General features: G+C 65.2%; 57 protein-coding genes and 1 tRNA gene (2 of these 58 only partly in view). 30 read left to right on the top strand and 28 right to left on the bottom strand.

Features of this window, described 5'->3' with window-relative positions; all coding sequences use genetic code 11:
* Positions 1–410: the 5' portion of an alpha/beta hydrolase gene (locus ACQUQO_RS02270; RefSeq protein WP_435076317.1), read on the bottom strand. 178 nt of this gene lie to the left of the window's left edge; only the first 410 of its 588 coding nucleotides appear in the window; it begins with the start codon at positions 408–410; the stop codon falls past the left edge of the window.
* Between the two features lie 54 nt (positions 411–464).
* Here ACQUQO_RS02270 and ACQUQO_RS02275 point away from each other — a divergent pair, with 54 nt between their 5' ends.
* Positions 465–1,313 carry a PspA/IM30 family protein gene (locus tag ACQUQO_RS02275; protein ID WP_435076318.1) on the top strand — a complete coding sequence of 283 codons (849 nt, stop codon included), beginning with the start codon at positions 465–467 and terminating at the stop codon, positions 1,311–1,313.
* A 1-nt stretch (position 1,314) separates the two neighbouring features.
* Here the strand turns inward: ACQUQO_RS02275 and ACQUQO_RS02280 are convergent, their stop codons facing one another.
* Positions 1,315–1,797: a deoxyuridine 5'-triphosphate nucleotidohydrolase gene (locus ACQUQO_RS02280; RefSeq protein ID WP_435076452.1), complete on the bottom strand. Its 483-nt coding sequence runs from the start codon at positions 1,795–1,797 to the stop codon at positions 1,315–1,317.
* Between the two features lie 387 nt (positions 1,798–2,184).
* On the opposite strand from ACQUQO_RS02280, the gene ACQUQO_RS02285 reads away from it, so the two are divergent.
* Both ACQUQO_RS02285 and ACQUQO_RS02290 read left to right on the top strand, forming a co-directional pair.
* The gene (locus ACQUQO_RS02285) at positions 2,185–4,158 is read left to right on the top strand and encodes an aconitate hydratase (protein WP_435076319.1); all 1,974 of its coding nucleotides are present in this window, start codon (positions 2,185–2,187) and stop codon (positions 4,156–4,158) included.
* 319 nt (positions 4,159–4,477) lie between these two features.
* The gene (locus tag ACQUQO_RS02290; protein ID WP_435076320.1) at positions 4,478–4,861 is read left to right on the top strand and encodes a DUF6276 family protein; all 384 of its coding nucleotides are present in this window, start codon (positions 4,478–4,480) and stop codon (positions 4,859–4,861) included.
* Here the strand turns inward: ACQUQO_RS02290 and ACQUQO_RS02295 are convergent.
* Both ACQUQO_RS02295 and prf1 read right to left on the bottom strand, forming a co-directional pair.
* Complete coding sequence (locus ACQUQO_RS02295) at positions 4,858–5,838, bottom strand: hypothetical protein (protein ID WP_435076321.1); 981 nt, start codon at positions 5,836–5,838, stop codon at positions 4,858–4,860. The two genes, ACQUQO_RS02290 and ACQUQO_RS02295, sit on opposite strands and share 4 nt — an antisense overlap.
* 66 nt (positions 5,839–5,904) lie before the next feature.
* Positions 5,905–7,149 (bottom strand): peptide chain release factor aRF-1, encoded by a 1,245-nt coding sequence (prf1, locus tag ACQUQO_RS02300; RefSeq protein ID WP_435076322.1) that lies wholly within the window; start codon positions 7,147–7,149, stop codon positions 5,905–5,907.
* A gap of 90 nt (positions 7,150–7,239) precedes the next feature.
* On the opposite strand from prf1, the gene ACQUQO_RS02305 reads away from it, so the two are divergent.
* Positions 7,240–8,082 (top strand): MinD/ParA family ATP-binding protein, encoded by an 843-nt coding sequence (locus tag ACQUQO_RS02305; RefSeq protein ID WP_435076324.1) that lies wholly within the window; start codon positions 7,240–7,242, stop codon positions 8,080–8,082.
* Here ACQUQO_RS02305 and argS read toward each other — a convergent pair whose 3' ends face one another.
* Complete coding sequence (argS, locus tag ACQUQO_RS02310) at positions 8,083–9,870, bottom strand: arginine--tRNA ligase (protein ID WP_435076325.1); 1,788 nt, start codon at positions 9,868–9,870, stop codon at positions 8,083–8,085.
* A 188-nt stretch (positions 9,871–10,058) separates the two neighbouring features.
* Between argS and ACQUQO_RS02315 the strand changes: the two genes are divergently transcribed.
* Both ACQUQO_RS02315 and ribB read left to right on the top strand, forming a co-directional pair.
* Complete coding sequence (locus tag ACQUQO_RS02315; protein ID WP_435076326.1) at positions 10,059–10,763, top strand: DUF120 domain-containing protein; 705 nt, start codon at positions 10,059–10,061, stop codon at positions 10,761–10,763.
* Positions 10,760–11,443 (top strand): 3,4-dihydroxy-2-butanone-4-phosphate synthase, encoded by a 684-nt coding sequence (gene ribB / locus ACQUQO_RS02320; protein ID WP_435076327.1) that lies wholly within the window; start codon positions 10,760–10,762, stop codon positions 11,441–11,443. Before ACQUQO_RS02315 ends, ribB begins: the two co-directional genes overlap by 4 nt.
* Here the strand turns inward: ribB and ACQUQO_RS02325 are convergent.
* On the bottom strand, positions 11,440–12,876 hold the full coding sequence (locus tag ACQUQO_RS02325; protein WP_435076328.1) for a Na+/H+ antiporter NhaC family protein: 1,437 nt from the start codon (positions 12,874–12,876) through the stop codon (positions 11,440–11,442). The genes ribB and ACQUQO_RS02325 overlap by 4 nt on opposite strands.
* Positions 12,877–13,008: 132 nt before the next feature.
* On the opposite strand from ACQUQO_RS02325, the gene ACQUQO_RS02330 reads away from it, so the two are divergent.
* Entirely contained in the window at positions 13,009–13,941 is a 933-nt protein-coding gene (locus ACQUQO_RS02330) for a branched-chain amino acid transaminase (protein WP_435076329.1), read from the top strand.
* Between the two features lie 370 nt (positions 13,942–14,311).
* On the opposite strand, the gene ACQUQO_RS02335 is transcribed toward ACQUQO_RS02330, so the two are convergent.
* From ACQUQO_RS02335 to ACQUQO_RS02345, 3 genes are read right to left on the bottom strand one after another with little or no spacing between them, the layout of a single operon-like run.
* On the bottom strand, positions 14,312–16,189 hold the full coding sequence (locus ACQUQO_RS02335) for a molybdopterin biosynthesis protein (RefSeq protein ID WP_435076330.1): 1,878 nt from the start codon (positions 16,187–16,189) through the stop codon (positions 14,312–14,314).
* Positions 16,186–17,385 (bottom strand): molybdopterin molybdotransferase MoeA, encoded by a 1,200-nt coding sequence (locus ACQUQO_RS02340; protein WP_435076331.1) that lies wholly within the window; start codon positions 17,383–17,385, stop codon positions 16,186–16,188. Before ACQUQO_RS02340 ends, ACQUQO_RS02335 begins: the two co-directional genes overlap by 4 nt.
* Positions 17,386–17,424: 39 nt before the next feature.
* Positions 17,425–17,748 carry a hypothetical protein gene (locus tag ACQUQO_RS02345; RefSeq protein ID WP_435076332.1) on the bottom strand — a complete coding sequence of 108 codons (324 nt, stop codon included), beginning with the start codon at positions 17,746–17,748 and terminating at the stop codon, positions 17,425–17,427.
* Between the two features lie 156 nt (positions 17,749–17,904).
* Here ACQUQO_RS02345 and ACQUQO_RS02350 point away from each other — a divergent pair, with 156 nt between their 5' ends.
* Positions 17,905–18,288, top strand: a complete 384-nt coding sequence (locus ACQUQO_RS02350) for an Hsp20/alpha crystallin family protein (RefSeq protein ID WP_435076333.1) — start codon at positions 17,905–17,907, stop codon at positions 18,286–18,288.
* Between the two features lie 10 nt (positions 18,289–18,298).
* Entirely contained in the window at positions 18,299–20,062 is a 1,764-nt protein-coding gene (locus tag ACQUQO_RS02355; RefSeq protein ID WP_435076334.1) for an ABC1 kinase family protein, read from the top strand.
* A gap of 4 nt (positions 20,063–20,066) precedes the next feature.
* On the opposite strand, the gene ACQUQO_RS02360 is transcribed toward ACQUQO_RS02355, so the two are convergent.
* Positions 20,067–20,139 (bottom strand) — tRNA-Gly (locus ACQUQO_RS02360).
* Between the two features lie 387 nt (positions 20,140–20,526).
* Here ACQUQO_RS02360 and ACQUQO_RS02365 point away from each other — a divergent pair.
* On the top strand, positions 20,527–21,684 hold the full coding sequence (locus ACQUQO_RS02365; RefSeq protein WP_435076335.1) for an AI-2E family transporter: 1,158 nt from the start codon (positions 20,527–20,529) through the stop codon (positions 21,682–21,684).
* A gap of 89 nt (positions 21,685–21,773) precedes the next feature.
* Positions 21,774–22,133 (top strand): DUF7344 domain-containing protein, encoded by a 360-nt coding sequence (locus ACQUQO_RS02370; protein WP_435076336.1) that lies wholly within the window; start codon positions 21,774–21,776, stop codon positions 22,131–22,133.
* Here the strand turns inward: ACQUQO_RS02370 and ACQUQO_RS02375 are convergent, their stop codons facing one another.
* Positions 22,134–23,033, bottom strand: coding sequence for an acyltransferase (locus ACQUQO_RS02375; RefSeq protein WP_435076337.1), 900 nt, complete (start codon positions 23,031–23,033; stop codon positions 22,134–22,136).
* 122 nt (positions 23,034–23,155) lie between these two features.
* On the opposite strand from ACQUQO_RS02375, the gene ACQUQO_RS02380 reads away from it, so the two are divergent.
* Positions 23,156–23,821 (top strand): CRISPR-associated protein Cas4, encoded by a 666-nt coding sequence (locus ACQUQO_RS02380; RefSeq protein ID WP_435076338.1) that lies wholly within the window; start codon positions 23,156–23,158, stop codon positions 23,819–23,821.
* Here the strand turns inward: ACQUQO_RS02380 and ACQUQO_RS02385 are convergent.
* Genes ACQUQO_RS02385 through ACQUQO_RS02395 form a run of 3 tightly spaced genes read right to left on the bottom strand, consistent with a single transcriptional unit; the run spans position 23,818 to position 25,180 of the window.
* Positions 23,818–24,393 carry an L-threonylcarbamoyladenylate synthase gene (locus tag ACQUQO_RS02385; protein WP_435076340.1) on the bottom strand — a complete coding sequence of 192 codons (576 nt, stop codon included), beginning with the start codon at positions 24,391–24,393 and terminating at the stop codon, positions 23,818–23,820. The two genes, ACQUQO_RS02380 and ACQUQO_RS02385, sit on opposite strands and share 4 nt — an antisense overlap.
* A complete protein-coding gene (locus ACQUQO_RS02390) occupies positions 24,390–24,896 on the bottom strand; it encodes a redoxin domain-containing protein (RefSeq protein WP_435076341.1) in 507 nt (168 codons plus the stop codon). The genes ACQUQO_RS02385 and ACQUQO_RS02390 overlap by 4 nt, the downstream gene beginning before the upstream one ends.
* A complete protein-coding gene (locus tag ACQUQO_RS02395) occupies positions 24,896–25,180 on the bottom strand; it encodes a glutathione S-transferase N-terminal domain-containing protein (RefSeq protein ID WP_435076342.1) in 285 nt (94 codons plus the stop codon). Before ACQUQO_RS02395 ends, ACQUQO_RS02390 begins: the two co-directional genes overlap by 1 nt.
* Before the next feature lie 95 nt (positions 25,181–25,275).
* Between ACQUQO_RS02395 and ACQUQO_RS02400 the strand changes: the two genes are divergently transcribed.
* The gene (locus ACQUQO_RS02400; RefSeq protein ID WP_435076343.1) at positions 25,276–26,655 is read left to right on the top strand and encodes a hemolysin family protein; all 1,380 of its coding nucleotides are present in this window, start codon (positions 25,276–25,278) and stop codon (positions 26,653–26,655) included.
* Here ACQUQO_RS02400 and ACQUQO_RS02405 read toward each other — a convergent pair.
* Positions 26,642–27,328 carry a DUF5828 family protein gene (locus tag ACQUQO_RS02405; protein ID WP_435076344.1) on the bottom strand — a complete coding sequence of 229 codons (687 nt, stop codon included), beginning with the start codon at positions 27,326–27,328 and terminating at the stop codon, positions 26,642–26,644. The genes ACQUQO_RS02400 and ACQUQO_RS02405 overlap by 14 nt on opposite strands.
* A gap of 7 nt (positions 27,329–27,335) precedes the next feature.
* A complete protein-coding gene (locus ACQUQO_RS02410) occupies positions 27,336–27,563 on the bottom strand; it encodes a hypothetical protein (protein WP_435076345.1) in 228 nt (75 codons plus the stop codon).
* A gap of 85 nt (positions 27,564–27,648) precedes the next feature.
* Here ACQUQO_RS02410 and ACQUQO_RS02415 point away from each other — a divergent pair, with 85 nt between their 5' ends.
* Entirely contained in the window at positions 27,649–28,020 is a 372-nt protein-coding gene (locus ACQUQO_RS02415) for a cupin domain-containing protein (RefSeq protein WP_435076346.1), read from the top strand.
* The gene (locus tag ACQUQO_RS02420; RefSeq protein WP_435076347.1) at positions 28,017–28,607 is read left to right on the top strand and encodes a hypothetical protein; all 591 of its coding nucleotides are present in this window, start codon (positions 28,017–28,019) and stop codon (positions 28,605–28,607) included. Before ACQUQO_RS02415 ends, ACQUQO_RS02420 begins: the two co-directional genes overlap by 4 nt.
* A 10-nt stretch (positions 28,608–28,617) precedes the next feature.
* Here the strand turns inward: ACQUQO_RS02420 and ACQUQO_RS02425 are convergent, their stop codons facing one another.
* The 6 genes from ACQUQO_RS02425 to ACQUQO_RS02450 all read right to left on the bottom strand — a co-directional run bounded on the left by ACQUQO_RS02425 (position 28,618) and on the right by ACQUQO_RS02450 (position 34,497).
* Positions 28,618–29,013 (bottom strand): sterol desaturase, encoded by a 396-nt coding sequence (locus ACQUQO_RS02425; RefSeq protein WP_435076348.1) that lies wholly within the window; start codon positions 29,011–29,013, stop codon positions 28,618–28,620.
* Positions 29,014–29,051: 38 nt separating this feature from the next.
* Complete coding sequence (locus tag ACQUQO_RS02430) at positions 29,052–29,999, bottom strand: prepilin peptidase (RefSeq protein WP_435076349.1); 948 nt, start codon at positions 29,997–29,999, stop codon at positions 29,052–29,054.
* Positions 30,000–30,051: 52 nt separating this feature from the next.
* Positions 30,052–31,500, bottom strand: a complete 1,449-nt coding sequence (locus tag ACQUQO_RS02435) for a heme-binding protein (protein ID WP_435076350.1) — start codon at positions 31,498–31,500, stop codon at positions 30,052–30,054.
* Positions 31,501–31,869: 369 nt separating this feature from the next.
* Positions 31,870–33,057, bottom strand: a complete 1,188-nt coding sequence (locus ACQUQO_RS02440; RefSeq protein ID WP_435076351.1) for a cation:proton antiporter — start codon at positions 33,055–33,057, stop codon at positions 31,870–31,872.
* A gap of 71 nt (positions 33,058–33,128) precedes the next feature.
* Positions 33,129–33,569: a cupredoxin domain-containing protein gene (locus tag ACQUQO_RS02445; protein WP_435076352.1), complete on the bottom strand. Its 441-nt coding sequence runs from the start codon at positions 33,567–33,569 to the stop codon at positions 33,129–33,131.
* 106 nt (positions 33,570–33,675) lie between these two features.
* Positions 33,676–34,497: a formate/nitrite transporter family protein gene (locus ACQUQO_RS02450; RefSeq protein WP_435076353.1), complete on the bottom strand. Its 822-nt coding sequence runs from the start codon at positions 34,495–34,497 to the stop codon at positions 33,676–33,678.
* Between the two features lie 131 nt (positions 34,498–34,628).
* On the opposite strand from ACQUQO_RS02450, the gene ACQUQO_RS02455 reads away from it, so the two are divergent.
* The 8 genes from ACQUQO_RS02455 (at position 34,629) to ACQUQO_RS02490 (ending at position 41,913) form a co-directional block, all read left to right on the top strand.
* Entirely contained in the window at positions 34,629–35,075 is a 447-nt protein-coding gene (locus tag ACQUQO_RS02455; RefSeq protein WP_435076354.1) for a hypothetical protein, read from the top strand.
* Between the two features lie 83 nt (positions 35,076–35,158).
* Complete coding sequence (locus ACQUQO_RS02460) at positions 35,159–35,692, top strand: HPP family protein (RefSeq protein ID WP_435076355.1); 534 nt, start codon at positions 35,159–35,161, stop codon at positions 35,690–35,692.
* 233 nt (positions 35,693–35,925) lie between these two features.
* Positions 35,926–36,321: a hypothetical protein gene (locus ACQUQO_RS02465; protein ID WP_435076356.1), complete on the top strand. Its 396-nt coding sequence runs from the start codon at positions 35,926–35,928 to the stop codon at positions 36,319–36,321.
* Between the two features lie 51 nt (positions 36,322–36,372).
* Positions 36,373–37,485, top strand: coding sequence for a hypothetical protein (locus ACQUQO_RS02470; RefSeq protein WP_435076357.1), 1,113 nt, complete (start codon positions 36,373–36,375; stop codon positions 37,483–37,485).
* A gap of 77 nt (positions 37,486–37,562) precedes the next feature.
* Positions 37,563–38,858: a TIGR00341 family protein gene (locus ACQUQO_RS02475; protein ID WP_435076358.1), complete on the top strand. Its 1,296-nt coding sequence runs from the start codon at positions 37,563–37,565 to the stop codon at positions 38,856–38,858.
* 68 nt (positions 38,859–38,926) lie between these two features.
* Positions 38,927–40,861, top strand: coding sequence for a chloride channel protein (locus tag ACQUQO_RS02480; protein ID WP_435076359.1), 1,935 nt, complete (start codon positions 38,927–38,929; stop codon positions 40,859–40,861).
* 48 nt (positions 40,862–40,909) lie between these two features.
* A complete protein-coding gene (locus tag ACQUQO_RS02485; RefSeq protein WP_435076360.1) occupies positions 40,910–41,362 on the top strand; it encodes a universal stress protein in 453 nt (150 codons plus the stop codon).
* 38 nt (positions 41,363–41,400) lie between these two features.
* Entirely contained in the window at positions 41,401–41,913 is a 513-nt protein-coding gene (locus tag ACQUQO_RS02490; RefSeq protein WP_435076361.1) for an HPP family protein, read from the top strand.
* A 24-nt stretch (positions 41,914–41,937) separates the two neighbouring features.
* Here ACQUQO_RS02490 and ACQUQO_RS02495 read toward each other — a convergent pair whose 3' ends face one another.
* The gene (locus ACQUQO_RS02495) at positions 41,938–42,372 is read right to left on the bottom strand and encodes a universal stress protein (protein ID WP_435076362.1); all 435 of its coding nucleotides are present in this window, start codon (positions 42,370–42,372) and stop codon (positions 41,938–41,940) included.
* Between the two features lie 46 nt (positions 42,373–42,418).
* Positions 42,419–44,185, bottom strand: a complete 1,767-nt coding sequence (locus ACQUQO_RS02500; RefSeq protein WP_435076363.1) for a site-2 protease family protein — start codon at positions 44,183–44,185, stop codon at positions 42,419–42,421.
* A gap of 105 nt (positions 44,186–44,290) precedes the next feature.
* Here ACQUQO_RS02500 and ACQUQO_RS02505 point away from each other — a divergent pair, with 105 nt between their 5' ends.
* Positions 44,291–44,539, top strand: a complete 249-nt coding sequence (locus ACQUQO_RS02505) for an antitoxin VapB family protein (RefSeq protein WP_435076364.1) — start codon at positions 44,291–44,293, stop codon at positions 44,537–44,539.
* Entirely contained in the window at positions 44,536–44,928 is a 393-nt protein-coding gene (locus ACQUQO_RS02510; RefSeq protein ID WP_435076365.1) for a PIN domain-containing protein, read from the top strand. The genes ACQUQO_RS02505 and ACQUQO_RS02510 overlap by 4 nt, the downstream gene beginning before the upstream one ends.
* Positions 44,929–45,010: 82 nt before the next feature.
* Here ACQUQO_RS02510 and lysS read toward each other — a convergent pair whose 3' ends face one another.
* Entirely contained in the window at positions 45,011–46,681 is a 1,671-nt protein-coding gene (lysS, locus tag ACQUQO_RS02515) for a lysine--tRNA ligase (RefSeq protein ID WP_435076366.1), read from the bottom strand.
* Positions 46,674–47,390: a UMP kinase gene (gene pyrH, locus ACQUQO_RS02520; protein WP_435076367.1), complete on the bottom strand. Its 717-nt coding sequence runs from the start codon at positions 47,388–47,390 to the stop codon at positions 46,674–46,676. The genes lysS and pyrH overlap by 8 nt, the downstream gene beginning before the upstream one ends.
* A gap of 81 nt (positions 47,391–47,471) precedes the next feature.
* On the opposite strand from pyrH, the gene ACQUQO_RS02525 reads away from it, so the two are divergent.
* The 3 genes from ACQUQO_RS02525 (at position 47,472) to ACQUQO_RS02535 (ending at position 50,112) form a co-directional block, all read left to right on the top strand.
* Positions 47,472–48,293, top strand: a complete 822-nt coding sequence (locus ACQUQO_RS02525) for a molybdopterin synthase (protein WP_435076368.1) — start codon at positions 47,472–47,474, stop codon at positions 48,291–48,293.
* A 257-nt stretch (positions 48,294–48,550) separates the two neighbouring features.
* Positions 48,551–48,796: a DUF7123 family protein gene (locus ACQUQO_RS02530; RefSeq protein ID WP_435076369.1), complete on the top strand. Its 246-nt coding sequence runs from the start codon at positions 48,551–48,553 to the stop codon at positions 48,794–48,796.
* Positions 48,797–48,966: 170 nt separating this feature from the next.
* Positions 48,967–50,112 carry a site-2 protease family protein gene (locus ACQUQO_RS02535; RefSeq protein WP_435076370.1) on the top strand — a complete coding sequence of 382 codons (1,146 nt, stop codon included), beginning with the start codon at positions 48,967–48,969 and terminating at the stop codon, positions 50,110–50,112.
* 6 nt (positions 50,113–50,118) lie between these two features.
* Here ACQUQO_RS02535 and ACQUQO_RS02540 read toward each other — a convergent pair whose 3' ends face one another.
* Positions 50,119–50,982 carry an ATP-grasp domain-containing protein gene (locus ACQUQO_RS02540; protein ID WP_435076371.1) on the bottom strand — a complete coding sequence of 288 codons (864 nt, stop codon included), beginning with the start codon at positions 50,980–50,982 and terminating at the stop codon, positions 50,119–50,121.
* Between the two features lie 39 nt (positions 50,983–51,021).
* Positions 51,022–51,552 carry a 50S ribosomal protein L16 gene (locus ACQUQO_RS02545; protein WP_435076372.1) on the bottom strand — a complete coding sequence of 177 codons (531 nt, stop codon included), beginning with the start codon at positions 51,550–51,552 and terminating at the stop codon, positions 51,022–51,024.
* Between the two features lie 102 nt (positions 51,553–51,654).
* Here ACQUQO_RS02545 and ACQUQO_RS02550 point away from each other — a divergent pair, with 102 nt between their 5' ends.
* Positions 51,655–52,662, top strand: a complete 1,008-nt coding sequence (locus tag ACQUQO_RS02550) for a glutathione S-transferase family protein (RefSeq protein WP_435076373.1) — start codon at positions 51,655–51,657, stop codon at positions 52,660–52,662.
* An 80-nt stretch (positions 52,663–52,742) separates the two neighbouring features.
* Positions 52,743–54,231: the 5' portion of a sodium:solute symporter family protein gene (locus ACQUQO_RS02555; protein WP_435076374.1), read on the top strand. It continues 17 nt past the right edge of the window; only the first 1,489 of its 1,506 coding nucleotides appear in the window; its start codon is at positions 52,743–52,745; its stop codon lies beyond the right edge, outside the window.

The following is a 54,231-nucleotide window of genomic DNA, read 5'->3' on the forward strand; positions in this document are numbered from 1 at the left end:
TCGATGCCGTCGAGTGCGGCCACCGCGTCAGCCCCCTCCCGGCCGCTGTCGGGCGCGAGCGCACACACCGCCCACAGTCCCTCGATTTCGGGAGCGGCACACAGCGCCATCGTCGCGCCGAAACTAAATCCAAAGAGTCCCACCCGCTCGTAGCGCTCGCGCGCCCACTGGATGGCATTTTTCACGTCTTCCTGTTCGCCACGGCCCTCGTCCCACTCGCCATAGTCGAAGCGCAGACAGGCGATGCCGTGGTCGCGGAGTTCCTTGCTCACGGCCGTGAGCCGCTGGTCGGCGCGCGTGCCGCCCTGCTGGGGATGGGGCGGACACGCGACGACGGCTTCGGTCGTGTCGCCGTTCGGTTCGTCGAGCGTGCCGCGCGCGTCCCGGCCGCCGGGCAGTACGACGTCCATTGCCCGCTGTTGGCGTGGAAGGTGTTTTAAGATGGCGGACCGCTAGTGGCCGACATGGGAATCCTCTCGCGCGCGTCGTACGTCATCCGGTCACGGCTGAACGCCGTGTTGAACAGTGCCGAGGACCCCGGCGAGCAGCTCGATTACTCCTACGAGCAGTTGCGCGACCAGTTGCAGGACGTGAAGGGCGGCATCGCCGACCTCACCACCCAGAAGAAGCGCCTCGAAATCCAGAAGCGCCGGCTCGAAGAGAACGTCGAGAAACACAACGAGCAGGCCCGCGAGGCGGTGCGGCAGGATAGGGAAGATTTGGCGCGGCAGGCCTTGGAGAAGAAAAAGCAGAAGATGACTCAAATCGAGGACCTGGAGGGCCAGATATCCGACCTCCAGAACACCCAGGACAACCTCGTCGAGAAGAAGAACACCCTGCAGGGGCGCATCGAGGAGTTCCGCACCCAGAAGGAGACGATGAAGGCGCGCTACGAGGCCGCCGAGGCGAGCACCAGAGTCTCGGAGGCGATGACCGGTGCCGGCGACGAGATGGAGGACGTGAGCCGGTCAATCGAGCGCGCCAACGAGCGCACCGAGGACATGGAGGCCCGAGCGGAGGCGATGGACGAACTCGAAGAGTCGGGCGCGTTCGAGGACGCCCTCTCGGATAAGGACAGCATCGACCGCGAACTCGAATCGCTGAGCACCGACAGCGAGGTCGATGCCGAACTCGAAACCCTGCAAGCCGAGATGGGCGAGGGAACCACTGAAGAGTCAGCGGACGAATCGACCGACGAGAGCACCGAGACCGAGACGAGCGCCGCCGACGGCGGGGCCGATTCCCGTGTCGAGGAGACCGACGCCGACGTCGAGGCCGAACTCGAAGAGCTACAGAGCGACACCGACAACTAAGCTACTCGATGTTCTCGCCCTGATAGCTTCCGGCGTAGGTTCTCCCATGCTCGGCGTCGGCGAGCACGAACTGCGCGATTCGCGCCCCGTGTTCGAGTTCGATGTCGTGGTGGACCTCCAGGAGACCCTCGCCGCGGCCCTCGTAGCCCGCATCCCAGACGGCCGTATGGAGCATACACGAGTTGCGCATGAGCGACGAGCGTGGGTAGATGAACCCCACGTGGTCGTCGGGGATGCTGATCGTCTCGCCATAACGGGCGATATAGCCGCCCGGCGCGAGTGCATAGCTCCCTGACTCGTCCGTATCGAGTTCCCGGCGCTCGCCGACTGTCTTGCCATCGGCACCGATGCGACCGGTCTCTCGCTGCTCGAAGACGGCATCGAGGGTGAGGTCGACGCCATTGGGCTGGATCTGCTCGTCCGCCACGGGCGTGAGCTGTGCGGCGACGAACGAACCGCTCTCGTACATACCTCTGCTTTCCAGCCGCGAGTAAATGCGTATCGAAGCGGCTGTATCGTCTGTTGAACCGTTCGAGTCGGTTCGATACGATTCAACCGCAGCAGCCGATTCCACCGCTGCGCATCCTGACTCAAACAGAACCGCGACACCCACATACCTCGCCAGCCGATTCCGTCGCTCGCTTCACTCGCTCGCTCATCCACCGTCAGAACTGCGTTCTGACGAGCCTGCACTCACGTCGTTCGTGCAGACCTCGCGCGTTCTCCGGCCTGCGGCCGGATTCATCGTGCGCCACCGCCCAATAATAACCGGACTCTCGTCCGCCCGAAATGGCAACATTTGCGCTGTGTGACGGTCTTTCGTGCGAAACGCGGGGGATTTATACCGATGGGTGGCCGAGTGTTCGGTGCTATGGGAAACACGCTGACCGAGAAAATCCTCGATGACCACCTCGTCGAGGGGGAACTCGAAACCGGCGAGGAGATCGGCATCGACATCGACCAAGTGCTCACACAGGACACGACGGGCACGCTGGTCTGGCTCCAGTTCGAGGCGCTGGGGATGGACGAGGTCCAGACCGAGCTCGCCGCCCAGTACTGTGACCACCAGACTTACCAATTCGATTTCAAGAACTCCGACGACCACCGTTTTCTCAGGAGCGCGGCCGGCACCTTCGGCGCACACTTCTCGCGCCCCGGCAACGGAATCTGTCATCAGGTCCACAAAGAACGGTTCGCCGCGCCCGGCAAGACGATGCTCGGCAGCGACTCGCATACTCCGACGCCTGGCGGGATGGGCGAACTCGCCATCGGCTCCGGTGGGCTCGATGTTGCGGTGGCGATGGGCGGCGGTCCCTACTACATCGAGATGCCCGAGGTCGTCAACGTCCATCTGGAGGGCGAACTCCCCGAATGGGCGACCGCGAAGGACGTCATCCTCCACCTGCTCGGCGAACTCTCCGTGAAGGGTGGCGTCGGCAAGGTGCTCGAATACACCGGTCCGGGCGTCGAGAACCTCTCGGTGCCCGAGCGGACGACCATCACGAACATGGGCACCGAGTTGGGGGCGACGACCTCCATCTTCCCGACCGACGACCGCACCCAGGAGTTCCTCGACCGCCTCGGCCGCGGCGACGAACACGTCGAGATCGGCCCGGACGACGATGCGGAGTACGACGACCAAATCGAGGTCGACCTGAGCGAGATCGAACCGCTCATCGCTACGCCGTCGATGCCCGACAACGTCGTCCCCGTGGGCGAGGTCGCCGGCGAGGACGTCGATCAGGTCATCATCGGCTCGTGTACCAACGGAGCCTACGAGGACATTCTTCCTGGGGCGAAGATGCTCGAAGGCCGCGAAGTGAACAAGACGACCGAGATGATCGTCGCGCCCGGCTCGAAACAGGCCTCCGAACTGCTCGCCCGGGAGGGCTGGAGTGCCGAGATGATGGCCGCCGGCGTCAACTTCTCCGAGGCCACCTGTGGTGCCTGCATCGGCATCGGCCACGTGCCCGCCTCCGACTCGGTGAGCCTCAGAACGTTCAACCGCAACTTCGAGGGTCGCTCGGGCATCGAGGACGACTCGGTCTATCTCTGCTCGCCCGAGGTCGCCACGGCCTCGGCCATCGCGGGCGAAATCGTCGACCCGCGGGACCTCGCCGACGAACTCGGCGACCTGGAGGACCCCGGCTTCGAGATGGCCGACCAGTATGATGGCTCGACGGCCGACCTCATCGCGCCCGACGAGTCCGTCGACGACGGTCTCGTGAAAGGGCCGAACATCGGCGACGTCCCCCTCAAAGACCCGCTCGACGCTCACTTGGAGGGCTCAGCGCTGCTCACAATGGGCGACAACATCACGACCGACCACATCATCCCCGCGACCCAGGACATCCTGATGTACCGGTCGAACATCCCGAAACTCTCGGAGTTCACCCTTTCGAGAGTCGACGAGGAGTTCGCCCAGCGCGCGCTCGATAGTGATGGGGGCTTCCTCGTCGCCGGCGAGAACTACGGCCAAGGGAGTTCGCGCGAGCACGCCGCCCTCTGCCCGATGTACTTGGGTGTGGAGGGCGTCCTCGCCGAGAGCTTCGCCCGCATCCACAAGGCGAACCTCTTCAACTTCGGGCTGCTCCCGCTCGAAATCGACGCCGACGCACAGGAGAAAATCGAACAGGGCGATGACATCGAAATCGTCGACGACGTCGAAGAGGCCGTCCGCTCCGGTCAGGAGGAGTTCACGGTTCGCGTGAACGACGACTGGGAGACCACCGGCGTGCTCGACGCCTCCCAGCGCGAGCGCGAAATCCTCGCCGACGGCGGCAAGCTGCCCCACACCAAGGCCCAGCAGGACAGCTCCGGCGGCGCGGCTCCCGCGGACGACTAAGCACCCACTTTTTTACTCGTCGGGTTAACTCACTTCGTTTGCCAACCTCTCCTCGCAAAAACCTGGACTAAAAACTCCCGCTCGCAAACCGCGCGAGCGGCGAACCCCGCTCGCTACGCTCGCGCGGATGCTGATGTCTTCCGCTCCGCAAACCGCACAGCCACCGCACCGGCCGCAGAAGCCCTCGCTCCCTCCGGTCGCTCGCTCTTCATCCGCCGAGGACCGCAACCGCCACAACCGCGCCACACCGTACTGCACCGCCACCGCGCCGCACCGTGGCCGCCGGGCAGGCTTTCACCTCTGACTCCCTGATTCGCGCATGAACTGTCCCGACTGCGGAGCCGCGACGGTCGCGTTCGCCGTTCCCGACGACCTCCGCGAACTCTTCGACGAACCCGCGGCCGCGCTCTGCACGCGCTGTCTCGTGCTCCACTCGGTCGAGAGCGCCGACGCGAACCCCGACTTCGCGGCCGTGAGCGACGACTTTCCGACCGATGCGGCGGCGGTCCCGATGGCGCTCACAGTCGGGTTGCTCGATTCGCTCGCGCTGCACCGTGGGGCGGTCGAGACGTTGCTCGAACGGGTTGAACGAAAGGGAACCGACCCGTTGCTCGTCCTCGATAGATTGGCGAGCGACCCGTCGCTCGACCCGAACATCGACCTCACAACGCGCCGCCGGCAGGTGGCCCAGTTCCGCGATTAGGGCTGTTTCACTGCCGAGGCGATGCGCTGGACCAGCGACGGCGCGGTGCGCTGACCCTCCGTGACCTGATAGTCGTTGCTGAGGCTCCCGTCCGTATCGGCGCTCAGAATCCGCATGTCGGCGTCTTCGGCGATTGACACGACGCCGGTCTCGACGGACCCGAGCGTCGTCACGAGATACGGCCGCGCATCGACGGCAGCCGCGATGTCACGCAACTGGGTCGCGGCCTCCCGTTCGGGGCGTTCGTGAACCGCCGCCACGACGCGGCTGTCGAGCAGGTCGTCCTCGCCGTAGACGTGGACGGGCTGCTCGCCTCGGTCGGTGCTCACTGTCGTGTTCGCCTGCGCGTCGAAGCCGCGCCCTTCGAGGGTCTCGACCATCGACTCGCGGGCGGCGAGCTGTGCCTCCACCCAGCGCGTCCCTTCGTCGGTGAGCGCGTACCGACAGAGCACGCGCTCGGTTGCATCGCCCGGCGCGTAGATGTCGTCACAGTCACGACAGCGAAGCCCGTGCTCGGGAGACTCGGCGTACGACCCACAGTCCTGACAGACGTGGCGCAACCCGCGCTCGACCTCGTCGAGCGAGTCGAGATGGGCCTCGCAGTCGGGACAGACGAACTCCTCGGGACCGACTTCGAACGCCTCGCGTGCGGCGATGTGACCACACGAGAGATGCTCGAACAGTTCGGTCTCGACTGTATGTGCCGAGCCACAACCCGGGCAGGCGGTCGTGTAGGCCATCCCCTCCGCGCCGCAGCCGGGGCAGAGATACACCTTCTCCTCGAAGGTCTTGCCCAAAATTCCGCGTTTGGCGAGCGATTCGAGCACCTCGAAGGCCGCGGGGTCGCCCGCGTCGAGGCGCGCCGCGGCGTCGGGATAGCTCACCGTGCCGCCTTCGGTGTCGATGGTCGGTTCGTACTCCGCTTGCGAGCCGTCCGCGAGCGCCGTGAGTGCCGTGAGTGTGCCGGGCGAGACCATAGTCGCTACCGTCCACTCCGTCGCCGACGGTATATAGTTTCTTCCACGGCTCGGTCGGCGAACGGTTCAGACGCCCGTCGAGTACCGCAGGATGCCGGCGATGCCACCGAAGGCGTTCAGCAGCTGTTCGCCCTTCTCGAAGTCCGAGGAGATGAATCGCGTCTCGGTGCCGCGCTGTTCGGCAATCGAGATGAGATGGTCGATTGCGTCCCCGCGCTCGACGGTCTCGGGTTCCGCGCCACACTCCTCGCAGGCGTGGTCGGGCGTCTCGGCATGCGGGTCGACGAGTTCGTGGTCCTCGTGGCCCTCGGGACAGTGGTAGGTCACGGCGTCCTTGCGGAGGTCCTCGGAGATCAGAAGTCTATCGACCGAGCCGAGCACGAGGTTCTCGCGGGTGGGACCGAACCCGTAGGTCGCGAGGTCGCCACCGTGAAGCTCGGCGAAGAACTCCTCCATCTCGGCTTTGTCCTGCATGACCTCCTGGTCGGCCAGCGCGTCGCTCGCGGCGTCGACGAGGTCCGACAGTCCCGACTCGTCGGTGTAGGCGACGTCGAACTTGCCGATGACCTTCTCCTGAAGTTCGTGGTGGAGGTAATCGCCATCGAGGAACTCGTCCTTGGTGGGCGATGGCCCGCCTACCAGCACGCCGTCGAGGTCGTGACGTTCGGGCACCATCAGGTCGTCGGCCATCCCCGCGACCTCCTGATAGAAGTTGTCGATGGCCTCCAGTCGGAGGCGGGCGAACCGCTGGGCGGACTGGCCACCCTTTCGCTGCTTGCCCGGGACCAGCGATGACGCCGATTTGACGGGTTCGATGCGCTTGCCCTTGAGCCAGCCGACGTTGGCCTCCCGCCGGTCGAGCACGACGAGTCCAAAGAGGCCCTGGTCGGCGAGCATCTCCTCTAAGGGGTCGGTGACGAACTCCGACGAACACCGGTACATCGAGGAGTGGATGGGCTGTGGTGGGTCCTCCAGCACTCTGGTGACCATCTCGGTCTGGCCGCCGCCGGTGTCGATAGCGCCGCTGAATAGCACCATTCCGTTCTCGGGTACGGTGTCGTAGTATCTGAGTCGGTCCTTGATGCTCTTCAGGGCGTCCTGGACGTTCGTGCGGGTCTGTTTGGATTTGATGTTCGAGGCCTCGGAGTACTCCTCGTTGATGTGGGCGACGTTGTCCGAGATCTGCTCGTCGGGGGTGATATAGAGGCTGACGAGCTGGGTTCCCGAGCCTTCGTATTCCTTGAGGTCCTCGATGACACGCCGGAACTCGTATTTCTTCCGGTCCGATTGCTCGGCTTGCTGGGTGCTCATTGTGAGATATACCGCCTTCCGGGGTAAGTACCCTTTGACAGCCCGAACCTTGCGGGCAGTTTTATGTAGCCACTCGTGGTTAGAACAGCCATGACCGGCCACGTCTATGCGCTGGCGGGCGGCAAGGGCGGCGTCGGCAAGACCACCTCTACGGTGAACCTCGGCGCGGCACTCCGCGCGGCGGGCCACGACACGGTCGTCGTCGATGCGGACCTCGCGATGGCGAACCTCGGCGCGATGGTCGACCTCCCATCCGGGCCGACCCTGCACGACGTGCTCGCGGGTGAGACCCCCCTCCACGAGGCGCTCGTCTGGCTTCCTACTGAGGGGCCGTCGACGCGTTCGCCGCCCGAGGAGGGACCGTATCTCGTCGCCGTTCCGGGGTCGCGTTCGCTCGATGCGTTCGCCGACGCCGACCCCGGCGACCTCAGCCGGGTATTGGGCTCGCTCGCCGAGGCGGCCGATTTCGTGCTCTGTGACACCGGCGCGGGGCTGAGCCACGAGAGCGCCGTCCCGCTCGGCGTCGCCGACGGCGTGGTCGTGGTGACGACGCCCGACTCGATGGCCATCGAAGACGCGGGAAAAACCATCGACTTCGCCGCCCACGCCGGTGGGACGGTCGTCGGGGCGGTGCTCACCCACGCCGGCGAGGAGACCGACATCTCGGCGTTGGCCGCCGACCTCGGCGTCGAGATGCTCGCGGTCGTGCCGGAAACCGACGCCGCCGGCGACGAGCCGCTCGTCGAAACAGCTCCGGAAAGCTACGCTGCCGACGCCTACGAGCGCCTCGCGGCGACGCTCGTAGAGCGCGGCGACCCCGGCACGGGCACGTTCGCCGACAGCGACCTCGTGAGTCGCTCGGACGAACCCGATGCAGCCGACTCGACCGTCGTTGGCCGCCTCTCAGGCATGCTCGACCGAAGCGAGAACTGATTACATCGATTCGGGCGCGGCGACGCCGAGCAGGCCGAGGGCGTTCGCCACTGTTTGCCGGGCAGCGGCCACGAGCGCGAGGCGCTGTGTGCGCACCTCGCCGTCGGCTGATAACACTGGACACTCCCGATAGAAGGCGTTGAACGCCTCGGCGAACGTGCGAGTGTAGGTCGCCACCACGTGTGGCGCGAGTTCGTCGGCCGCGCGGTCGACGACCGCCGGGAACCGGGCGATCACCGCCAGCAGTTCGCGCTCCTCGTCGGTCGTGAGGTGGGTTGTATCGACGGTTTCTGGAACGCCGTCGGCAGCATCTTCTCGCGGTGGGTCCGCTCGACTCTTCGAGGCGTGTTGGGCCTCGCTGAGAATCCCACAGGTCCGTGCGTGGACGTACTGCACATAGGGGGCGCTCTGGGCCTCGAAATCGAGCGCGCGCTCCCACTCGAAGGTGATGGATTTCGCGGGCTGTTTCGCCACGATGTCGTAGCGCACCGCGCCGATGCCCACTTGGCGGGCGATGCGTGCCACGTCTTCCTCCCCGAGTTCGTCGTCACGAATCCGCGAGTCGAGCCGGGACTCGACCTCCTCGCGGGCGCGTGCGATGGATTCGTCGAGCAGGTCGTCCAGGTCGATGCCGGTGCCCTGTCGGGTACTCATCCCGCCCTCGGGGAGGTTTATCCACGAGTAGTACACCGAATCGAGCTGGTCGGTGTCGTTGCCGAGAACATCGAGGGTTTCGCGGAGCTGTTCGGCCTGGAGCTTGTGGTCTTCGCCCAGTACGGTGACGGCGCGGTCGAAATTCGCGAACTTCCACTCGTGGTGGGCCAAATCGCGGGTGGTGTAGAGGCTCGTTCCGTCCGAACGGAGGAAGACCAAATTCTTCTCGAAGCTCGGCAGGTCGAGCTGCCACGCATCCTCCTCGTAGACCGCGTACTCGGTGTCTTTGAGGCGCGCAACGAGGTCTTCGGTACTCCCGTCGCGGATGAATCGAGTCTCCTTGACGAACTCGTCGAAGTTCACGGGAAGACGGTCGAGCGATTCGCGCATCCCCGAGAGCACGCCGTCGACGACCTCCTCCACCCGCTCGTAGGTCGTCTCGTCGCCCTCCTCAAGCCCTTCGAGAATCGAGCGGATTTCCGCTTCGGCGTTCTCGCTTGCGCTCTCGCTCGCCTCTTCGAGAAATTCGTTGCCCTTGCGGTAGTAGCGCACGAGGTCGTAATCGCCCCGCTCGCGCGCCGGCTCGGGCAGGTCGCTCTCCTCGAAGGTCTCGTAGGCCCACGTGAACACGGCCATCTGTCGGCCGGCGTCGTTGACGTAGTAGTGCCGCGAAACGTCGTAGCCAGCGAAATCGAGGACGTTGGCGAGCGCGTCGCCGATGATGGGGTTGCGCGCCCGGCCGACGTGGACGGGACCAGTGGGGTTCGCGCTCGTGTGTTCGACGACCACCGTTTCGCCCTTCTCGTCGAGTCGGCCGAACTCCTCCTCGCCGGCTGCTTGGAGAGTGGCGTCGTAGTAGGCCTGCGAAGGATGGAAGTTGACGTACGGGCCGGCCTGTGAGACCGACTCGATGTAGTCGTACGTCGATGGGTCGATTGCCTCGGCGAGGTCACCGGCCAGCTGTGGCGGTGGCGCACCCACCTCCGCAGCCAGCCGGAAGGCCACGCTGGAGGCGAGCACGGCATCGACGCTCTCGGGCGGGTCCTCGATGCCGAGGTCCGTGGTTTCGACATCGAGCGAATCGAGCGCGTCCGACAGCGCCCCGGCGACCTCGGCGCGAAGGGAGAGGAACATGTCTCCGCTTCCGTGGCTCCCACCAAATGCGTGTTGGGTTCGAGTAGATGCCTCGTTGCCGAAAGCCGAGGAGTTTACCGTCATCCGTCCGGACTCCGTGATGACACCCGACCGACGAACCGCATCACGTTTTTGGTATCCATTCCACATCCGATACGCTTATGCGGGGCGGGTCGTTGTATCGAACCATGTCGATGGCAACCGAGGGCACAGTTGGCAACGACGAACTCACCACCCTCAAGCTGCTCGCACTCGATGGCGCGCTCGAAAGCGACGTCAAAATCTCCTGTGCGGCCCTCGCGGCCGACCTCGACGCCTCGAACCAGACCGCCTCCAGACGCCTCCAGCACCTCGACGATGCCGGACTCCTCGCCCGTGAAACCGTCGCCGACGGTCAGTGGGTCGCAGTGACCGAGACCGGCGAGCGCGCGCTGCGGGCCGAGTACGCCGACTACCGACGCCTGTTCGAGGAGCACACGACTGTCGAACTCGATGGGACCGTGACGAGCGGGATGGGCGAGGGTCGCCACTACATCTCGCTGTCGGGCTACATGGCCCAGTTCGAGGACCGACTCGGCTACGAGCCGTTTCCCGGCACACTCAACGTTGCACTCGCCGCCGAGAGCACCAGAGCGCGCACGGCGCTCGATGCGGCCGAACCCACGAAAATCGACGGCTGGGAGGACGACGACCGTACGTATGGCCCGGCGTTTTGCTATCCCGCGACGGTCCTCCACGACGGTCGGGAGTACGATCGCGCCCACGTCATCGCGCCCGAACGGACCCACCACGACGAGGACCAGCTCGAAGTCATCGCGCCGGTGAAACTCCGCGAGGAGTTCGGGCTTGCCGACGGGGAGCCTATCACTGTGCGCATCGAGGTGGCATCGTGACCTCGCGGACCAGCGACCACGCCCTCGACCACGGGAACGCGGAACCGGTCGAACGGGCGATTCGCTCGCTGGCGGCCGGCGACCCAGTCCTGATTCACGATGCCGCCGACCGCGAGGGCGAGACCGACCTCGTCTATCCCGCCGCTGCCGTCACTTCCGATTCACTCGCACACCTGCGCAACGACGCCGGCGGGCTGGTCTGTGTCGCGCTTTCGGACACCGTGGCCCGCGCGTTCGACCTCCCCTTCGCCCGTGAGACCATCGACCATCCTGCGGCCGACGGGGGGACGTTGAGCTACGGCGACCGGTCGTCCTTCTCGCTGACGGTGAACCACCGCGACACCTACACCGGCATCACCGACGACGACCGGGCGAAAACCATCACTGAACTCGCGCGTGCGGCTGCCGCACCCGACGAAACCGACTTCGCCGACGAGTTCCGCGCGCCCGGCCACGTCCATCTGCTCCGCGGAGCCTCGGGAGGAGTGGCCGAGCGCCGCGGCCACACCGAACTCGCGCTCGCGCTCGCCGACGCCGCCGAGTGCCCGCCGGCGGTCGTCGTCTGTGAGATGCTCGACGACGCGGGTGGGGAACTCCCGCCGGCGGGCGCACAGGCCTATGCCGAGCGGAACGGATTGGTGTACGTCGAGGGAAGCGCGGTCCTCGACGCCTTCCGTTAGTCGTTGGCAGTTACCGCGTCCGTTCGGGCGCGCTGGTCGACGCCGTGGCCCGTGTAGGCCATTACAAATAGTACCGCCGGCGAGAGGAAGCCGAAGAAGTAGTACGGCACGAACGTCCACGAGGTGGCGAACCCGAGCACGCCGGCCATGTAGACCGCCCCCGCATGCCACGGGAAGAGCGGTCCGGTGGGCGTGCCGGCGGCCTCGACTGCCCGCGAGAGGTCGGTCGTCTTCAGGTCATGTTCGTCGTAGAGACTCCGCAGGCTCATCCCAGGGACGACGATGCTCATGTACTGCTGGGCAGTGACGGCGTTGGTCACTATTGCGGCGACGCCCGTGCCGGCGACGAGCGAGCCGGGCGAGTCGATGGCCGCCGCGAGGTGGTGGGCGAGCACCGCGAGGACACCGGTGCGTTCGAGCAACCCACCCAGAGAGAGCGCCGCGACGACGACCGCGATGGTCCACGCCGAACCGGTGATTCCACCGGTCGCGAGCAGGCCGTTCACGACCTCGCTGCCCGTCTCCGGGGCAGTGCCGTTCAAAAACACCTCCCACGCCCGCGTGAACGACGCGCCCTGTACGAACATCGTGGTGAACGCGCCGGCGAAGACACCCGCGAGCAGCGCCGGCAGCGCCGGAATCCCGTAGATGGCGAGACCGAACGTTACGACCAGCGGGGCGAAGACGAGCGGACCGAGCGCGTAGGTCGCCGCGAGCGGGTCGCTGATGGCCGCGGCGTTCGCGCCGGCGGCGTCGATGACGGCCGCGCCGAGGCCTCCGTAGGCGAGCACCGAGAGACCGAACGCGAGAAGCGTCCCGAATCGCATCGCTCGGATATGTGCGTAGAGGTTCGTATCGGTGACGCCGGCCGCGAGGTTCGTCGTGTCCGACAGCGGGCTCTGCTTGTCGCCGGCGTAGGCTCCCGAGACGACCGCACCCGCGGTCATCGGTGCGGGAACGCCGAGACCCTCGCCGATGCCGATGAACGCCACCCCGAGCGTTCCCACCGTGGTCCACGAGGAGCCGACCGCGAAGGCCACGACCGCCGCGAGCACGGCAGCCACCGGGAGGAATATGCTCGGCGAGAGCACTCCGAGACCGTAGTACATCAGGCCCGGAATCGTGCCCGCGCTCGTCCACGTCGCGATGAGACTGTAGATGACGAAGAGGATGAGTATCGCCTGCAAGCCCATCCGCAACCCGCTCGCGGCGGCGTCGTAGAGTTCTTCCCAGTCGTAATCGAACCGATAACGGGCGAACAGTCCGGTGAAAACGACGGCCCACAGCAGCGGCCCGTGCGGTGCGAGACCCAGATACCCCGACCCGATGCCGAGGAAGACCACGACCGCGCCGACCGGCACGAGCGCCTCGGTGAGGCTCGGCCGGCGCGCGGGCGCGATGTCTTCGTATGAAAGCGGTGCGAAATCGCTCATCGCCGCTGACTAATTCACTAGGGTAATTAAGACTCTCGAAATAATTACTTGGGGGTATCCGCCGCGGCCGGCGGCAAGCATTGGGCCGACCGACACTCGTGGATTTAAGACATCGCCCGACGATTTCGAGCTATGAGCGGCTTCGAGGACATGGACGTCGACACGATATGGATGGACGGCGAGTTCGTCGACTGGGACGAGGCCCAGGTGCACGTGCTGACTCACGGACTCCACTACGGCTCGGGCATCTTCGAGGGCGTGCGGTGTTACGACACCGAGGAGGGTCCCGCGATTTTCCGCTGGGACGAACACCTCGACCGGTTCTACAACTCCGCGAAACCCTACGACATGGACATCGACCACTCCCGGGAGGAGCTCACCGAGGCGACGCTCGAACTCATCGAGAGCCAGGACCTCCAGTCGTGTTACATCCGTCCCATCGCCTTCTACGGCTACAACAGTCTGGGCGTGAGTCCCAAGGACTGTCCCACCAGAACTGCTATCGCCTGCTGGCCGTGGGGGACGTATCTCGGCGAGGAGGCGCTCGAAAACGGCGTCGACGTGATGGTCTCGTCGTGGCGCAAACACGCCTCCAGCCAGGTTCCCACGAACGCGAAGACCACAGGGTTATACGTGAACTCGATGCTCGCCGGCGAGGAGGCCCGACGGAACGACTACGTCGAGGCCATCGTTCTCAACAAGGAGGGCAACGTCGCCGAAGGCCCAGGGGAGAACGTCTTCCTCGTCAACGACGGCGAACTCTATACTCCTGGTCTGTCCGAGAGCATTCTGGATGGCATCACCCGCCGGACGGCCATCACGCTCGCCCGGGACCTCGGCTACACGGTCCACGACGAGGCGGCCATCAGCCGCGGCGAACTCTACACCGCCGACGAACTCTTTTTCACCGGGAGCGCCGCCGAAATCACCCCCATCCGCTCGGTCGACGACGTCACCATCGGGCCGGGCGAGCGCGGTCCCGTCACCGAGGACATCCAATCGAAATTCTTCGAGGTCGTCGAGCGCCGCACCGACGCCTACGATGAGTGGTTCACCTACCCCTGAAGCCACCACCTTTTTACTTCACCCCCGTTGCTCGCTCACTCCGTTCGCTCGCAGGGGATTCGCAAAAATCTGGACCAAAAACTCCCGCTCGATCACTTCGTTCGTCTGTTCACGGGCGCGGAGCGTCCTCAGAAGCCGAAGGCTTCTGATGGGCTGCACGAGAGCGAAGCTCTCGTGAACGCCCGTTCGCATGGTCCGAGGGACCTTCGGTCCCTCGCTACTCACGGCGAACCGCGCTCGCGCGGATGCCACCGCTCTCCGCACCGCGACAGCACCGCAGAAGCCCTCGCTCCCGATGGTCGCTCGCCCTTCATCCACCAGGAACCGCACCACGGCCGCCAACCGCAACCGCCGGCTGCCGGCCGGCACTTCAGCGGCTGTATCCGGGTATCTCGTCGAGCAGCGAGTCGATGTCGGTGAGTTCGGTTTCGAGTTCCTCGACGCCCGGCTTATCCGTGCGCTCTGGATTTGCGAGCACGCGCACCCGCTCGCTACCAACTGGAACGAACCCACAGCCGAGTTTCGCGGCCGTTGCACGCAGGCCGAGACCGGCGTCGCCGTCGCCCGCGAGCACCCGTCGTGCGGGGCTTTCGTGGGCCTGTACGGTGAACTCGAACCCGTCGATGGCGTCGACGAGGTCGTGGCGCTCGATGTCGCGCTCGTCGGCGAGGTCTGCGAGCGCGTTCGAGAGACTCGTCCGGAGTCCGGATTCGGTCGGCCGGTTGACGAAGCGCAGGTCGTCGTCAACGAGGTCCGCAACTCCTTCGACACCGTCGGGATTTCCGTCGGGGACCACCAGTCCCCACTCGCGCGTCCAGCCGCCGATGTCGGTGCCGACCTCGGCGTCGGCTATCGAACTCACCCCGATATCGGTCACACCGTCGCGCAGTTGCCGCTGACCGCCGCGACTGCCCTGATGCAGGTATCGCGGGCGGTCGAGGCGGTCGAGCAATCGGGAGAGTAGCGGGTCGTCCTCGCCGACGCCGAACAGCGTCGGCGGGCGAACGTCCGGCGAGAATAGCTGCACGGTCACTGCCTCGCCCGCGTCGAGGTAGTTGACGTCGGCCGGCATCTCCACGATGCCGTCGGCCTCGACGAGGCTCGTCGTCGCGCCGCTGCCCTTGTCGACGGGATAGACCAGCACTTCCCCATCGCCGTTGACGACCAATCCGACCGGCACGAGCCGACGGCGGCCCTCCTCGTGGCGTTCATGACTCGCCATTCGGCCCTCGACGGTCGCCGTTTCAGGTTCGGACTGACCGGCGGCCCGGCGGATGGCCGGTGCGACGAACGTGCGGAAGATCGACAGCGCCGAGACCGGGTATCCGGGAAGACCGACGTACGCCGCTTCCTCCAATCGGCCGACGAGCATCGGCTTGCCGGGTTTGATGGCCACCCCGTGAAGCAGGAGTTCACCCTGCTCGTCGATAACCCGATGGATAACGTCGACGGCGCTCGCGGAGGTCGATCCCGACGACAGCACGAGGTCACACTCGGCGGCGGCCTCGCGGAGCACGCGCTCCATCTCCTCGGTGTCGTCGCCCGCGTGAGGGTACATGACGGGCTCGCCGCCGGCCTCCCTGACGCCCGTCGCGGTCGCGTAGCTGTTGACGTCGTAGATTTGGCCACGCCCGCTGTCGAGTTCGTCGCCGGGCCGGACGAGTTCGTCACCCGTCGAGACGATGCCCACCCGTGGTTTCGCGCGCACGGGAAGCTCATCGGCACCGAGTGCCGACAGCAGGCCGACCTCTCTGGCGGTGAGCCGAGTGCCGGGACCGAGCGCGCGTTCGCCCGCCGCGATGTCCGCACCCGCGACCATCACGTTCTCGCCCGGCGTCACCGCGGTGCGGACGAGCAGTTCATCCTTTCGCTCGTCGGTTTGCTCGACCGGCACCATCGCGTCGGCGTCGTCGGGCATCACGGCCCCGGTGGCGATTTCGACTGCCTCTCCGGATTCGATGTCGACGGCTGGCGGCTCACCGGTCTCGACGGTCCCGACCACGGTGAAGGCGGTGGGGTCACCCTCGCTCGCGCCGAAGGTCTCGCGGGCACGGAGCGCGTAGCCGTCGAGTGCCGACCGGTCGAACCCCGGCACGTCGAGACCGGCATCGACTCGCTCGGCGAGCACACATCCGTTCGCCTCGGCGAGTGCCACCATCTCAGTACCGCCGCCGATGTCGAGGTCGGCGATGGTCGCGTGAGCTTCCTCGGGCGTGGCGAGGTCGCGGAACTCCTTTCGTCCGCTCATGGCAGGCGCTCCCAGTGTTCGACGGCGACGGTCTCGCCGGCAGGAACTCCCTCCCGTCGCTCGGGAACGACGACCCAGCCGTCGGCGAGCGCGACGCTCGACAGCACGCCCGCGCCGCCCGTCCGCACCGGCACGGCCACCGGGTCGTCGGAACCGTCCAGCTCGACCCGCGCGAACGTCCGCGTGCCGGGTTCGCTGGCGATCTTTCGGTCGAGTCGCGCCTCGCTCGTCGGCTGTGGATGAAGCGGTAAGTGACCGACACGCTTCAGCGCCGGCCGGAGCAACTGCACGGCGGTGACGATGGACGCGACCGGATAGCCCGGTAGCGCGAGAACAGGTGTCCCCTCAACGATACCGACTCCAACCGGGTGGCCGGGTTTGAGCGCGACGCCGTGGACCAACAGCTCACCCAGTTCGTCGATGACCTCGGGTACGAGGTCGCGCTCGCCGACCGACGACCCGCCCGTGGTCACCACGATGTCCTTCGTCAGGTCGCGCTCGATGGCCGCCCGCAGCGCCGCGCGCTCGTCGGTGACCACCTCCCGATAGGTCGCCTCGCCACCCCAGCGCTCGACGTACCGTGAGACCGTGAGACCGTTGGTCTCGACGGTTTCGCCCGCTTTCGGCTCACTCTGGACGAGTTCCTCGCCGGTCGGAATCACGCCAGCGGTCGGCGGGTCGTAGGTCTCGACGTCCCGCACGCCGGCCGATTTGAGCAGGCCGAGGTCCGAGGGCCGAAGCCGATGACCGACCCCGTAGAGGCGCGTTCCCGCCGCGACGTCCTCGCCGACGGGTGCGACGTTTGCCCCCTCGGCCACCGGCTCGCGGACTTCGATTTCCTCGCCGACCTCATCTGTGTGTTCGACCATCACGACCGCATCGGCCCCTGCGGGGAGGTCGCTGCCGGTATGGACCCACGCCCCCATGTCCGGGCCGACCGTCTCGGCGCGAGCGAGGACGGCCGGCGAGCGCTCGCTCGCCCCGAAGGTATCCCGCGCGCGGACGGCAAAGCCGTCCATCGCCGCGCGTTCGTAGTGAGGTACGTCACGCCGGGCGTCGATGGCCGCCGCGAGCACGTACCCATCGGCCGCTTCGAGCCGGCGGGTCGTCGTGCGGTCGGTCGGTGTGACCCGCTCGAACAGCCGCTCGCGCGCGTCGTCGAGACGGGTCAGTCGCTTGAAGCCGGCGTCGCTCATGGACTAGCTACCGAGGGCGGGACAAAAACGTCTGGCGGGTCAGTTCAGGCCGGCGACGAGAATCGTCTCCCGGCGAACGACGAACTCCGGGACGGGCGCGCGCCGCGCGTCGACGGTGAGGCTCGCCGCCCCGCCGTTGTCGGCATGGAGGTCGACCCGTAGCGTCCCGGCGTCCACGCCCGTCGACTCGATGGCGTACTGGCTGTCGCCGGCGACGGTGTGGCTGGCCTCGTTGACCACGCCGTCGTCCCCGGTGATGCGCACGTCGAGCGCGTGGGCGGCGTCGTCCTCGTTGCGGAGCACCACTGCGGGAGAGGTTCGTTCGTCGTCGGTCGCGGCAACGTCGTGGGGGACCTGCGTCATTACTGTTCACCACGGACGAGTCAGACAAGAAGGGTACCGATGGTTGTGGACGGTTTCTCATTGTTCCGGACCGTTTCGGACCGTTCACCGACGCAATCGGCGGTTTCAACGGCCGCTATCGCGGGGTTTTTCGCCGTGGCGCTGTTTCGGACTACCATGTCCGCGCTGTCGAACGCGCTGGGTGACCTCCCGGACCCGGTGTTCGCCGACCTGTACGAATCCGAGACGGCGTATCTCCTCGTCATCGACCTGCCCGGCGTGAGCAGCGAGACGCTCGACGTCCGCACGGAGGGAACGCACCTCCACATCGAAGCGCGTCGGGAGAAGAACCTTCCGATGGAATTTCGCTACCTGCGGGAGGACCGCCCGCTCTTTCTCGATACCGACCTCCCGCTGCCGCCGAACGTCGTCGCGGGCGAGGCCGACGGCTCGCTCGACCACGGTACGCTCACGCTGCGCCTGCCCAAACGCGAGGGTACCGACGAGACGACGATTCCGATAACGACCGGCGAGAAGCCGGGGCCGGCCGCCGAGACGTGAGGGTGCCGCAGTGAACGTCCGCGCGTACGGACGGTTCTTCGTCGTTCTCCGCCAGTTCTTCCCGCTGATTGTCGCCTATCTGCGCGACCGCCGGCGCTTCCTCCTCTTCGGCAGGCGGCGGGAGGTCACGAGCGCGATGCGTCGCGAACGCGCGCGAACGCTGCTCGACACCCTCCTCACGCTCGGGCCGACGTTCATCAAGCTCGGCCAGCTCCTCTCGACGCGTCCGGACGTCCTCCCACCAGAATACGTCGCCGAGTTCTCGAAACTCCAGGACGAGGTGCCGCCGGCCGACTGGAGCGAGGCCGAAGGGGTCATCGAGGACGAACTCGGTCCCGCCGAGGAGGCCTTCGACAGCTTCGATACCGACGCCATCTCCGGGGCGAGCCTCGGACAGGTCTACCGGGCCGAACTCGACGGCGAGGCGGTCGCGGTGAAGGTTCGCCGGCCGAACGTCGAGGAACTGGTCGAGGCCGACCTCAAAGTCATCAAGTGGAGCCTGCCCGTCATCATCCGTTTCATCGGCGAGGCGCGCTCCTTTTCGCTGGAGACGCTCGCCGAGGAGTTCGACACGACCATCCATCAGGAGATCGATTACGCGCGCGAGGCGCGGATGCTGGCGGAGATCAAGGACAACTTCGCGGGCGATTCGACGATTCGCATCCCGAGCGTCGTCGAGAGCCACTCCACACCCCGAATTCTCACGATGGAGTACGTGAGCGGCACGAAGATTACGGCCATCGACGAACTCGACGCGATGGGTATCGACCGAACAGGATTGGCAGAACGCCTCGAACGCATCTACCTCCAGATGATAATCCAGGATGGCGTCTTCCACGCCGACCCACACCCCGGCAACCTTTCGGTCAAACCCGACGGAACATTGGTGTTCTACGACTTCGGGATGAGCGGCCATGTGGAGGGGTACATCCAAGACAAGATCATCGAGTTCTACATGGGCATCGCCAATCAGGACATCGACGCCATCCTCGACGCACTCGTCGAGATGGGAACCCTGAGTCCCGAGGCCGACCGCGAGACGATGGGCAACGTGATGGAACTCGCCATCCAGGACGTCCGCGGCGAGGAGGTCGACCAGTACCGAATCCAGGAGGTCGTCGGGCAGGTCGAGGACACGATTTACGAATTTCCGCTCCGGTTGCCCGCCAACCTCGCCTTGGTCCTCCGCGTAGCGACGGTCGTCGAGGGGGTCTGTGTCACGCTCGACCCGAACTTCGATTTCATCTCCGTGGCCACCGACTACCTCGTCGAGGAGGGCTACCGCGAGGAGGGCCTCAGACAGTTCCTCGAAGGCCGCAGCGAGGAGGTCCAGGACCTCGCACAGGCCGCGGTGCGAGCCCCGCCGAAACTCGAACGCACACTGGATTCGCTGAACCAGGGAAACCTGTCGGTTCATGCCGACATCGACGACACCGACGACCTCTTCGAGACGCTCGCCAACCGCCTCGTCTTCGGCGCGTTGCTGACTGCGGGCGTCATCTCGACGGCGATGCTCTACTCGTTTGCGACCACGGGTGCGACCGTTCTCGCCGCCGCCTTCTCGGTCGGCGTCGCGCTCTTTTTGATTCGCTCGTTTCGCAGCCGCGAGTCGGGGGTTCGGGCGACGCCCGAGTTCACCCGTCAGAGCCTCCGCCAGCGCCAGGCGGCCGAATCGGAGGAAGCCGGCGGTATCGAGGCGATGGCCGAAACCGACGACGGCCAAGCGGTGGGCGCGCCAGCGGGCGACCCCGACGGCGACATCGAAACGGACTGAAGGATGCGTCAGCCGCGATTTGAACGCGGGTCATCAGCATGGGAAGCTGAGGTGATACCAGGCTACACCACTGACGCTCGTCTCCCGTTTGTGTCACCGCCGTCATAACGATGACGGTCACGGCGCACCGACGGTCGTCGATTCCGGAGCACCGTTCGCAGCCGAAGGCTGATCTCTATAGGGTCGAATGGGTCGTTTGAGATACCGAACGGAAACAGAACGCTTTTGTTCCGAAGGAACCCGAAACCGATAGGCTGGCAGCGGACCAGTCTGGAAAACCCCGAAGACAGGGTGATGCCACGCAACGGGGTTCTTACCGTTTTGCGAACCTGCCTCCGAGCGGGAGCACCGTCGTCCCGTCTCTCACTACTTGGCTGCCCGTAATGAGTTTTGTGGTGGTTCTTCACGGAACCCGTGACGCATGCTGGCAGCAGCGTTTTCCGACGCTCCCTGTTTCTCCGGGCATGGACTTCGACGTTCTCGGCGACCGCTCGCGTCTCGGCTGGTGGCTGCTCGGCGTCGCGGTCGCGGCGACGGTGTCGTTCATCGGCTATTCGTTCGTCGGGACGTTCGTGCTCGGGCTGTTCGTCTACTACGCCGTTCGACCGGTGAACCGCCGACTGGAGGCGGTGCTGTCGAGTGGTCCGGCGGCTGCGCTGACGATGGTCGTGGTCGCGCTGCCGGCGCTGTTGCTGGCTGCGTATCTCGTCGTCATCGGTCTCGGCCAGCTCAGCTCGCTTCAGGGACCGCTCGCCGACCGGTACACCCAGTTCCTCCGACCGTATCTCGACGTCTCCCGGCTCCGAGGCGGCCCGCTCGATGCGCTCAGGGCTCTCAGACAGCAGTTGGGTGACTCCGGCGTTTTCCAGCAGGTGGTCAGTCAGGGACTCGGGGTGCTCTCGACGCTCACCACCGGACTGTTGCATCTGTTCCTCTCGCTCACCTTCGCCTTCTACCTCCTGCGCGACGACCACGACCTCGCGGCGTGGTTTCGCGCCGAGGTCGGCGACGAGGGGACGGCCCAGCACGCCTTCCTCTCGGCCATCGACCGCGACCTTCACTCGGTGTACTTCGGCAACGTGCTCACCGTGTTGCTCGTCGCGGTCGTCGCCGCCGCCGTCTACAACGGCCTGAACGCCGTTGCACCCCCACAGCTCTCGATTCCGTTGCCGACCGCGCTCGCGTTGGCGACCGGGCTTGCGAGTTTCGTCCCCATCGTCGTCGGCAAGCTCGTCTACGTCCCGATGGGGCTGTATCTCGTCGTCGAGGCGTTCCGCACCGACCCCACGCTGCTGTGGTTCCCGGCCGTCTTCTTCGTCGTCGCGTTCGTCTTCCTCGATATGCTTCCCGTCATGTTCCTCCGACCGTACCTCTCGGGCCGGACGCTGCACACCGGTCTCGTGATGTTCGCGTACATCCTTGGAACTGTGCTGTTCGGCTGGTATGGCCTGTTCTTCGGGCCGCTGGTCGTCGTGTTCGTCGTCCAGTTCATCAACGTCGTGTTGCCGGGACTGCTCCACGAGCGGTCGGTCGGCCCGGAAGCGAGTCCGGCCACCGGTGTCGGCTCCGAACCCGCCGCCGGCACGGCCGACGACAGCGACGACGCGAGCGGGACGGAATGAGTGCGCGGCCGACTCCCCGGAGCTTCGTCCACCCGGAACAGTCATGCAATTTCTTTATGGCTGGCCCGTTCGTCCGTCCGTCAGTCGCCATGTCAAAGGACTCCTCGCCCTCGAAGCAGGTGCCGGCATCGAGCGACCCATCGGTTCCGAGCACGGGCGACGCTCGCAAGCGCCATCTGCTCGGCTGTCTCGGGCAGTTCGTCTATCCCGTCGAACTCGGGACGCTCGCGGCCCACGTGGTGGCGAGCGAGCGCTCCGTCCCTCTCGAATCGGTGAGCGACGACGAGCGGGCGCGCGTCGCCATCCGGCTCCATCACGTCCACATCCCGGCCCTCGTCGAGCGCGGGGCCATCGGGTACGACCCCGACAGCCGGATGGCCGTCGCCGCCACGCCCGACCCGGACCCCGCCGTCGAGGGTGGGCGCTCGTCGTGGTCGAACGAGGCGTAGTCAGTTCGGCGGGGTCAGGTCGCGGCCGAACTCGTCGAAGGCTTCCATGTCCTCGGGGAGGTCGGTTGCGATGCGGCGCTCGCTGCGGCGGTCGGCGTTCGCGTCTTCGACCGGCTCGGCGACCGATTCCCAGCCGGGCTTCACTCTCACCGATTTCGCGGGCGTGCCGACCGCGACGTGGTGGGCCGGCACGTCACGCTGGAGGACCGCCTTCGCGCCGACCATCGCGTTCTTGCCGACGCACACGCCCGCCCGAACCATCGAGTCGTAGCCGAGGCGTGCGTCGTCGTCGATGACGGTGCGGAAGTTCTCGATGTCGGTCTGGTCGACGAGGTCGTGGTCGTGGCTGTAGACGTGTGTATCGTCAGCAATACTCACTCGATTGCCGATGGCGAGCGCCCCGCGGTCGTCGAGGTGGACGTCGTCGTGGATGACAGTGTTATCGCCGACCGAGATGTTGTGGCCGTAGGTCATCGAGATTCCCTTGAACAGCCTGAGGTTCTCGCCGGCTTCCTCGAAGAGGTGATTGGCGAGCATCTGCCTGAATCGCAGCGCGAAGTCGACGTTGTCGGCCATCGGCGTGGCGTCGAACTGTCGCCAGAGCCACTGGAGATGTTTCGAGTCTTCGAACCTTTCCTCGTCTTTCTCGGCGTAATACTCGCTTTCGAGCGTCGCGTTGCAGGGGTCATAGCCCTGTAGTCGTACCCGCTCGGCCGGCGAGACGTCCTCACCGTCCAGAAACCGTCGGTAGGCGTCGCCGTCGCCGTAGAGACCGGCGAGCGTTTCGGCGACCACCGTACACGTATCTTCGGGTCCCGAGAGTCGCTCGTCGACGTCGGTGAGGAACTCCTGTAAACCAGCTTCGGCGGCCGCCGGCAGCGTCACGTGGCGTTTGGTCATCGCCGAGAATTGCGACTCCGAGCCAATATGGCTTCCGTCACCGCCGCCGAAGTGGTCTTCGGTTTGCCCGGTACGTGGCAGCGATACGAGCGTTTATATCCGAAGCCGCGGCCAGCCGCCGCATGGGAAAACACGCCTTCAGCGACCTCAGAACGGCCGCCTACTGCCCGCGGCAGTGTTACTATCAGTGGCGCGACGACGCCGACCGCGGGCCGCCGCCGGACGTCGAGAACTGCCGCGAACTCGCCTTTCGGTACGACGACATCCTCGACGGGGCCGACCTCACGGAGGCACCAATCGACGTCACGCCGACCCAGCTCCGGACGAATCTCTCGTGTGCGAAGGCTCGTCTCGATGCCTTCGACGCACTCGCCCATCCCGCCGACCGCGACGTGCTCCTCACCGGCAAGGACTGTCGCGGCATCGCCCACAAGGTTCTAGCCCTCGATTCACCCACTCCATCACTCGTTTCTGCCGGCAACCCGCCCGAAAACGGCGTCTGGCACCCCCAAACTGTGCACGCCGTCGCGGCCGCGAAGGCGCTCGCCTTCGAGCGCGAAACGCCGGTCGAACGCGCGTTCGTCGAGTATCCCTCGTATGGTATCATCCGCGAAGTACCCCTCACGACGCGACGGACGGCGGCCTACCGTACTGCGGTCCGCACGCTCGAATCAATCGACGGCCCGCCGCCGCGCCTCGACGACCGCTCGAAGTGTGAGTCCTGTGAGTACCGCGAGGAGTGCGGCGTGAAGACCCGCTCGCTGCGCTCGCTGCTTGGCTTGGGCTAATCGAGCCATGCCGCCACGTCCGAAGCCCGTGCCCCGCGCCGGTGGATGGTGTCCGTCGAAACGTCGACGACGGTGCTCTCGGTACCCGGACACTCGCCATCGTCGAGGACGGCCCCGCAGGCCGCACGCACCGATTCGTCGATTCCCTCGACGCGCCGCGCGCTCGGCTGCCCGCTCACGTTCGCGCTCGTCGACGTGAGCGGTCCCGTCTCTCGAAGCAGCTCCCGTGCCACCGGCTGGTCGGGTACACGCACTCCCACTCGGGGGCGACCGGCGGTCAGAACCTCTGGTACTGTCTCTTGCGCCTCGACGAGGACGGTAACGGGTCCCGGCAGGAACTCGTGCATGAATCGCTGCTCGCGGTCGCTGGGGTTCGTGTGCGCGAGCGCCGCCTCGACCGTCGGCACGGCCAGCGAAACCGGCTTTTCGCGCGAGCGGCCCTTGACCTCGAAGACGCGTGCCACGGCGTCGCCGTCGAGTGCGTCGGCTCCGAGTCCATAGACCGTTTCGGTCGGATAGACGACGAGTTCGCCGTCGCGGACAGCTTCAGCGGCGCGCGAGACATCCATCACAGCTCGTCGATGGCCGCCTCGATTGCGTCGTACTCGGGGAAGTCCGGCCACTCCTCGGCCACCCACGCGTACTGAACCGTCCCTTCTTCGTCGATGACGAACGCTGCGGGCCGCGGTTCCGCGACGCCGGCCATCCCGTCGAGGTCGTTGACGATGTCGTACGTCTCGGCGACGCCGTTCTGTGGGTCCGAAAACAGCCGCGCGTCGATACCGCGTTCCTCGATGAGCCGTTTGTGCTCGTACGGCGTCGAAATCGACAGGCCTACTATGTCTATCTCGTCGGTCCAACCCCGGTCGCGGACTTCGTTCCAGATGTAGGTCGCGGGGAAGGCCCCGTCCATCGGATGGAACAGGAGGACGAGCGGTCCGTCCTCAAGCAGGGACGAGAGCGAAACGTCCGCCCATACCTCGCTATCGACGAGCGGACGGGTGAAGTCGGGTGCCTCCTCGCCCACCTCGGGGTGGTCGGTGGCGTCGAGTTCGACGACATCGAAGTCGACCATTAGGCTTGCTCCCCGTAGGTGCCGTCGAGATACTCGACGATGTTCGCGCTCTCGGCCATCGTCACGCCGGTGTTCGGGTCCACAATTGCTGGGACGGTGCGCTTGCCACAGGCACGCTTGACGGCGTCGCGTTTCGAGTGCAGCGGCTCGACGAAGCGCGATTCGTAGTCGATGTCCAGCTCGTCGAGACGGCGCACGACCCGCTCACAGAACGGACAGGCCTGGAGTCGATAGAGCGTGAGCGGCTCGGTCGTCTCGGTGGGTGTCGCTTGGGTGGTGCTCATGGGTCCGTTTGGGCCGAGACCGGCCTAAGGCCTTCGCCTCGCCACCCGGACCATGCGAACGTTTAATCCAGCCGGCGGGTAAGGTCGTCGCGTTGATGCAACCGCTCGCGTTCGTGTTGGATGTGCCCGCCCTCCCGCTCGCCGTCGATATTCTCGGGATTTCGCTGTCCGACGGGACGTTCACGGCCATCGGCGTCGCCGTCGTCCTCCTCCTCATCGGTCTCTCGGCGTTTTTCTCCTCCTCGGAGATCGCCATGTTCTCGCTTGCCTCCCACCGTGTGGAGGCGCTCGTCGAGGACGGCACGCCGGGCGCGGCGACGATGGCCGAACTCAAGTCGAACCCCCATCGCCTACTGGTGACGATTCTGGTCGGCAACAACATCGTCAACATCGCCATGACCTCCATCACGACGGGGCTGCTCGCTCTCTATTACTCACAGGGCGCGGCCGTCGCCATCTCCACGTTCGGCATTACGGCGCTCGTCCTCCTCTTCGGCGAGAGCGCGCCGAAATCCTACGCCGTCGAGAACACCGAATCGTGGGCGCTCACCATCGCTCGTCCGCTGAAAATCGCCGAGTATGCCTTGCTTCCATTGATCGTCGTCTTCGACTACCTCACCCGCCAGATCAACCGTATCACGGGCGGCGGGTCGGCCATCGAGACCTCGTATGTGACCCGCGACGAGATACAGGACATCATCGAGACGGGCGAGCGCGAGGGCGTCATCGCCGAGGACGAACGCGAGATGCTCCAGCGAATCTTCCGGTTCAACAACACCATCGCCAAGGAGGTGATGACGCCACGGCTCGACGTCACCGCCGTCACGGCCGACGCGAGCATCGAGGAGGCCATCGAGACCTGCGTCCAGAGCGGTCACGCCCGCGTCCCGGTCTGTGAGGGCAGCCTCGACAACGTCATCGGCACCGTCCACATCCGCGACCTCGTCCGGGACCTGAACTACGGCGAATCCGGTGACCTCGCCCTCGAGGACCTCATCCATCCGACGCTTCACGTGCCCGAATCGAAGAACGTCGACGAGCTGCTCCGGGAGATGCGCGCAGACCGCATGCGCATCGCCATCGTCGTCGACGAGTTCGGTACCACCGAGGGGCTGATTTCCGTCGAGGACATGATCGAGGAGATCGTCGGCGAGATTCTCGAAGGCGGCGAGCGCGAACCCGTCGAGGTCATCGACGACGACACGGTGCTCGCACAGGGCGAGGTCAACATCGAGGACGTCAACGAGGCGCTCGACATCGACCTGCCGGAGGGCGAGGAGTTCGAGACCATCGCGGGCTTCATCTTCAACCGCGCCGGTCGGCTGGTCGAGGAGGGCGAGACCATCGACTACGATGGCGTCGAAATAACCGTCGAAGCGGTCGAGAACACGCGCATCACGACCGCGCACGTCCATCGACTGCCCGAAACCGAACGCGAGACCGTCGCGGTCGAAGACGAGCCTAGTTCGTCGTGAAATCGGTGTCCGGCTCCGGCTCCTCGACCTCGCCGCCCTCGACCGCTTCGAGCGCTTCGGTCCGCTTTTCGGTCGTCACGTGCCAGCGGTCGACGCCCTCCTCGTACTCGCCGAGGCGCTCGCTCACTTCGTCTTTGAGGTCGTCATCGTTGACGTTGACCTCGAAGACGTAGCCTGCGTACTCGCCCTCGCGGGCGCTTTCGGTCCGCTTCAGGTTCGCGCTCACGAGTTCGTTGTCGAAGTAGTAGGGCGCGACCTGCGTCATTACGTTCTTGTATACTGTGCCCTCCACGGTCCGAACGGCCTTCCGGCCGGCCGAATCGGCCGCGCGCGCGACGTATTCGAGCGACTCGCCCCACGAGTCGACCGCCTCGTCGGGGTCGTCGATGTTCGCATAGGATTGGGAGAGTTTCTCGCCAGCGCTCTTCAAGTCCTCGTTCGGATTCTTGCCGGCGCGTTCGCCTTCGCCCTCCTCGATTGAGGCCTGTTCGGCGGTCTTCTCGTTGACGTCCTCGTCGAGGCGCTCGTGGCTCTTCGGCCGCCAGTCGTCCCACTCGTCGAACGCCTCGCCATCGGCCTCGAACTCGACGAGCGCCTGTGTGATGCGCTCGCCGTGCTCGACGATGTCGTTCCACCCGCCGCGCTCTTTGAATCCCGAAATGCTCTCTTCCATCTACTTCCTACCGTCCGTAGGTGAGCCGTGTCACGACCGTATCGAGTCTGTGCTTGGCTCCGGCGAGCCACGCCGACGGCGAGACTCGTCTGAGTTCACGGTCGGACAGCTCGATACGCGCGTCGGCGAACGGGTCGGTACTCGCGCGCTCGCCGTCGCTGTTCCCTTCCGTTGCTACCGCGGTCACGGACGTCATGGCACACCGACCGCACGTTTCGCGGTCCGTTCCACCCATGCTCAGCCCGTACGCCGAGCGACCGTTTAAACGTTCGCGTGGCAACGACCGTGTGCTTTTACTCGTGCTTGCCGTGCATCCGTCCATGGGATATCGCGTTCTCGACACGGACGACGTCGACACGACCGACGACCGTTCGTGCAGCATGCGACGACTAGCGGAGCCGGCGGGACTCGAACGGGTAGCGCTCAATCGCTTTCGCGCCGAACCGGGCGAGATGCTGCCGCTTGCCTATCACTATCACGACGAGCAGGAGGAGGCGTTTTATGTGATTTCGGGAACGCTGTCGGTCGAGACGCCCGATGGGACCTACGAAATCGAACAAGACGGCTTGTTCGCCATCGACCCCGGCAGTCCACAGCGCGCGTTCAACGCCGAAACGGCGACGGCGGCCGTCGAGGTCCTCGCCATCGGCGCACCGCCGGTCTCGGGGGACGTTCACGCCTACGAATCATGAGTTCCGACGCCGAACGCGAGGGGAACCACGAGGACATCCCCGACTGGAGCGACGAGTACCTGCATCGCGTCGCCGAGCGTCTCCAGTTCAACTACGACCTCGAAGCCGACAAACGCGTTCGCGGCGAGTCGTTCACGCTCTATGGTCTCCTCAGAGTGGAGAGCAAAAAGCAGTTCTTCCACGAGGCGCTGTCGTACGCCAACCACGGCTCGTTCGAACACCTGTACGCTCGTCGACGTGGTGGGGTGAGCGTGGCCGACCTCGAAGCGCTCGTCGCCCTCGGCCACGACCTCGGTGGGGATGTCGACGCCGACGAGGAACACTTCAGCACCGACTTTACGTTCGTACTCGTCGTCGAGACGATTCCCGATGACGTACGGGAATTCGTCGCCGATTTTCACGACCGCACGCTGCTCAAATACGGCTACTACGGCCACTACGAGGTCAATCTGGTCGTCGTCGCACCCGACGCGAAAACGCTCGTCGCCAGCGAGAACGCCGACGTCGCCGCAGCCTTCCGACTCTGGGACGCAGGCGAGTCCGAACCGAGTGGGTTGGTGTCGCGGATTGTGGGATTGTTCGGCTGACTCGGTTGGGTCAGTCCGCCCGAACTCGGTCCATGTCGGGGCGGTCGTCCGTCGGCAACGAGCGGACCAGCCCGATACCACAGTGGAGGGACGCCAGCCCGACGCCGATGAGGAGCAACTGGAGGGCGAGCCTGAGACCGGATTCGAGCGGGAGCCAGAACCCCACGCCGACCAGCGCTGCGAGCGAGACGAGACCCGCCCACGCGCCGCCCCACGGGTCGTAGCCTGCCGGCCGTTCGATACCAACTGGAACGGCCGAACGGTGTTCGAGAGTGAGACCGACCGCGACAGTATAGACGCCCGCGAGCGTCGCCGCCAGCGCCGCGTCGGCGACGAGCCAGCCGTACGTGACCGCTCCGACCACGAGACCGGCGAACAGCCCCATAGCCCACGAGCGGCGATTCATGCCACTCGGTTCGGAACTCTGACTGATAGCTCTTTCCCTCACAACAGCCCGAGTGCACCCATCGCGGCGTACAGCAGGTCGCCGTAGGCGAGCGCGAGACACAGACCGATGAATAGGGGCACGAGAAACGGAACCCCGGGCGTCACCCAGAGCCGTCCGCGGCTCACGAGCGTATCGAGTGCCGCGCGCAGGCCGGCCGGCGTCGTCCCGTAGGCATCGCCATCGATGGCGTCGAGAAACGCCGCCGCACCCCACGGGTCGGCGCGCTCGCCGCCGTCGGTGAGCGGGTCGACCGAGCCGTCGCCCGGTGCGGGTCGCTCCGCCGGGAGGCTCGCGGGGTCGCGCGAACGGTCGGGAGCTGCCCGAAGGCTTTCGAGACTCGCCTCACGCCAGCGGAGATACATCCGCAGCGTGTCGAGGTCGAGACCCCTCTCCAGCCCGTTCGCACCGGCGAGCAGCCGACCGTGCGTTGCCGGAACCTCGCGCCAGTGGACGGGACGACCGAGAAAGCTCACGACGCTCACTCGGCCGGCGAGTGCGTTCCGGGCAAAGAGGAGGAGTGGAATCGTTCCGCCGATGAGCGCCGCGTTCGTGAGCACGGTGAGCGAAAAGACGGGGCTAGTTTCGGCCAGCGGTAGTACGAGAGCATTTGACAGTCGATAGAGGGGAACGGACGGAAAGAGCAGACAGAGCACGGCGAGGGCCTTCGCGTCAGCGCCGCCGAACGCCCCGACGCGCCAGAACAGGAGACCAAGGGGAGCGACGATGCCGATACTGATGACCACTCGCAATGCGAACACCTCGGCATCGAGGGGAACCGTTCCGCGCAGAACGCTCGAACCGTCCCACGCGAGCAGCGCAACCCCGAGCGCGAGCAGCGGCAGCCACGTCCGGTTGGGCACGCGCCGAGTGCGAACATCGCGGACGGCCGCCCAGCCGAACAGCGGGAGACTGAGCAGGCGCAGCAGGTCCGTGAGCGCGTTCACGGTTCAGAGCCACGGGGCCGGTACAAAACTCTTCGCCCGTTCCCGACGGTTTTCACGCGAGGAACACGTGACGTGGCTGGTCGGCGAGTACCTCCCGCCCCCACGAGACGGTCTCGCGGAACTCCTCGCTGCGGAAGAACGCCATCGCGTCCTCGCGGGAGCGCCACCGGCTGGCGATGAACATGTCGTTTTCGTTCTCGCGGTTGACCAGCAGGTCGGTCTCGTCGTGGCCGTCCATCCCGTCCAAGAGGTCGCCCACGGTATCGAAGCGTTCGACGAAATCGTCCCTGTGTTCGGGTTTCGTCGTGTAGAACATTCCCATCGTGCCGAAGCCCTTCTCGTTCTCGCCACCGCGTGCGCGTGCGACGATGCCCGGCAGGTCGGAGAGAAAGCCGCCGGCGGTCTCGGCGGCGCTCGCGGTCTCCCAGATGCTGACGACCGCCGACTCCCCACCATCCGGATTGTCGTACACGGCGGTTTTCACGTGCGTGTCGTAGTGCTCGAAGTTGCTCCGCAACCCCGACACGTCCTCTTCGAGTTCCGCGGGGTCGGCCCCGGAGTAGAGCACCATCGCGTGGACGTCCTCGCCGTGGGGCTGGCCCGCGTAGATGCCTTCCTCGTCGAGCACGTCGCGGACCGTGTCGCCCTCGTCCTCTGTGTCTTCGCCGTGGTGGCCCCCCTCGCCGTGGGCGTCGGCGTGTGGGTGGTCGCTCTCGCCAGCCGGAACTGGCTCGCCCGCGAGCAGCGCGCCGAGGTCTGCGGGCGGGAACCGCCGGCCGAACTCGAACGAACCGAACTCGGCATACCGCGAACTCGACGGGTCGAAACGCATCTCGTAGAGCAGTTTCTTTATCTGGGCCGGGTCGTCCGCAAACAGCGTCACGCCCCACTCGTAGTCGTCGAATCCCACGGAGCCAGTGATGATTTGGGTGACCTTGCCCGCATAGTCGCGGCCGATGTCGCCGTGGCCGGACATGAGGTTGGCGCGCTCCTCGAATGGCAGGTCGTACCAGTTGTACTCGGGGTCGCGGCGCTTGTCCATCGGATAGAAACTCACGTACTCCGAATCGGGAATCTCGGGTTTGAGCCGGGATTCGATGTAGTTGGCCATCCCCGTGTCCTCCACCTCCTCGCCTTCGAAGTAGCCTTGGGACATATACCCCGACACTTCCGTGACCGAGAGGTACGAGTCGGTCTGTTCGGTGAACTCCGCAAATGCCGTCCGCTCGAAGCGGCGTTCGGCGGTGTCGAGGTCGGCCATCGAGGGGCGGAGATGCAAGAGGAGGAGGTCCGCGCCGTGGCCGAGTACGCTGAACACGGCCGACCCTCCCGCATCGGCGTCGGCAAGCGCCTCGTGGCGCTGGAGGTACTCGACGCCCTCCTCGATGGCACGTTTGCGCTCGCGGTCGGGGGCCGCCCGCCAGCCGTCCCAGTCCACAGTTCGAAAGTCGTGGAGCACGTACCAGCCCTCCTCGGTCTGCGGTGGCTTCCGCCGGTCCATGCTCACCGTAGGGGACAGTTCGACAAGGGCCTTGTGAGTTCGACGACGGTCCGTCGAACCGCGGACCGCGGCCTTATGAGCGTGTGTGTCCTTGGTCGGATGGTACCCTTCCTCCCAGTCCACCCTCGATCATGCCAACGGAACTCGAAGGCAATTTCGGCCCGTACGCGACCATTACCGTGAGCATCGGCCTATCATTTCCTCTACGACGTGGTGTTCGGGGCCGTGCCCGACCAACTGGCCGCAAACGCACGCTCGACAGTGTTGCTGATCCATTCGCACGAACCGCGCCGGCACACGTTCATCCGGCATCTCCTCGACAGGTACGTGTTCCGAGCGGTGCGGCGGCACGCGAGCGGGTCGGACTCGCTACGAGACGTCCGGTAGCGACGGCACGAGCGAGGACTGCTCGTCGCCAGCGAAGAACCGGAAGGCGATGACCGAAACGAACACTGAAACGACCGAGAGCACGACGAACGCGTTGTAGAGTTCGGGCGAGATGATGCCTCGCGACCGGCCGATCTCGGCGGCGGCCACGCTGATGGAGAGCCGGCCGGGGATTGCAGAGGTGAGGAGGGCCGTCGTCCGCCTGTCGAGTCCCGTGGCCCAACTGCCGAGCAGTCCGCCGACGAGTTTCGTGCCGATACCGATGCAGATGACCGCAACGAGGATGGTCGCGCCCGAGGACTGCAACCCGCCCAAATCGACGTTCATCCCGACGTAGAAGAAAAACACTGGCGCTGTGAGGTTCGTCACCGGCGTCAGCAACTTCTCGATGCGGTGGCCCTCGTCGGTCACTATCGAGAGCACCAATCCGGCGAAGAAGGCCCCGAGAATCGCGTGAACGCCGATCTGCTCCATGACGAACGCGAGCGCGATCATGAGGAACACGCCGAACTTGACCGAGTTGGCGAACAGGTCCTCGCGGACCCAGACGCTGTCGATGTAGTCGTCGAGATAGAACGGCAACAGGACGAAGAAAAACCCGAGGGCGGCGGTCACGAGACCAACGCCGACCACGGGCCGTGGAGCCGTGATGAGGGTGATGCCATAGGCGAGCGCCGCGACCGAGAGGATGTCGTTCATCACCGTCACCGAGAGGATGAGCTGGCCGGTGTCGGATTCGAGGAAGTCGAAATCTTCCAACATCGGATAGATAAGTCCGAGCGAGGTCGTCGAGACCGTGACGCCGACGAGGAAGGCAGCGAACATCGAGAGACCGAGATACAGCGCCAGCCCCACGCCAGCGAGAAACGGCAACACGAACGTGAACGCCGCGAGTATGCCGACCGTCCGCGGGTTCCGCCGGATGACTTCGGGGTTGAGTTCGAGACCCGCGTCGAACATCACCATCAGCAGACCGAACGCGGCGAGATGCAGGATGAACCCATAGCCCGGTGACCCCTGTCCGACGACGCCGAGTATCGAGCCGAAGACGATGCCGGCGAGGATTTCGACCGCCAGAATCGGGAACTGATAGCGTTCGAGGAAGCGGAACACGAAACTCGTCCCGTAGACGAGTCCGAGACCGACCACGAAGTGGAAACTAAGGGGCATCTGAGTGTACGAGCTTCACGTGCTCGCGGCTTACGTACCTGCCGGCCACGGCGATGACGGCGGTCTCTTCGTCACTCGCTGCTGACGGTTATCCCGCCACGCAGTGTCTCCGGATGGTAGGTGTCGTGATAGCTCACCATCGCCGGTTTCGCAGCGAACGCCACCGTCTGTTTCGCTCCCGTGGATTTGGTCGCACCGGTCGTGGCCAGTTCCGTCCCGCTATCGTCGGTGATGACGAGGTCGTGTTTTTCCCCGTCGTGGTTTTCCCACGTCAGGGCGTAGGTCGTTCCGGTCGTCAGTTCGAGCGTCGGGTTGGTTGCACCGTCGATACTCGCCGGACTGGTCCCGACCCAGCCCGACGACTCGGCACCGAGTTCGATGTGCTCGGTTTCGGTTCCGGGACCCACCCCCGAGCAGCCGGCCAGCGCGGTCGTCGCGGCGACACCCAGCCCGAGCACCGTCCGGCGGTCGAGCGGTCGGGTTGGGTCCGTTTCGGGATGTCGCACGCTCATAGTGACTGTTGTGAGTGTTTTCGGTAGGGTCGTTGATTGAGGACTGCTCCGGGGTCCACGAACCGTTCGATTTCCTCACGGCGGTACGGAATCACAACAGTCACTATCAGACCTCCACGTCCATGTCGTCGGTCCCGCGGACGGCGAAGCTGTAGTTCAACAGTCCGACGAACACCACGCCGCCGACGACGTTGCCGATGGTCGTGATGGCTTCGAAGCGCACGAATTCGAGAGCCGAGATGGGTGCGCCAGCGAGCATCCCGGCGACGAGTTCGGCGCTCGCGGCCACACAGTGGGGCAGGTGGCCAAAGCCGATGAGGAAAGTGACGATGATGATGACCGCGATACGGCTGATGGTGTCCCTGACCGAGGTGAGAATCCACGCGAGCAGCGCCATCAGCCACCCGGCGAGAACAGCGCCCAAGAACACCGCCATCGGGGAGAGGTCGATGAACGTCATGGCGACGCTCACGAACGCGTGAAGGTCGACGAGATGGAGCGACAGGCCAGCGTAAAACCCGAGCACGGCGAAGAGACTGCTGCCGAGCAGGTTGCCGATATACACGAGCGTCCAAAGCTGTCCGAGTTTCCCGAGCGAGGAGCGGCCATCGAGAACTGGAATCAGCGCGAGGCTCGTGTGCTCGGTGAACAGCTCCGTTTGGGCGATGATGACGAAGACGAAGCCGAAGGTGTAGACGATTCCCTTGAGGAGTTGCGTGACGAAATCGCCGAAGACCGCGCCTGCCTGTGTCGCCATGACGAACATCGAGAACACGCCGAGGGAGAGGTTCAGCCCGCACGCAAGCGCCGAGAGGAACTGGCCACTGGCCGGTCGTTCGAGTTCACCCAATCCCTCCTCGATCTGGAGGCGCAGGATGTCCTCGTAATTCCGCTGTGTCCCGGCCATCTCCTCCGATGGCGTGCTCATGGCTGCAATTCCTTGCCGAATACATAAAATCGACTGCCTGCATATGCGGCGTTCGTGTCCGACGACTCGTCGAAAGTCGGTCCTGCCACGCAACCAAGTCTGATTTGTGCGGGTGGCGTGAGTCGAAACGTATGGATTTGCGCCAGCAACTCGCCCGGAACCTGACCGCCGAATCCGAGGCGTATGGCTATACGCTCACCATCTGGGGCGGCGGCTCGGTACTCATCAATCAGTACGGGACCCCGACCATCGGCCAGATATTTCTCTACGTCGGCGGCGCGCTCGTCGCCTTTGCCACGCTCGCGGCCGTCGCGTTCCCCCACCTGTTCGCCGAGCACGAGGCGGGCCAAAGCCGCCAACTCGTCATCGCCTCCACGATTCATCTCATCGCCACGTTCGGCAGCCTCGGTCTCGCGTATTTCGTCACCAGAACGGCCCTCACGTCCGCGATTCCCGCGTGGGTGAGCTTTTCGTTCATCGGGTTTCAACTGACGCTCACGTACAACCTCTTCGTCCTCTCCGAGCGGGCGGTCGGGAGGGTCGTCGCCGCGATCCATCCGAACATAGACGGGAGCTAACGATTCGTTGGCGAGCGGGGACCATCTGGCCCGTCGCTTATCCTCGCCCCGCGTGTAAGCCCGGCCGAGAGATGGATTTCGGCATGACCCTCGACCAATCCAGCTATGGCGTGCGCGTCAGCAGCTACGTCGGATTTCTTCTCGGGACGCTCGGGCTGTTCGCGTGGGCAGTCGGCCAGCCACTGCTGATTCCGAGCGTCGGTCCGTCGGCGTTCGCGCTGGCGACGCTCCCCGAGGAAGAACTCAGCCTCCCGCGGCGGGTCATCGCCGGGCAGTTCATCGGTGCCGCCGTCGGCCTGCTCGCCTATTTCGTCGTCGTGGGCGGTGCCATGCCGCTGTCGAGTGCCCCGCCGCTCTCGGTTATGGCGCTGCGTCGCGTCGCAGCCCCGTTCATCGCGGTAATTCTGACGACCGTCCTGATGTACGCCCCGGATTTGGAGCATCCACCCGCGTACGCAGCGACGCTGCTCATGGCGCACGGATTCCTGAACTCACCCGTCCAGATCGCGGCGTTCGCCGCCGCAGTCGTGCTCCTCGTCGGGATTCACGAAACCATCGGCCGGCGGCTCGACATCTGGGACCTCCCCTACCCGCGCGAACGCACCGGCGACAAGTGACTGCTCGTCGGTTGGGACACGCCCGCCGATTGGCGCAGGCGAGCGGTGCATCGAAACGCCGCCAGCACGCGAAAGCAGACAGTATTATACCATCGGCCCGTTACGAACGCATAGATTGATTATTCCGCTCTAAAGACACCGATGGACGAACGAATATCGAGCGGGCGGACGTGTGGTCCGGCCACACCGACGACCGCGCCGGTTCAATCGAGCGCACCGTCCGGGAGGACCGCGTGAGCGACGGGTCCCGGTGGCGGGTTCTCGTGGCCGCACTACTCGTTTGCAGTCTGGCGTTCGGCGGCTGTCTCACCCTCGACCCGACCGTCTCGGCGGACACGAACGATTCGGCGGTCTTCGAGCGCATTTCGGTCGACGAATCGTGGGCCAGCCAGCGGGTCCGCGCAACGGCTACCCTCGCCTCCAGTCCCGCGGCGGGGAACGTCACCCAAATCACGGTCGTTACGGAGAACGGGAAGACCTTCTCGACGGTGAACACCGACCCCGGCCAGACGAGCGTGGTATTGGAACTCCCGGCGAACCGGGACTCGACGCTCGTCGCCAGCGATACGGTGAACGGGACCACCATCGAGAAACTGAACGTCTCTACCGGCGGCAACAAACTACTGTGAACGAACTCGTGATACCGTTCGGACTGAACGGGTCGAACGGAGTGGACTTCGATGAGTGACTCGACAACGACGACCGATTCGACGACAACGACCGACTCGGAGAGCGTCACGCGGCCGGGCGATACGATGCGCGAGCGCGTCGGCGAGAGCCGGGTGAAGATATGGTTCCTCATCACCGCGAACCGCGGCATCGTCACGGTGGGTTTCCTGTTGCTGGCATACCTGACGCTCGTCGTGCTCCACGTGTTCGGGCCGAGTTCGGTGCGCAAGCTCGTCACGACGAGCGCGGTGACGTCGCTGTTCTCGTCGGTCATCATCGCGCTCATCACGAGCATCACCCTCGTGCTCTCGATCTCCCAGTTCGTGCTCACCGAGGAGATCGGCCCGCTCGGCGAGCAACGCGACAAGATGCGCGACGAAACCGGGTTCCGCAACGACGTGGAGGAGACTGCGGGAATCAAGGTCGCGCCGGCAGAGCCGTCCCGGTTTCTCAGAACGCTCATCGAGACGGCGGATACACGCGCACGAGCGCTCAGGGATACCGTCAGCGAGGACGCCGACGACAAGGAGGGGCTGAAAGAAATCGCCAGCTACGCCGATGGACTCTTGGAGCACAGTCAAACCGTGACCACCGAACTGGAAAACACCGATTTCGGCTCGTTCGACGTGTTGTTGCCCATCCTCAACTACAACTACTCGTGGAAGATATTCGCCGCGCGCAACCTCCGGGAGAAGTACGCCGACTCGCTGTCGGACGAGGCCGAGGAGACCTTCGACGAACTCATCGAAGTGCTGCGGTTTTTCGGCCCGGCGCGCGAACACTTCAAGACGTTGTACGTCCAGTGGGAGATCATCAACATCTCCCGGGGCGTGCTCTACGGTGCGATGCCGGCGCTTTCGATTGCCGCCTACATGATGCTCGTCTTCGACGCCTCGCGGCTGTTCGGCACCGCTCTGTTCGGTATCGACGTCGCCTTCCTGTTCGCCAGCGCGATGTACGTGCTCACGCTCTCGCCGTTCGCCGTGGTGCTCGCCTACGTACTGCGTGTTCTCACGGTCATCAAGCGAACGCTGGCGATTGGACCGTTCGTCCTCCGGGAGACCGACCAACTACATTCGGCGCGCTACGAGGAATTATCAGAAATCGAGGGCGAGAGGGAGTAACGGTCGTTCGACGGTCAAGATGACGGACGGTCACGGAATCCACAGATTCATGCGACCGCCGGCTATCGAATAGCCCGATGCGGCTCATACAGGTTCGTGTCAAAAACGAGTCGCGAGAGAGCGTCCTCGACACGCTCGACGACGCGAACGCCGATTACGTCATCGCCGACGAGGCGGCGGGCAACGACGCCTCCATCGTCTACTTCCCGACGCCTGCGGGTGCGGTCGAGGAGATGCTCGGCAAGCTATCCGAGGCGGGTCTCGAAGACGACGCCTTCACCATTGTCTCCGAGATAGAGACCGCCACGACGCCACACTTCGACGAGCTGGAGGGGCGTTACACGCAGGGTCCCGAGGACGAAATCGGGCTGTCGCATGCGGAGCTGCGAACGAAGGCACAGGAACTCACGCCGGAGACGACGATGTTCGTGGTCTTCGCCGCGCTGAGTGCGGTCCTCGCCACTGCCGGTCTTCTGTTGAACTCCGCCATCGTCATCGTCGGCGCGATGGTGGTCGCCCCCTTCGCTGGCTCCTCGCTATCGGCGAGCGTCGGACTGGTGAGCGACGACCTGACCTCGGCGACGAAGAGCCTCCGGTCGCAGTTCCTCGGTCTCGTCATCGCCATCGGCAGCGCCACCGTCGCGGCCTTCGTCTTCCGGTGGGGTTATCTCGTGCCGCCCACGCTCGACGTCGGCCGGATTGCGCAGGTTGCGGCCTTCACGACGCCGACGCTGCTCACGCTCACGATAGCAATCGTTGCCGGGGCCGCGGGCGCGCTCGCGCTTTCGACGGACCTTCCCGTGGCGATTGCCGGCGTCGCGGTCGCTGCGGCGGTCGTCCCGGCCGCCGCCGCGGTGGGCATCGGTGTCGTCTGGGTCGAGCCAGTGTTGGCCCTCGGTGCGCTCGCGCTGCTTCTGGTCAACGTCGTGTTCATCAACCTCTCGGCGCTGCTCGCCCTCCTCGGCTTCGGCTACCGCCCCGCGGAGTTCGGGGGCCTTCGGGAGCGTCTCTCGCTATCGCCGCGGACGGTCGTTTCGGTCGTGGCGGCCGTCGCCCTCGCCGCCCTCGTCGTCGCGGTGCTGTTCAGCACCTACCAGTACTTCCTGTTCGGCCAGACGGTCAACCACAACGTCAACGAGGTCCTCACGGAATCCGAGTATTCGGGCCTCGAACTCGAATCGGCCACGGCCGAATACGGTGCCGGGGGGCTGTTCGGCCGGAAGGGGTCGGTCACCGTGGTCGTGGCGCGAACTGCCGGGACGACAGCTCCGCAGCTCCCGGAGCGGTTCAAGCGGCGAATCGCCGCCGAGACGAGCAGGGCAATCACGGTCGACGTCCGATTCGTCGAGTATCGACGAGCCGGGTCGGCATAGACTCGGCGGGGTACGGCTATCCCACCGATTCGTCGTGAAATACCAAGAGTGAAGGGTCATCGTCGGGGATGACACGCCAAGAGATGGCGGAAAACGCGAAACCATCCGGGAGTGCCCCGTCCAACGATACGGGTCGCTCGCCGGTCGATTCCGGTTCGAACTATCGGCTCGGAATGATGGCGGTGCTGGCGGGTGTCATCGGCGTTCTGGCCGGCATCATCGCCTTCCTCATCTATCGCTTCATCGGACTGCTGACGAACCTCTTCTTCTATCAGCGCATCGCCTTCGAGTTCGTCACGCCGCCGAACGCCGGGCTACCGGTGTGGACTCCGCTGATTCCGGCTGCTGGCGGTCTCGTCGTCGGACTGATGGCGAAGTACGGCTCGCCACGGATCCGCGGCCACGGCATCCCCGAGGCGATGGAGGCCGTCTGGGACAACGACAGCGAGGTCAAGCCACGCGTCATGCTGCTGAAGCCGATTTCGGCCGCCATCGCCATCGGGACGGGTGCGCCCTTTGGCGTCGAGGGTCCCATCATTCAAACTGGGGGGTCGATGGGGTCGGTCATCGGCCAGTACATCTCTACCACCGTGGCCGAGCGGAAGGTCCTGCTGGCCTGCGGTGCGGCGGCGGGGATGGCCGCGACGTTCAACACGCCGATTGCTGGCGTCCTCATCGCCATCGAACTCCTGCTATTCGAGTTTCGGATGCGGTCGTTCGTCCCGCTGAGCGTCGCCAGCGTCATCGCAACCGCGGTTCGTCGCCAGCTCATCGGGACCGAACCGCTGATTCACATCGGCGAACTGAGCTATCAGTTGCTCCCGAACCTTCCCTTCCTGCTGGTGCTCGGCGTGATTTTGGGACTGGCCACCGTCGTCTTCAAACGTGGCTATTTCGTGGTCGAAGACCAGTTCCATCGCTTCCCGGTCGGGAACGTGCTCCTGCCGGCACTCGGCGGCCTCATCCTCGGCGTGATGGGACTGTTCGTTCCGCGGGTGCTCGGTGTCGGCTACGAGGTCACGAGCGAAATCCTCCGGAACGAACTCCCCATCGGGCTGCTCCTGTTGGTGGTCGTCGGGAAGGCGGTCGGCGTGTCCGTCACGCTCGGGACGCGCACGTCGGGCGGGTTTCTCGCACCGATGTTCGTCATCGGGGCCGGCATCGGTGGCGCGTTCGCGCTCGCGGTGAACGCGCTCGTCCCCGGTGTGGCGCTGCCGGTCGGGCTGTTCGCGCTCACCGGACTGGGAACCCTCTTCGGCGTCGCCGGCGGCGCGACGTTCGCGCTCGTCCTCTTCACTGTGGAGGTAACTCAGCAGTACGAGGCCATCCTCCCCGTGTTCCTCGTCGCCGTGGTCGCCGACGGCGTGGCCTCGCTGTATCTCAGAAACAGCCTCATGACCGAGGAACTCACCCGACGTGGCATCGATATCTATCAGGAGTACGAGGTCGACCCGATGAAACGCTTCACCGTCGCTGACATCATGGACGAGCGGCCCGTGACGATTCGTCCCGACGTGGACATCGCCGAACTGGTGGCCGAACTCACCAGCGACTCGCCGTCGGTCGCCCGCTTCACTGTCGGGACCGACGGCGACCAGCCGGACACGCTCGACGAACCGGGCGATGCGGGAACGACGGCGGAACGGACAACCGAACTAACGCTTCACGAGGGACTCCCCATCGTCGACCCCGAGGAGGGTCTCGTGGGTATCGTCACGTATGGCGACTTGCTTCGGGCCGTCACTCACGGTGGCGAGGACACCACCGTCATGGAAGCCGGCACGACCGATGTCGTCGTCGGGCATCCGGACGAACAGCTGTTCGAGGTCGCCGTTCGAATGGCGTCGAACGACCTCGAACAGCTCCCGGTCGTCGACCGCGCCAGCGGTGAGTTCCTCGGGCTGACCGACTCGCAGAACCTGATGACCTCGGCGATGCGACAGCTCGAAGACGAACAGGTTCGTGAGGCGGGCAAGCTCGACTTCGACCGCGGGCTGTTGTAAGCCCACCCTGCCCCGGGATTTTCCTGTCCGCCCGCCGTATGAGGGAACATGTACGACGACATCCTGGTACCCACCGACGGCAGCGAGGAGGTAGAGACGGCAATCGAGCACGCGTTCGAACTGGCCGAAACCTACGATGCGACGGTTCACGCGCTGTACGTCGTCGACGACAGCCGCGGCGGAGCCGGATTGATGGGGACCGAGACCGAAAGCGCCGTCTCGGAGCTGCGGACGATTGGTGAGCAAGCGGTCGGTACCATCACGACGCGCGGCGAGGAGACCGGACTCACGGTACAGGCCGAGGTGCGTACGGACCTTCCCCATGAAGGCATTCTCGACTACGCCGAGGAGCACGACATCGACCTCCTCGTGATGAGTTCGCGCGGGCGGTCGGGTGTGAGCCGGTTCGTCTTCGGCAGCGTCACCGAACGGGTCGTGCGCCTGAGCGAGCGGCCCGTCCTCGTCGTTTCACGGGGGACGCCAGACGAAAATCGCCGGTAAACAGCCGTCTTATCCGTCAAGAGATTCAACAGCGGACCATGGCTCGGTATCCGCTCGGCGGCGGGGTGAGCACGTATCTCGGCTTCCACCTCGTCGCGCTGGGGTTGCTGTCGTTCGTCACCGGCCAACCGTTTTTGATACCGAGTCTCGGTCCCTCGATATTCCTCCTCGGCACGCTGCCGGACGACGAGATGAACTACCCACGGCGGATCATCGGCGGCCAGTTCATCGGCGCGGTGGCCGGCTTCGTCTCCTTCCATCTCATCGTCGGCGGCATCGAACCGGCGGTGAGTCCGGCGCTCTCACTGGAGGTGTTCAGACAGGTGGTGTCGAGCTTCGTGGCCGCTCTCCTCTCGACGTTTGGCATGTATCTCGGGGATGTCCAGCACCCGCCGGCCTACGCGACGACGTTGATAATTTCGCTCGGCTTTCTCACCTCCCCGTTCGGCGTCGCGGTGTTCATGCTGGCGGTACTGGTGATGGTGGGCGTTCACGAGACCGTCGGCAAGCGGGGACCGATATGGAGCCTGCCGTACGAGCAGGACGAATAGCACTAAGGCGCGCGATGGCGTCCGCTACCCCTCGTCGCCCACCCGCACCGTGAGAACCGATGGGTTCGACCGCCGGACGACCTTCTCGGTCACGCTGCCGAGGAGATGCCGGTCGATACCGCTTCGTCCGTGGGTTCCCATGACGACGAGGTCGCAGTTCTCCTCGGCGTAGTCGAGAATCGTCTCGTACGGCGTTCCCTGTCGGACGACTTCGGTGACGGTCTCGACGCCCGCCTGCGTCGCTCGCTCCGCCACCTCGGCCACCACCTCCTCGCCCTCGGCTTCGGCCTCTTCGAACCGCTCGTCGCCGCCACGGACGTTCAGGGGTCCGGCCGTCTCGTCGACGACGAAGAGCACGTGGAGCGTCGCATCGTTGTCGGTCGCAACCGCGAACGTCTCGTTCTCGGCGTCCATCGCCGCCTCGCTCCCGTCGGTCGGCAGCAGTACGTGGTCGTACATGCTCGTGTTCAATCGCTGGAGGTGAAAACGTTGGCGGCGGATTTGTCTACCCTGACAGCAGCGACGGGCCGAACACCATCAACACGAGCGCCGCGAGCATCGTCAGGCTCACCGCAGTCGTGACCGCGCCAGTGAGCGTCCGGCGGCTTCCCACGGGCAGCCGCGAGACGATTGCCTCGGTGCTCGTCCGGAGGATGTGGCCGCCGTCGAGCGGGAAAGCCGGAATGCAGTTGAAAAAGCCCAGATTCAGATTCACCCAGCCGACCCAGAAGAGCACGTTCGCCAGCACGAACACGCCGCCGCCGAGGAATTCGAGCGGTCCGGCGACGGTGTAGAAGTCGATGTTCGAGCCGACGAACCCGGCGAAGTTGTAGCTCGCGCCCGGCACGGCGACGCTCGCAAACGGCAACGTGAGCACCGCGAGAACGCCGAGCAGCGCGGAGCCACCACCGGCCCCACCCTCACCGCCGAGCGCCGCGAGATAGCCGGCGGCGGGGTAGATGTCGATGCCGAAGTCGTCGACAACGATTCCGGTAGTGCCCTGTTGGAGACCGCTCACGCCGAGCAGCCCGCTCCCGGTCCGAGGGTTCTCGCCGAGCGTGACCTGGTGGGTCGTGCGCTCGCCGTTGACGTACACCTCGACCCGTACCTCCTCACCGGGACTCGTCTCCGAGAGCGCAGCGGAGAGCGCCGAGGTGTTCGTGATGCGCTCGCCGGCGAATCGCGTTATGACTACTGACTGGCCGCCCTGTCCGGTCGCGTTCGAAAGCGGGCCATCGGGCGTGATTCGACTCGCGTACGCGCCCATCGGCGCGGTCGTCGTCGAGCCATTGGCGGTTCGCAGCGTCGCCACGGTCCTGTTTTCGAGCGCCGCGGTAAATCCGCTCTCGGTCGATACCTGTGAGCCGTTGACCGCCGTGATGGTGGCACCCTTGCCGAGTCCCGTGGGACCGTTTCGGACCGCCCGGGTGACGACGAGCGAGCGCTCGACGGTCGTCGTGGTGCCGTTCGACAGCGAAACCGAGACGGTGCGGTTCGCGTCGGCGAGTGCGCCATCAAGGTCGCTCGCGTTCGTGACGTTTTGACCCGCGACGCCCGTTATCACCGTTCCTTCACCGATGCCCGCTTCGGCTGCCGGCGTGCCCGGTAGTGCCCCACCGACGGGTACGCCCGGCACGACGGCAATCGACCCCACGACCGGGCCGAACAGCAGCGCGAAGGCGATGATTGTGATGGCGAAGTTGTTGGTGACGCCGGCGGCGAACATCCGGGTCTGTGCGCCGCGTTCGGCCCTCTGTTGCTCCTCCTCGTCGGGTTCGACGAACGCACCCATCGGGATGAGCGTGATGAGCGCAAGCCCCATCGAGGCAATGCCGATGTCTTCAACGCGACAGAGCAGGCCGTGGCCGCCCTCGTGGACGACCAGACCCACGAGGAGCCCGAGAACGATCTCCGGGGCAACGGAGAGGGGAAGGAACTGGTTCACGCCGGGGATGACCAGCGCGTCCTGTGGCTCGGTGATGATCGTCGAGGAGGGACGCTTGAGTATCGTGACGGCGCTGAAGATGACGAGCACGAACGAGCCGACCATCACGACGAGCGTGACCCCGAGACCGACGTTGGCCCACGCCCGCCAGAAGCGCTTCGGGCGCGCGAGTCGGTCGAGGACGGCCTTCCCGCGTTCGGTATGCAGCGTCGTGATGGGTCCCGAGACCCGCACCCACTCGGGGAGCAGCCCCTGTGTCGACAGCGCCGTCGCCACGACGCTGTAGAGGAGCACTCCCGCGAGAACCCACAGCAGCGTACTCGCCATTGACCGATTTCAGCGATGGGCAGTCATGAGGGTTTGGTTCCCGGGCTTCGAATCGCTACACCCACCCGAAGACCCAAGTCTCGTCAACGCGAACGTCAACGCACGATGAGCACCGCCGACGAGCAGATACGGGTCAGCGCCACGGTCAAGAGCGCGCTCGAACAGCGGCGACGGAAAGACGAATCGTTCAACGACGTCCTCGAACGGCTTCTTTCCGAGCGCGACCTGTTCGCGGGCTTCGGTGCGTTCGAGGGAACCGACCGCGGGGAGAGCATCCAACGTATTCACGAACAGGGGACGGAGAAATCAACGGAGCGCATTGAGCGCATCGCCGAGAGCCGCAGCGGCGAATGAAGGTCCTCGATACGTCGTTTCTCATCGACTACGGCAACGGAGTCGATGCTGCCGGCGAGTATCTCCGCACGAACGAGGACGACGTGTTCGTCATTCCTGCACCGGTCTATACCGAATATTTGCTCGGGACGGTCCACAGCGACGCCGACACCGACATCGCGGCGGCGCGGCAGGAACTCGCGTGGGGTGAGGTGGCCGCCGTCACCGAGGAGATGGCCGTCGTCGCGGCGGCGATAGCGGACGAAATCGGTCCACAGGGACCGAATCTCGCGGCCGTCGATGCGCTCGTGGCTGCGGTGGGCCGCGAGTTCGGTGCGCCGGTCGTCTCCGGCGATAGCGACCTCACGCACGCGGAGACGCGAAAAGCTATCCGGACGGAGACATACTGAAACGATTGTTGCATCGCGTCAGACTAAACGGCGCGGGACGGTGCTATGGGTTCTCCCTGTTTGTGTATCGTCCGTCTCTATACTACCCCTCGCGCCGCAGCCGCCGAACCACGAACTCGCGGTCGAGTTCCGCCAAGAACGGTCCGAGTTTCGGTCCCTGCTCGGTGTCGAAAAAGAGCCGGTAGCCCGCGGTGAAGAGGTCGCCGGGGTCGAGGTCGTGGGCGCGTGCGGTCTCGAAGATCTCGCTCTGGATTTCTTCGCCGCCGTGGCCCGCCGCCACGAATGCGGCGAGTTCATCCAGCGCCGCCTCGGTATCACCCTCGAACCCCACGTCAGGGAGGTCGGTTGCGAGACGGTAGTTGTAGGCGTTGTCGGTACGTTCGGCCCACCGGCGGGCGCGGTTCACCCGTTCGAGGGCGCTCTCGACGGCCGATTCGGATGCACCCTCCAGGATGTGCCCCTCACGGCGGGCCATTCGCTCGCGCAGTTCGCGGTCGTCGGTCATCCCAAGTACGGCGGCGAACGTATATGGAATGCGAATCGGCTGTTCGTCTGAAACCTCGTCGACGACAAGCGGATAGACCCGTTCGGCGTGCGCTCGCTCCTCCTCAATTTTCTCGTCGCTCCCGGTGGTGGACACGCCGAAAGCAAGCCCTTCGAAGCGGTCGAACTCGTCCACGAGTTGGTCGAGCTGCGAGACATCGAAATCGCGCGCTCGCGCCGGGTTCTTCGTGAAGTAGTAGTGTAGCACCTCGCGTTCGAGCAGGTCGAGGAGTTCGGCCACGGTGATGATGTGGCCCGACGACGACGACAGCGGCTCGCCGTTCAGGGTGAACCACTCGTAGACCATCGGCGTCGGCGGTGCGAAGTCGAGCAGTTCCTGTGCGATTGCCTCGCCGCTCGGCCACGACCCCTCGGCGTGGTCCTTGCCGAAGGGCTCGAAGTCCACAGTCAACACTCGCCATTGGGCGGGCCACTCGAAGCGCCACGGCAGCTTTCCCTCCCTGACGGTCGCCGTTCCCTCGTGGCCACAGCCCTCGATGAGTTGGTTCCCGGCCTCGAAGTCCGTACAGCGATACGCGACGCGCTCGCCGTCGATTGCCGTCACGGTCTCGGTGAGTTTGCCACACTCGGCACAGATGGGGTTGAACGGGACGTACTCGTCGGCGTCGCGCACCGAGGCCTGATACTCGCCGAGCAGCTCGTGGGCGTGCTCGTGCTCGTCGAGTAGTTCGCGCGTCACGTCGTCGAACTCGCCCGTCTCGTACAGCGCAGTCGTCGAGCGAATCCCGACATCGATGCCCAACTGCTCGGTCATCGACTCTAAGAGGTGCGTCTGGTGGTCGCCGAAGGAGTCGCAGCACTCGAAGGGGTCCGGAATATCAGTCAGGGGTTTGCCGAGGTTGCGCCCCAGCACGCCCGGATTCGGCACGTCGCCGAGGTCCATCACGTTCCACTCGCGGTCGGCGAGCGTTCGCGGGATTTTGCGGAGGGGGTCGCGGTCGTCGCTCGTGAACACCTGCCTGACCTCGTGCCCGCGTTCGCGGAGCACCTCGGCGACGAAATATCCACGCATGAGTTCGTTCGCGTGGCCGAGATGCGGCACGCCAGACGGCGAGACGCCGCCTTTGATGACGACCGGGCCATCGCTACCGATGCGCTCGCGGCGCGCTTCGATGCGGTCGGCGACCTCGTCGGCCCAGAAGGCGTGGTGGTCGCCCTCGCCGAGCGTGTAGGGGTCCTCCTCAGTCATTCATCGCCCAGTAGGTGGGTTCATCGCTCTCGGCGGGAACGATGTCCGTTCCGTCGTGTTCGCCGGTGTTGACGACGCGCTCGATTCGCTCGGGGTCGGTGCCGTCGAGGACCACAGTCCGAACGCCCGAGCGCTCGATGATCTTCGCCGCGAGCAGGTCCACCGGGGCCGACGAGCCGGCGGTCATCTCGATGTCGGCGATGACGTCGACGAGTTCGCCGGCCGAGAGCGTCTCGAAGCGCTGCGCATCGGGATTTTCGGCGGGGTCGGCGCTGAAGACGCCGGGGACGCTCGTCGCATAGACCAGCAGATCGGCGTTGACGTATTCGGCCAGCGCCGCGCTCACGGCGTCGGTGGTCTGGCCGGGTGCGACGCCGCCCATCACGGCGATTTCGCCCCGGCGCAGCGCCGCGCCCGCCGTCTCGTAGTCCTTCGATGGCCGGGTCGCCGCCCGCTCGGAGAGCGCCGCGATGAGCAGGCGGGCGTTGAGGCGGGTGGTATCGACGCCGAGCTGGTCGAGTTCGATCTCGTTTGCGCCGAGTTCGCGCGCGGTGTGGATGTACTCCCGCGCGACCGTTCCGCCGCCGACGACCGCACCCACGGTGTGGCCCTCCTCGGCGAGCCCCTCGATGACGGTTGCGTGTGTGCCCACGCGCTCTGCGTTCCTTGGCGCGAGCACGCTCCCGCCGAGCGAGACGATGATTTTCATTGCCGGCGGTTGCCCGGACGCGCTCTTAAGGGTTGTCAACCCCAGCGAAGGGTACAAACGACCGCCCACCGTTCTCCGGGTATGAAAACCGTCGCCGTCGTCGGCCCATCGAACGCCGGGAAGACGACGCTCGTCGAGCGCCTCGCCGAGCGATTGAACGGGAACGTTGCCACCGTCAAACACCTCGACCACGCGCCCGACATCGACACCGAGGGGAAAGACACCGCCCGCCACCGCGCGGCCGGCGCGCGCGTCACTCACGGCCTGAGCGACGACGGCTGGTTCGCCACCGGTGAGGAACGCTCGCTTGCGGACGTGCTCGATGACCTCGCCCCGGACCACGATTACGCGCTCGTCGAGGGGTTTTCGAGCCACGGGCTGCCGGCGGTCGTTCTCGGCGGGCGCGACCATGCTGGCCGGGAACTCGCGGCCGCCCCAGAGCAGGACGACATCGACCTCGATGCGCTCTGTGCGGCAATCGACGGTGTCGAACCGCGCGTGACGCTCGAATCGCTCGTCAGCGAGGTGAAGCGGTCATCGACGGCCGACCGTGCGGGCGCGATTGCCACCTTCACCGGGCGCGTTCGGGCGAAAGACTCGCCCGAGGATGCACCGACCGAAGCGCTCGAATTCGAGACCTATCGAGAAGTGGCCGACGAACGAATGTGCGCAATCGAGACCGAACTGGAAGCGCGCGAGGGCGTCCACGCAGTGCTCACCCACCACCGAACGGGTCGCATCGAGGCGGGCGCGGACATCGTCTTCGTCGTCGTGCTCGCAGGACATCGCCGCGAAGCGTTCTCGACCGTCGAAGACGGTATCGACCGGCTCAAAGACGAAGTCCCGATATTCAAAAAGGAGCGCACGAGCGACGAGGAGTTCTGGGTCCACGAGCGCGCGTGAGCGATTCGTTCACACGACGCGGATAATTACACGAGAATAGAATAGAATAAATTCTTCGTGCCACGAGTCGGCGGTCTTCGATGGTAGCGGGGATTTGCCAATCGATGGCTGCTACGGACTGGATAAAACGTCTACCGACCTCTCGAAGCGTCGTGAAACGTCGCCGATGGCGACGTCGAATCTGAAAGCCACCGAATTCACCCGAAACATCTGTCGGATATAAGACATACTGGGGCGATGGGGCGAGTGAGGTCACAATGAGCACGACCCACTCTCCCGGCGTCGGCGCGAACACCAAGGAGCAGCGACTGAAGGCCTATCTGCAGCGCAACGCGGCCGACGGCGAACTCTACTTCAAGAGCAAGTTCATCGCCGACGAGGTCGGTCTCTCGCCGAAGGAGATCGGCGCGCTGATGCACAAGCTCGCCGACTCGGCGGTCGACCTCGACATCGAGCAGTGGTCGTACACCAGCGCGACGACGTGGCGCGTGGCTCCGGCCTAACGCGTGCCTGCCGGCCGGTATTCGCCCGAATCCGGTCCCGTTGGCGTTCGCCCTCCCCCACATCGGTCTGTACGTTTATCCCCGCTCGTCTGAACCACGGCGAAGGAAAGTCCGGCAGTTCGACGGCATCGGTCTGTACGTTTATCCCCGCTCGTCGTCTATCCCGGGCAATGGCTGACAGCGACCCGCCGGCCGACGGGCCGCCGGTCGAGGCGCTCGCCGGACTCTTCGACGTCGTCGAGACGGACGTGGAAGGGGGCCAGCTCCGCTATTATGGCGAGCCGCTGGTCGGCCGTCGACACCTCGAACGCCGCCTCTGGCCGCTGTTTCGTGAACGGGGCTACGAGGTTCGACTGACGAGTGAACCCGAACGCGACCCGTACACCGGCGTCGAAATAGGTAGTTCGAGACACGTCCTCGTCGCCACGCCGCGCTCGACCGGCATCGACGGGGTTCCGTGGACGAACGTCGTCTTCGCGCTACTCACCGTGCTCTCGACGCTGGTCGCCGGCGCACGCTGGTACGGCACCATCAATACTGTCGAGGACTTCCTCGCGGACCCGACGGCCGTCCTCGCCGGCTGGCCGTTCGCGCTCGCGGTGCTCTCGATACTTGGGGTTCACGAACTCGGCCACTACGCCCTGAGCCGGTATCACGGCGTCGATGCGAGTCTGCCCTACTTCATCCCCCTCCCCAACGTGATCGGTACGATGGGCGCGGTCATCAGCATGCGCGGGCGAATGCCCTCGCGCAAGACCCTCTTCGACATCGGCGTCGCCGGCCCGCTGGCCGGGCTTGTCGTCGCCTGCGTCGTCACCGTCATCGGGCTTGGTCTGCCACCGGTCGACACGCCGGCGATTCCAATCGAGTTCAACTATCCCTTACTGGTTCGGTGGCTCGCCGCCCTCACCGGCCAGCCGCTCCAGTACCCAGAGGGCATGACCGTCAATCCAGTGGTGTTCGCCGGCTGGGTCGGCATGTTCGTCACCTTTCTGAACCTGATTCCGGTGGGCCAACTCGACGGCGGTCACCTCGTGCGCGCGATGGTCGGCGAGCGCCAAGAGACCGTCGGCGCGCTCGTCCCCGCCGCCCTGTTCGCGCTCGCGGCCTACCTCTTCTACATCCGCAACGCCGCGTTCAACGCCGTCTTCCTCTGGCTGTTTTGGGGCGTCTTCACGATGGGTATCGCCTACGCCGGTCCCGCGACGCCCATCTACGACGACGCGCTCGATGCGAAACGGATGGTGCTCGGGGTACTCGCGTTCGTCCTCGGTGCTCTCTGCTTTACGCCCGTTCCCTTCGAACTCGCGCTGTGAACGCGGTCACACCTGTGCGCGGATGAGTGCCGCGAGGGCGTCGTAAAATCCGGGTTCGTACTTCGTCGCCTCGTCGATGGTCGGGCGCGCGTTGGTCTCGGAGACCACCGCCCGCTCGTCGGTGACGAGCAGGTCCACGCCGAGCCACGGGATATCGAGGATTCCGGCCGTGCGCTCGGCGAAAGCGCGGAGGCTCTCAGGAAGGTTCACACCCTCGGCCTCGGCCCCTCGATGGACGTTGTGCTTCCAGCCGCCCGCGGCGCGGGCCGCATCGGAAAGCCGCCGCTCGACCGCGCCCGCATACCGGCCATCGATACACATCGCACGGTAATCGGTCGCCTCTTCGATATACTCTTGGACCAGAAACGAGCGGTCGCCGGTCGCTGGGTTTCGGTGGATGAGACCCAGATAGTCCGCCACGCCGAGAAACGAATCACGGTCGGCGACTTTCATCACACCCGTTCCGCGGGTGGTCGAGTTCGGTTTGACCACCACCGGGGGGTCGAAGCGGTCGAACACCCCTTCGAGTTCGGTCTCGTCGACGGGGTTTGACACCAGTACCGTCTTCGGGACCGGGAGTCCGGCACGCGCGAGCCGCGCGATGACGCCCGCCTTGTTCCGCGAGGTCAAAATCGCGTCGCGGTCGTTGACCCACGGAACCCCGAGAAGCGCGTCGGCGACGCCGCCCTCCATCGCCCGCGACGGATGGACGAAACCGACATCGAAACCTCCGAACTCTTCGTCGGGGTCGGTGAGCGGGACGGTCCGCTCGTCGGTTTCGATATATCGGGTCTCGATGCCACGCTCGGCGAGCGGGTCGGCCATCCGCTCGAAGGTCTCCTCTCGCGTGGTGACGGCGAGTGTGAGCATGAAACGTCGAAAATCGACGGCGCGAAACTTCTTCGCGGATTACCTGACGAGCAGTTCGGCACCGCGTTCGACGGTGACGTCACAGGGCGAGCCGATCTTGTTGTACGCGCGCCGGAGCGCTTCCTTCGCGGTGTCGGCTTGGTCGACGTCACACCAGATGGTGAAGATGCGCTCGCCGGCACCGACCCGGGCGGCCGTGCCGACCGGTTTGCCAAAGGCCTGCCGCATCCCGTCCGAAACGCGGTCCGCGCCCGCACCGGTCGCCTGTTTGTTCTCTCTGAGTACGTGATGGGGGAACTTCCGGAGGATCATCTTGTAGTTGCCTTCGCCGAGGCTCTTGAGCAGGTGGCGGTTCGCCGACAGGCGCGAGGATTCGAGCGCGCCGTGGCGAATCTGGATCTCCTCCTCGACGGCGAGGCTTATCTGCACCGGGAAGTCTTCGGGGTCGGCACGCACGTCGCCCATTTTGTGCTGGGCGATCTTCGAACCCGGAATCCCGGTGATGTACTCCTTGCGGGTGTATGCGGGTTTGGATATCTCCCGATACATCGAGGCGGGTTTGTCGGCCATGAAAATTGGAGGCCGAGGGCGCGAATAAACCCTTCGAAGCCACCGTGTGCGGGCGGGAAACACCCGCGACGGGACTTTATTCGTCGAGGTCCTCCCATCTCTGTGAACCAACTCGTCGACGGTGAGTGGCGAACCGACGCCTACGAAACCACGAACGACGACGGCGAATTCGACAGACAGGAGACCAGCTTCAGGGAGTGGGTGGAGGCAGACCCCGACGCGGAGTTCCCCGCCGAGGCGGGACGCTATCATCTCTACGTCTCCTCTGCCTGCCCGTGGGCACACCGAACGCTCGTGACACGCGCACTGCGCGGTCTCGAAGACACTATTTCGGTCGATGTCGTCGACCCCTACCGGGAGGACGATGGCTGGCAGTTCACGCCCAGCCGCGAGGGTGCGACCGCCGACTCACAGAACGGTTTCGATTACCTCCGGGAGACCTACGTCGCAGCCGACCCTGATTTCACGGGTCGCGTGACGGTGCCTGTGCTTTGGGACAAGAAGCAAGAGACCATCGTCAACAACGAGTCGGCGGAGGTGATGCGGATGCTCGATACGGCCTTCGAGGAGTTCGGCAACGACGCGACGCTCTATCCCGAAGGGTATCGAGAGGAGATCGACGAGACCATCGACGCCATCTACGAGCCGATCAACAACGGCGTCTATCGCGCGGGTTTCGCGGGCACGCAGGACGCCTACGAGGACGCGGTTTCTGACCTCTTCGACGCACTCGACTACTGGGAGGGGGTTCTTGACGACCAGCGCTATCTCTGTGGTGACGTGCTCACCGAGGCCGACGTCGCCATGTTTACGACGTTGATTCGATTCGATGACGTCTATCACACGCACTTCAAATGTAACGTCAACAAGATTTCGGAGTACCCGAACCTCTGGAACTACCTGAAGGAACTCTACCAACTGCCCGGCGTGGCCGATACAGTGAACATGGATCATATCAGAGAACACTATTATCGAACGCATCCGGACGTGAACCCGAAGGGCATCGTCGCGGTGGGACCGAATCACGACTTCGACGCCGACCACGACCGCGAGCAGCTGGCTGGTGGGCCGCCGAAGGGAGTGGGTACACTGGCATCGGCCGACGACTGAGGAGGGGCCGAACGTCGCGGTCCCATCGTGGTTGAAACTGCCGGGCGTAGAACTATACCATCCGTCGAACAACGCGGGGCATGGCCTCGCTGACGGACCCAATCGTTCTGACGATGATAGTGTATTTCGCCGGGACGATTCTCGTCGCGTGGTGGTTCGGGCGCGGGGCGGGAAGCGGCTACGTGAGCTTCACGCTGGCCGGCAAGAACCTCGATTTGCTCCCGTTCACGATGACGTACTTCGCAACGTTCGTCGGCGGCGGTCTCACGATGGGCATCGCACAGACGGCCTTCATCGAGGGCATCAGCGCTCAGTGGTACGCGATGACCCAAGGTCTCGCGTGGATTACCATTTCGCTGTTCGTCGGCTTTCTCTACTCCTTCGACGTCGTGAGCACGCCGGATTTGCTGGGGCGGGTCTTCGGCGACTACACGAAATACTTCGCAGCGGTGTTCACCTTGGTGGGACAGGTCGCGCTCACGGCGGCCCAGACCATCGGAATGGCCACCATCATCGCCACCGTCACCGATATCTCCCTCGAAATCGGCTTCTGGCTCAGTACTGTGGTCTTCGTCGGCATCACCGTCTGGGGCGGGATGAGTTCGGTCGCGTGGGCCGACACCTTCCACGGCATCGTCATCATCCTCGGGATGATCGTCGCCATCCCGGTAGCGCTCTCGAACGCCGGCGGCATCGGAACCGTCACCGCACAGCTCCCCGCCTCCGGGACGAACTGGTTCGGCGTCGGTCTCGTCCAGATCGCCAGCTGGTATCTGCTCTATATCACTGTGGCCGGCGCACAACAGCATCTCCTCCAACGGACGTGGGCGGCGAAAAACGCCCGTGTCGCCCAATATGGTGTGTTCCTCTCGGGTGTGGTCATCACCGGATATGGAATACTGACCGCGACCGCCGGTCTCATCGCCAACGCACAGAACGCGCCCATCGATTCCTCGCTGGCGTTTGCGTGGACGCTCCAGAACACCCTGCCGCCCGTGTTTGCGGGATTGTTGCTCGCGGCGGCGGTCGGCGGCGTGATGAGCGGGGCAGACTCGTTTCTGCTCGCCGGCGCGACCACTTTCGTCAACGACCTGTATATCCCGTTTCGGGGCGGAGCCGAGAACGTCTCCGAGACGCATCTCGTCCGCGTCACCCGGGGAGCGATTCTCACCTTCGGCATCGGGGCCGCGCTCGTTGCACTGAGCGGCATCCGCATCGTCGCCGTCGAGAGCATTGGACTCGGAATCATGTCGGTGCTGTTCGCCGGCATCCTCGCCATGCTCTGGGACGGCACGAAACGCGAGGCCGGTCTTCCCGGATTCGTCGTCGGGGGAGGGGTATTCGTCCTCTGGCACTTCGTCCTCGGCGAACCCGCGCTGTTCGGGGAGGGTCCATTGGAGTCGGCGGTTCCAGCGACGGTCGCCGCGCTCGTCACAATCGTCGGGGTGAGTTACGCCCTTCCCTCGGGCGAGACGTTCACCGTCTCGGAGATTCGCGCCGCGGCGACGCGGGACATGGAGCGATTCACCGGTGGTGACGTGACGGTCGCCGACGGTGGCACTGAAAAGA

The organism is Halococcus sp. AFM35, from assembly GCF_051195015.1.
Taxonomy (GTDB): Archaea; Halobacteriota; Halobacteria; order Halobacteriales; family Halococcaceae; genus Halococcus.

What these genes read in the sequence shown, in the direction of transcription:
- ACQUQO_RS02275 (WP_435076318.1), top strand. Translation starts at nt 465, where the DNA reads ATGGGAATCCTCTCGCGCGCGTCGTACGTCATCCGGTCACGGCTGAAC.
- ACQUQO_RS02285 (WP_435076319.1), top strand. Translation starts at nt 2,185, where the DNA reads ATGGGAAACACGCTGACCGAGAAAATCCTCGATGACCACCTCGTCGAG.
- ACQUQO_RS02290 (WP_435076320.1), top strand. Translation starts at nt 4,478, where the DNA reads ATGAACTGTCCCGACTGCGGAGCCGCGACGGTCGCGTTCGCCGTTCCC.
- ACQUQO_RS02295 (WP_435076321.1), bottom strand. Translation starts at nt 5,838, where the DNA reads ATGGTCTCGCCCGGCACACTCACGGCACTCACGGCGCTCGCGGACGGC.
- prf1 (WP_435076322.1), bottom strand. Translation starts at nt 7,149, where the DNA reads ATGAGCACCCAGCAAGCCGAGCAATCGGACCGGAAGAAATACGAGTTC.
- ACQUQO_RS02305 (WP_435076324.1), top strand. Translation starts at nt 7,240, where the DNA reads ATGACCGGCCACGTCTATGCGCTGGCGGGCGGCAAGGGCGGCGTCGGC.
- argS (WP_435076325.1), bottom strand. Translation starts at nt 9,870, where the DNA reads ATGTTCCTCTCCCTTCGCGCCGAGGTCGCCGGGGCGCTGTCGGACGCG.
- ACQUQO_RS02315 (WP_435076326.1), top strand. Translation starts at nt 10,059, where the DNA reads ATGTCGATGGCAACCGAGGGCACAGTTGGCAACGACGAACTCACCACC.
- ACQUQO_RS02325 (WP_435076328.1), bottom strand. Translation starts at nt 12,876, where the DNA reads ATGAGCGATTTCGCACCGCTTTCATACGAAGACATCGCGCCCGCGCGC.
- ACQUQO_RS02330 (WP_435076329.1), top strand. Translation starts at nt 13,009, where the DNA reads ATGAGCGGCTTCGAGGACATGGACGTCGACACGATATGGATGGACGGC.
- ACQUQO_RS02335 (WP_435076330.1), bottom strand. Translation starts at nt 16,189, where the DNA reads ATGAGCGGACGAAAGGAGTTCCGCGACCTCGCCACGCCCGAGGAAGCT.
- ACQUQO_RS02340 (WP_435076331.1), bottom strand. Translation starts at nt 17,385, where the DNA reads ATGAGCGACGCCGGCTTCAAGCGACTGACCCGTCTCGACGACGCGCGC.
- ACQUQO_RS02345 (WP_435076332.1), bottom strand. Translation starts at nt 17,748, where the DNA reads ATGACGCAGGTCCCCCACGACGTTGCCGCGACCGACGACGAACGAACC.
- ACQUQO_RS02350 (WP_435076333.1), top strand. Translation starts at nt 17,905, where the DNA reads ATGTCCGCGCTGTCGAACGCGCTGGGTGACCTCCCGGACCCGGTGTTC.
- ACQUQO_RS02365 (WP_435076335.1), top strand. Translation starts at nt 20,527, where the DNA reads ATGGACTTCGACGTTCTCGGCGACCGCTCGCGTCTCGGCTGGTGGCTG.
- ACQUQO_RS02370 (WP_435076336.1), top strand. Translation starts at nt 21,774, where the DNA reads ATGTCAAAGGACTCCTCGCCCTCGAAGCAGGTGCCGGCATCGAGCGAC.
- ACQUQO_RS02375 (WP_435076337.1), bottom strand. Translation starts at nt 23,033, where the DNA reads ATGACCAAACGCCACGTGACGCTGCCGGCGGCCGCCGAAGCTGGTTTA.
- ACQUQO_RS02380 (WP_435076338.1), top strand. Translation starts at nt 23,156, where the DNA reads ATGGGAAAACACGCCTTCAGCGACCTCAGAACGGCCGCCTACTGCCCG.
- ACQUQO_RS02390 (WP_435076341.1), bottom strand. Translation starts at nt 24,896, where the DNA reads ATGGTCGACTTCGATGTCGTCGAACTCGACGCCACCGACCACCCCGAG.
- ACQUQO_RS02395 (WP_435076342.1), bottom strand. Translation starts at nt 25,180, where the DNA reads ATGAGCACCACCCAAGCGACACCCACCGAGACGACCGAGCCGCTCACG.
- ACQUQO_RS02400 (WP_435076343.1), top strand. Translation starts at nt 25,276, where the DNA reads ATGCAACCGCTCGCGTTCGTGTTGGATGTGCCCGCCCTCCCGCTCGCC.
- ACQUQO_RS02405 (WP_435076344.1), bottom strand. Translation starts at nt 27,328, where the DNA reads ATGGAAGAGAGCATTTCGGGATTCAAAGAGCGCGGCGGGTGGAACGAC.
- ACQUQO_RS02410 (WP_435076345.1), bottom strand. Translation starts at nt 27,563, where the DNA reads ATGGGTGGAACGGACCGCGAAACGTGCGGTCGGTGTGCCATGACGTCC.
- ACQUQO_RS02415 (WP_435076346.1), top strand. Translation starts at nt 27,649, where the DNA reads ATGGGATATCGCGTTCTCGACACGGACGACGTCGACACGACCGACGAC.
- ACQUQO_RS02420 (WP_435076347.1), top strand. Translation starts at nt 28,017, where the DNA reads ATGAGTTCCGACGCCGAACGCGAGGGGAACCACGAGGACATCCCCGAC.
- ACQUQO_RS02425 (WP_435076348.1), bottom strand. Translation starts at nt 29,013, where the DNA reads ATGAATCGCCGCTCGTGGGCTATGGGGCTGTTCGCCGGTCTCGTGGTC.
- ACQUQO_RS02435 (WP_435076350.1), bottom strand. Translation starts at nt 31,500, where the DNA reads ATGGACCGGCGGAAGCCACCGCAGACCGAGGAGGGCTGGTACGTGCTC.
- ACQUQO_RS02440 (WP_435076351.1), bottom strand. Translation starts at nt 33,057, where the DNA reads ATGCCCCTTAGTTTCCACTTCGTGGTCGGTCTCGGACTCGTCTACGGG.
- ACQUQO_RS02445 (WP_435076352.1), bottom strand. Translation starts at nt 33,569, where the DNA reads ATGAGCGTGCGACATCCCGAAACGGACCCAACCCGACCGCTCGACCGC.
- ACQUQO_RS02450 (WP_435076353.1), bottom strand. Translation starts at nt 34,497, where the DNA reads ATGAGCACGCCATCGGAGGAGATGGCCGGGACACAGCGGAATTACGAG.
- ACQUQO_RS02455 (WP_435076354.1), top strand. Translation starts at nt 34,629, where the DNA reads ATGGATTTGCGCCAGCAACTCGCCCGGAACCTGACCGCCGAATCCGAG.
- ACQUQO_RS02460 (WP_435076355.1), top strand. Translation starts at nt 35,159, where the DNA reads ATGACCCTCGACCAATCCAGCTATGGCGTGCGCGTCAGCAGCTACGTC.
- ACQUQO_RS02470 (WP_435076357.1), top strand. Translation starts at nt 36,373, where the DNA reads ATGAGTGACTCGACAACGACGACCGATTCGACGACAACGACCGACTCG.
- ACQUQO_RS02475 (WP_435076358.1), top strand. Translation starts at nt 37,563, where the DNA reads ATGCGGCTCATACAGGTTCGTGTCAAAAACGAGTCGCGAGAGAGCGTC.
- ACQUQO_RS02480 (WP_435076359.1), top strand. Translation starts at nt 38,927, where the DNA reads ATGACACGCCAAGAGATGGCGGAAAACGCGAAACCATCCGGGAGTGCC.
- ACQUQO_RS02485 (WP_435076360.1), top strand. Translation starts at nt 40,910, where the DNA reads ATGTACGACGACATCCTGGTACCCACCGACGGCAGCGAGGAGGTAGAG.
- ACQUQO_RS02490 (WP_435076361.1), top strand. Translation starts at nt 41,401, where the DNA reads ATGGCTCGGTATCCGCTCGGCGGCGGGGTGAGCACGTATCTCGGCTTC.
- ACQUQO_RS02495 (WP_435076362.1), bottom strand. Translation starts at nt 42,372, where the DNA reads ATGTACGACCACGTACTGCTGCCGACCGACGGGAGCGAGGCGGCGATG.
- ACQUQO_RS02500 (WP_435076363.1), bottom strand. Translation starts at nt 44,185, where the DNA reads ATGGCGAGTACGCTGCTGTGGGTTCTCGCGGGAGTGCTCCTCTACAGC.
- ACQUQO_RS02505 (WP_435076364.1), top strand. Translation starts at nt 44,291, where the DNA reads ATGAGCACCGCCGACGAGCAGATACGGGTCAGCGCCACGGTCAAGAGC.
- ACQUQO_RS02510 (WP_435076365.1), top strand. Translation starts at nt 44,536, where the DNA reads ATGAAGGTCCTCGATACGTCGTTTCTCATCGACTACGGCAACGGAGTC.
- lysS (WP_435076366.1), bottom strand. Translation starts at nt 46,681, where the DNA reads ATGACTGAGGAGGACCCCTACACGCTCGGCGAGGGCGACCACCACGCC.
- pyrH (WP_435076367.1), bottom strand. Translation starts at nt 47,390, where the DNA reads ATGAAAATCATCGTCTCGCTCGGCGGGAGCGTGCTCGCGCCAAGGAAC.
- ACQUQO_RS02525 (WP_435076368.1), top strand. Translation starts at nt 47,472, where the DNA reads ATGAAAACCGTCGCCGTCGTCGGCCCATCGAACGCCGGGAAGACGACG.
- ACQUQO_RS02530 (WP_435076369.1), top strand. Translation starts at nt 48,551, where the DNA reads ATGAGCACGACCCACTCTCCCGGCGTCGGCGCGAACACCAAGGAGCAG.
- ACQUQO_RS02535 (WP_435076370.1), top strand. Translation starts at nt 48,967, where the DNA reads ATGGCTGACAGCGACCCGCCGGCCGACGGGCCGCCGGTCGAGGCGCTC.
- ACQUQO_RS02540 (WP_435076371.1), bottom strand. Translation starts at nt 50,982, where the DNA reads ATGCTCACACTCGCCGTCACCACGCGAGAGGAGACCTTCGAGCGGATG.
- ACQUQO_RS02545 (WP_435076372.1), bottom strand. Translation starts at nt 51,552, where the DNA reads ATGGCCGACAAACCCGCCTCGATGTATCGGGAGATATCCAAACCCGCA.